We start from the raw sequence: 56,744 nt of genomic DNA on the forward strand, positions 1-56,744 counted from the left end.
GCCGCGCCGCGAACACGGCATCCTCTTGGCGACCGCCGCGCCGCGAACACGGCATCCTCTTGGCGACCGCCGCGCCGCGAACACGGCATCCTCCCGCGGTTGCGGGGCTGCGACCACAGGTGATGCCGCCTACAGTGGCCGGCCATGACTCAACCCCTCAATCTGGACGCCATGGTCGATCGGGCCGCGTTCTTCTCACACGAGCATCAACTGCACCTCATCGATCTGGCCGAGCGATTCGGAGAGCACCGGTTCGAGGTCGATCTCAACGCCGGGACGCTGGACTTCGTGGCCGATCGGCCGTTGCTGCGTACCGCCGCGGGGTTGCTCGGGTCCGCCTCGGAGGGCGTGGGGACTTGGCTGTGGGGCTGGGCCAATCCCGCCGGATTCTCCGCGCAGGTGACCGCGTTCGGCGAACGGATCGCCCAGTTCGGCCGCGCGTACGGCGTGCGCGAGCTGGTGGACGCGGAGCTGCCGCTGGATGCGTACCTCGCCGCGCGGCTGGTCGACGCGGCCAAGCTGGTCACCGGCCGGTGGACCAGCTACTCCGGGCAGGCCGGTCCGGGACTGCGGACGTACCTGCTCATCGACGCGCCGGAACTGCACCTGCCGGTACCGGGAGTGAATCGGTCTGTGCGGGTCATCGGAGAGGCACTCAGCTACGGCCTGATCCACGATCACCGGCTCGCGCTGCTCTCGTACGCGCAGCTTCGCGGCCTCACGGCGAACAACGGCAGCGACGGGAAGTCGGTCCGGGTCTGGTTTCCCGACGGGCAGGTGACCGTGGAGTTCGACGGGCTCGGGCGGATCGGCCAGATGTCCGCCGAGATGCGACCGCCGCAGCGGAACTCATAAATACATCGCTGTTGCATATATCGTGAGCCGGTATATAGTTCGTGCATGACAGAGTCGCCGCTGGGTGAACCGGCCTTCCTTGTCCTGACTGCGCTCGCCGCCGAACCGCAGCACGGGTACGGCGTCGTCGAAGACGTGCTGCGAATCTCCGAGGGCCGCGTGCGGCTGCGCGCCGGCACGCTGTACGCGGTACTCGACCGGCTGTGCGCCGGCGGCCTGATCGAGGTCGAACGGGAAGAGGTCGTGCAGTCCCGGCTGCGGCGGTACTACCGGCTGACCGGGCTGGGCACCGAGCGCCTGGCCGACGAGACGCAGCGGCTGCGCCGGCACGCGGACGCGGCCACGGCCCGGCTCCGCAAGCTCGGCACATCCTTCGGGCTCGGTGCCGCATGAGCGGCGAGGCCGGCATGAGCAGCGGGGCGGGCGAGAGTGGCGAGGGTGGCATGGGCGGCACGACGGGGGGACGCGGCATGGATGACGTGCTGGAGCGCCGGTACCGGCGGCTGCTGGCCTGGTACCCGGCGCAGCACCGGGCCCGGTACGAGGACGAGATGGTCGGGACGATGCTCGCCGGAGCGGGTCCGGGGCAGCGTTGGCCGGGTGCGGGCGAGACGGTGGACGTCCTGCTCGCCGCCGTGCGAGCGCGCCTGGGACGGGCCACGTCCAGGCTGCGCGACCCCCGCTGGTACGACGCCGCGGCGACGGTCGCCGTGCTCCTGTCGATGCTGCTGGTCGCCTGCGACCTGCGCATCAGCGTCCACCGGTACGCGTGGTCGCGACGCCTGCCGGACATCGGCGGGATCTCGCTTGGTGCCGCGTTCCCGGCGAGGGTCTGGGCTCCCGCGGTCGTCGGGTTGGCCGTGACCGTGGCGGTGCTGGTCGGGCGTCGGGTCGTCGCGGCAACGGTGGCCTGGGCGGCGGTGCTCGGTGCGGTGGTCCTGGCGGTTCACGAGCCGCTCGGCAGCCCGCCGCTGGGCGCGGTCTCCAAGGGTTGGTTGCTGGTCGCGACGATCGTCGCCGCGGTGGCGCTGAGCCTCCCCGGTACCGCCGCTCACGCGCGCGCCATCCTCGGCTGGCCCCGCACCGTCGGGTTCGCCGTCGCCTGCGCACTGCTGATCGGGTCGGCCGCGGTCGACCCGCTGCTGGCCAAGATCACGTCAGAGGGCCGGCACTACTACACCGTCGAGCTGTGGCCGAACGGTGGCGGATACCTCCGGCAGATCTTCGACGGCGATGGCATGGGCACCGGACTGGCGCCGATCCTGCTGTACGTCGCGGCGCTCTCGATAATGATCACGGTGGTCGCGCGGATCGAGCCGGCGATCCGCCGCCGGCTGCTCGCCCTGCTGGCACCCGCGGTCGTGTTCTACGCCCTGGTCTCGGTGTTCTTCCGGAGCTTTGAGGTGCCCCCCGACTTCTTCGGTGAGCCGGGCAGGCCGGTACCCCCGCAGTGGGTGGTCCTGATCGCCACGCCGGTGCTGACGTTCCTGGTCGCCCTGCTCCTGGTTCGCCGCGCGGACCGCACCCAGCGGCTCGCCGACCTGGGACGTACCGCGCTGCGCCAGCCGACGGCCGGAGATGGCGGCGGCCAGGCAACCTCAGAGCGGTGACGGGTCGTCGCGCAGTCGGCTGTAGAGGTACCCGTCGCGCCACTGGCCGGCCCGGAACTCGCCCGCGCGGATCACGCCCTCCAACTGGAAGCCAGCCTTCACCAGTGACTTCTGCTCCGCCGTGTTCTCCGCATGGGTACCGGCCGCGATGCGCCGCACCGGAGTGTGGCTGAAGAGGTAGTCGCACAGCATCGCCTGTGCCCGCCAACCGATGCCGCGTCCCCGCCACTCGGGCAGCAGCGCGATCCCGATCTCCCAGTGCGGGGCCACGCCGCCGTACAGCCGGGATACGTAGCTCACGAACCCGGCGGCGGCCGACTCCTGTTCCACCTCGACGATCAGCCGGCCTCTGTCCTCACCGAGGTAGCCATCGGCCGCGAACCGGCGGGGCGGCTCCTGCGCGTCGCGGAAACCCGCCCAGTCAAGGCCGATGAGAAACGGCTCGGTCAGGAACCGTTGAAACATCGGCAGGTCGTCCTCCGCGACCGGCCTCAGCCGGATGGGAATCTCATCCATGTCCAGCGACAGTAGCGGTCGGCTCCAAGGGCGGCTGTGCTCGAAGCCTGGCCACCGGTTTGGACTTGACCCTCACGTCGCGTGAGGCTGGACGCTGGCGCGGGAAGGAGGGGACAACATGGACTACTCGGTCGGGCAGGTCGCCCGGTACGCCGGTATCAGCGTGCGCACGCTGCACCACTACCACGAGATCGGGCTGCTCACGCCACGCGGCCGCACCGCGACCGGCTACCGCCGGTACGGCGGATCCGATCTCGAGCGGTTGCAACAGGTGCTGTTCTACCGGGAGCTGGGTTTTCCCCTCGAAGAGATCGCGGCCATCCTCGACGATCCGGGTACCGATGCCCAGGCGCACCTGCGCCGCCAGCACACGTTGCTGAACAAGCGGATCGACCGGCTCCGGACGATGGTCACGGCCGTGGAACGCGCGATGGAGGCGGAGAAGATGGGTGTGTCACTGACCCCGGAGGAGCGCTTCGAGGTGTTCGGCGAGAACGACCCGGCGCAGTACGCCGACGAGGTCGAACAACGCTGGGGTGAGACCGACGCGTACAAGCAGTCCCAGGAGCGGATGAAGTCCTACACCAAGGACGACTGGGTGACGATCAAGGCGGAGGGCGAGGAGGCGACGCGCCGGTTCGCCGAGGCGATGGCCTCCGGTGAGCCGGCAGCCGGCCAGAGTGCCATGGACGCGGCCGAGGCGCACCGGCAGCACATCGAACGTTGGTTCTACGACGTGCCGTACGCGATGCACCGCTGCCTGGCCGAGATGTACGTGGCCGATCCGAGGTTCACCGCGAACTACGAGGAAGTGGCACCGGGCCTGGCGCAGTACGTGCGCGACGCGATCCTGGCCAACGCCGACCGGCACGAGGCATAGGCGGCCGGGCCGCGGGTGCCTGGCGCCCGGCCGGCCGCCGGGAAGGGCCTGTATCCCCGGGTGGAGCCGCCGGTTCCACCCGGGTTCAGGACGGCGGGCTCCGTCAACCGGACCAACCAGAAGACCCGGCCAGAACCGGCCGGCGGGTGGATGTAAGGATCCGGGTATGACAATCCGGGTGGTCGTGGCCGATGACCAGACCGCGGTACGGGAGGGGCTCGCACTGTTGCTGGGCCTGCTCGACGACGTGGACGTGGTCGGCTCGGCGGCGGATGGGGACGAGGCCGTGGCACTGGTCGCCGAGCATGGCGCCGATGTCGTGCTGATGGACCTGAGGATGCCCCGGTGCGACGGGGTCACCGCGACCGCCCGGATCCGCGCCGACCACCCGGAGACCCAGATCGTGGTCCTCACGACGTACGCGGAGGACGCCGACATCCTGGCGGCACTGCGCGCCGGAGCCCTGGGATACCTGACCAAGGACGCCGGCCGGGCACAGATCGCGGCGGCCGTCCGGGCAGCGGCCAACGGTCAGTCGGTGCTCGATCCCCAGGTTCAGCAACGACTGCTCGCCGCCGCCACCGGTGCCGCTCCGGTCACCGAGGGCGGCCTGCCGGACGGGCTGACCGCGCGCGAGGGCGACGTCCTGCGGTTGATCGCGGGCGGCCTGTCGAACCGGGAGATCGCCGCGAAGCTGTACGTCAGCGAAGCCACGGTCAAGTCGCACATCAACCGGCTGTTCGCCAAGACCGGGGTACGGGATCGGGCACAGGCCGTGCAGTACGCGTACCGGCACGGCCTGACCGACACGACTTCCTGACCGGGCGCCGCGCCGGGACTGTGCTCGCCGGGATTCAGCCGGACCAGGGCTGAACTCAGCGAGGCACCCAGCCCAGCGAGGGTTCAGCTCAGCGAAGTGGTCGCCAGTTTGATGGCGAAGCCGACGAAGACCGCGCCGATCCCGGTCGCCAGCGCCCGGGACAACCCGCGACGGCTGCGGAACCAGGCCGCCAGGTAGCTGCCCGTGAAGATCAGCGTGGTCAGGTACGCCGCGCTGATCAGCTCGACGATGGCGCCCAGGATCAGAAACGACAGCCAGGGCCGGGGGTACTCAGGCTGGACAAACTGGATGAAGAACGAGATGAAGAACAGAATCGCCTTCGGGTTGAGCAGGCTGACCACCAGCGACTTGCGGAACGGGCTGCGCGCGGGCACAGCCGGCGCGGCGGTCGCGCTGGCGGTCGCGGTGGCCAGCCCGGCGTTCGCCGGTGCTCCCTCCGCCGCCCCGGCTGCCCCCGACGATCCGGAGCGCCGGCTGCGCCAGGCGCGACGCAGCATGCCGATCCCGATCCAGCACAGGTACCCCGCGCCGGCGTACTTCACGATCAGGAACAGCGCAGGCTGGGCGCGCAGCAGCGAGGCGACCCCGGCCGCGGACAGCGTCATGAGCACCGCGTCGCCGATGAACACCCCGAACGCTCCCGCGTAACCGCTGCGTATCCCGAGCCGGGCGGCGGTGGACAGCACGTACATCGAGTTCGGCCCCGGAAGGAGGACGATGGCCGCGGTACCGAGCAGGTACGCCCAGATGTTGGTGATGCCGAACATGTCCCACCTTCTTCCCGTGCCGAGCCACGCTCGACTCCTACTCGCGCGCCAGCCGCTCGGCCAGCCGCTTCTTGGCCAGTGGCCACTCGTCCACGGTCATCCCGTAGAACACCGAATCTCGCCAGGTGCCGTCAGCGCGGCGCTTGTGCCGGCGCAGTACGCCCTCCCGGGTCGCACCCAGCCGCTCGATCGCGGCCTGTGAGCGCAGGTTGCGGTTGTCGGTCTGCCACTCCACCCGCACCGCGCCCAGTTCCTCGAAGGCCCGGGTCATCAGCATGAGCTTCGCCTCGGTGTTGACGCCGGTGCGCCACCACCGCCGGCCCAGCTGGGTCGATCCTATGTGCACGCCGCGGTTGACCTCGTCAGCAGGTACGTACGAGGTGGTACCGATCACCTCGCCGGTACCGGCGTCGCGCATGACCCAGGGCACCCGCGACCCGTTGGCGGCCTCCCGCAGCTTGCGGGCCACCGCCTCGGCCAGGTCCTCGGGCGAGGCGGGCATCGGACCCGGGATGTACCGGTGTACCTCCTCGTCGTCCAGCGCCTCGAACAGGGCGGGGGCGTGGCACAGGTCCAGCGGTTCGAGGATCACGTATCGCCCGGTCATCACGGCCGGCTCGAGCCAGGGCGAGCGGGCCGGTCGCAGGTAGGCGGGGACGGGCGCGGACACGCCGTCCCCCGGCACCGGTACGCCCGAGGTCAGCCGCAGCGGGACGACCCCGGCCCAGTACGGCAGCGCCAGATCCTCCGGCTCGTCGACCGGTCCACCGCTGCGTGCCTTCACCGAGATCTCGGTCAGCGTCAGCGCCAGCACGCCGGTGGCGGCCAGCTCGCGACCGGTCGGCGGCCGGCTGTCCGCCGAGCGTCCGGCGGCCACCTTCTCCACGAGCGCGGTCATCGCCCGGAGCTTCTCGGCCGGGTCGGTCACCTGGCGTACCGCGCCGAAGCACACCACCGACCGGTAGTTGGCGCTGTGGTGAAACTGCGCCCGGCCGAAGACCAGCCCGTCCAACTGGGTCACGCTGACGCAGACCGGGTCACCGTCGCGCAACGCGAGCATCGGCCCGCTGCCGGTGGAGCCGTGCACGTACAGCGTGTCGTCCACCCGTGCGAACAGGGTGGGCAGCATCCGTGGCCCGTCACCGGCCACGAAGCCGAGATGGCAGACGTATGCCTCGTCGAGGACAGAGTGCGCGGCCGGGCGCTGGTAGGAGACCCGGCTCGGGTACCGGTGCGGGGTGGTGCGGCCGGTCGCCGGGAAGTCGGTGTCCATGGCCTGACTCCTTTGTTCTGGTACAATCCTGGAGCTGTGGCGGTACGTTATCAGATTGCCGGTACGACGGCGGCGACGATTTCCGGCAGCATCGAGTCGGGCGTGCGCCGGGGCGCCCTGGTCGCGGGCCAGAGCCTGCCGCCGGTCCGGGAGCTGGCCGGCGCCCTGGGGGTGAGTGCCGGCACGGTGGCGGCGGCGTACCAGTCGCTGCGCCAGCGGGGGATCGTGGAGACCGCGGGGCGCAACGGCACCCGGATCCGGCCCCGGCCGCCGCTCGCGCCGACCCGCAGCGCGCTGCGGCTACCGAAACCGGCGGGGGTCCTGGACCTGTCGGCCGGCGAACCCGACGCCCGCCTGCTGCCCGACCTGCCGCGCCTGGACCTGCGTCCGCAGCGCGGATACGGCGACGCCGGGCCGATCCCCGAACTGATCGAGCTGGCCACCGCCCGGCTGTCCGCCGACGGCGTGCCGGTGCCCGCGCTCACCGTCACCGGTGGCGCGCTCGACGGCATCGACCGGCTGCTCGCCGCGCACCTGCGGCCGGGCGACCGGGTCGGTGTGGAGGATCCCGGCTGGGCCAACCTGTTCGACCTCGTCGCCGCCCAGGGGCTGACCCCGGTCGCCGTTCCCGTCGATGAGCAGGGGCCGACCCCGGAGGGGCTGTCCGCGGCGCTGTCCGCCGGGGTCGGCGCCGTGGTGGTGACCACCCGGGCGCAAAATCCGACCGGTGCGGCGGTGACCCGCGCCCGGGCGACCGCGCTGCGCGCCGTGCTGCGCACCCACCCCGATCTGCTGGTAGTCGAGGACGACCACGCGGCCGAACTGGCCGTGGTGGCGCTGCATCCGCTGGCCGGCGCGACCCATCGGTGGGCGTTCGTCCGGTCGGTGTCCAAGCCGTACGGCCCGGACCTGCGGCTGGCCGTGATGGCCGGCGACGAGGCGACCCTGACCCGGGTCGAGGGCCGGATGCGGATCGGCACCGGCTGGGTGTCGAGCATCCTCCAGCAGGGCGTCGTCGCGCTCTGGCGGGACGACACGGTCGCCGCCCGGATCGACCGCGCGCGGGACAGCTACGCCCGGCGGCGCTCGGCGCTGCGCACCGCGCTGTCGGAGCGCGGCCTGAGCAGCGCGGGGAACACCGGGCTCAACGTGTGGCTGCCGGTACCCGACGAGACGGTCGCGGTGGCCCGGCTGCGGGACACCGGATACGCGGTCGCCCCGGGCTCGCTGTTCCGCCTGGCCACCCCGCCGGCGGTACGGATCACGGTGAGCCCGCTGTCCGACGGTGACATCGAACCGCTGGCGGACGCGGCGCTCGACGCGGTCGGCGGCGCCCCCCGGGCCGGGTACGCGGTCTAGCGACTTGGAGTGCCAAGCACCGGCCGATGCGGTACACCTGTCGGTATGTCTGACATGGCTTCGTTCGTACCGGCCGGTGCCGATCTCGACGAGCTGCGCGCGGAGGCGCGCTCCTGTCGCGGCTGCGACCTGTTTCGGGACGCGACCCAGACAGTCTTCGGGAAGGGCAGCTCCCGGGCCAGAGTGGTGATGGTCGGCGAACAGCCCGGCGACGTGGAGGACCGGCGCGGTGAACCGTTCGTCGGGCCGGCCGGCGTGCTGCTGCGCCGCGCGGTGACCGATGTCGGGCTCAAGCCGAAGGATCTCTACATCACCAATGCCGTCAAGCACTTCAAGTTCCGGCAGGCGGCCACCGGCAAGCGGCGCATCCACCAGACCCCGGACCGGGTCGAGATCGTCGCCTGCCGCCCGTGGCTGCTCGCAGAGTTCGCCCAGCTGGCTCCGAACTTCGTGGTGGCGCTCGGCGCGACAGCCGGCCAGGCCCTGCTCGGCCCGTCCTTCCGGGTGACGAAGTCGCGCGGGGTACTGATGCCGTGGCCGGAGTCGGCGTACCACCCGGAGGACTACGCCCAGCCCGGCGGCGCCGCACAGGTGATGGCGACGCTGCATCCGTCGGCGATCCTGCGCGCGGATGACCGGGACGCGGCGTACGCGGGCTTCGTCAAGGACCTCAAGGTGGTGGCGGACGCCCTGGGGTGACGGTCTTCGTCGAGTCCGGAGGTTTCGTCCGGTGCCCGGATCGGGAAGGCCACCCGGATGTGAACCGAGGAAAGGTGGTGCGCGGCAGATGATGCACTACGACAGCTATCCGGACGCTCGCGACCATTTCGCCGAGATACTGGACGCGGCCGAGCGTGGTCGAGTCGCTACGGTACGGCGTGACGAACGGGCCTCGGCCGTCGTGGACTCCGAACGCCTGCGGCGGCTCCTCGCGTCCGGTGAGCCGTCCCGGGCGGAGGTCTCCCGTGAGCCGGACGGATGGTCGGTACTGGTGCCGGCCGTACCGGCGGCGGCCGAGGGCGGCACGTTCGAGGAGGCGGTCGACGAGATGGTCGACGCGTTGCGCGAGTACGCCGAGGACTGGCAGCGGGATCCGGACGCCATGGTGGAGCACGTGGACAACTGGGGCCTCGTCCAACTGGTCGGCCTGAGCGACGACGAGCAGCTGCGCGATTGGCTGGTGAGCACGGCGGGCTGAGCCCAGTGCCGCCATCTGACAGACTCGGTCGTCATGGAGCAGCACCTGTACGAGCCCGTACACGAGGAGTTCCGGGAGTTGTGCCGGACCTTCCTGGCCCGCGAGGCCGTTCCGTACCACGCCTCCTGGGAAGAGGCCGGTCTGGTCGACCGTGCGGTCTGGCGTAAGGCCGGCGCCGCGGGGCTACTCGGCCTGGACGTCCCGGAGGAGTACGGCGGCGCCGGCCAGCGCGATTTCCGGTTCAACGCGGTGCTCGTCGAGGAGATCACCACGGCCGGTGCGACCGGACTGGGATTCGGCCTGCACAACGACATCGTGGCGCCCTACCTCACCGAGCTGACGACCGACGAGCAGCGCAAGCGCTGGCTGCCCGGGTTCTGCTCGGGAGAGACGATCACCGCGATCGCGATGTCCGAGCCGGGCGCCGGTTCCGACCTGGCCGCGGTGCGCACCTCCGCCGTACGCGACGGTTCCGACTACGTCCTCAATGGACAGAAGACCTTCATCACCAACGGCGAGCACGCGGATCTCGTGATCGTGGTCGCCCGTACCGAGCCCGACGCCGGCGCGCACGGACTGTCCCTGCTGGCCGTCGAGCGCGGTACGCCGGGCTTCGAGCGCGGGCGGCGGCTGGACAAGGTGGGGTTGAAGGCCAACGACACCGCGGAGCTGTTCTTCAACGACTGCCGGATACCGTCCACCAACCTGATCGGTGTGGAGAACAAGGGCTTCTACCACCTGACCGCCAACCTGCCCCGGGAGCGGCTGAGCATCGCCGTCGCCGCGGTCGCCGGCGCCTCGCGGATCCTGGACGTCACCCTCGACTACGCCCGCACCCGCGAGGCGTTCGGCCGGCCGATCGGCACGTTCCAGCACAACCGGTTCCTGCTCGCCGAGCTGGCGACCGAGGTCACCATCGCCCGGACGTTCCTGAACCAGTGCGTGGCGGAATACAACGCGGGCCGGCTGACCGTCGCGGACGCGGCGATGGCGAAGTGGTGGACGACCGAGCTGCAGACCAAGGTCGCCGACCGGTGCGTGCAGCTGCACGGTGGGTACGGCTACATGAGGGAGTACCCGGTCGCCAAGGCGTGGCTGGACAGCAGGGTACAGACCATCTACGGCGGTACGACCGAGATCATGAAGGAGATCATCGGCCGCTCGCTGGGTCTCTAGCCCACCGATCGCATCGAGCGCCGCTCGGCCACGGTCACCACGTGGCTCATCAGCAGCATCGTGGTGACCGGGCCGACCCCGCCCGGTACCGGCGTGATCGCGCCCGCCACCTCGGCCACCGCGGCCGTGTCCACGTCGCCGACCAGCCCACCGTCCTGGGTCGCGTTGGTACCCACGTCGATGACCACCGCGCCGGGCTTCACATAGTCGGCGGTGACCATCCCGGCCCGGCCCACGGCGGCGACCAGGATGTCCGCCTCCCGTGCCACGGCCGGCAGGTCGGTGGTACGCGAGTGGCACACGGTGACCGTGGCGTTCTCGGCGAGAAGCATCAGCGCGGCCGGCTTGCCGACCACGTTGGAGCGGCCGATGACCACCGCGCGCCGGCCGGCCAGCGGGGTGCCCTCGTGCTTGAGGATGCGCAGCACCGCGGCGGCCGTCGCCGGTGCGAACGCGTCCGTCGACCCGGACGCGAGCAGGCCCAGCGACACCGGGTTGGCGCCGTCCACGTCGACCTCGGGCGGGATCGCGCTGCCGATGTCCTCCAACCGCAGCCCGCCGGGCAGCGGGGTCTGGCACATGACGCCGTGGACGCTCGCGTCGGCGCCGGCCCGGCTCAGCGCCTGCCGGATCGTGCCGGCGTCCGCGTCGGTGGGCAGCTCGACGGTACTGGCCTCGATGCCCAGCTTCCCGGCGGCGCGGACCAGCGACCGTACGTACCACGCGGCGCCCTCGTCCCGCGTGGCCACCACGATGGCCAGCCCCGGTACGATCCCGGCCTCGCGCAGCGTGGCGACCCGGCCGGTCAGCTCGGCGCCCAGCTCCTGGGCGATCTTCTTTCCGTCGATCAGCATGTTTCCCCGCTCGTCAGCCCGCGACGCCACGCCGGACGTTGCCCACGATCTCCCGGCCGAGGTCTCCGGCGGCCACGTGCGCGTCGAGTTCCCGGCGCAGCTCGGCGCGGACCGTCTCGTCCTTCAGCGCGGCCAGGTTGACCTCGACATTGATCGCGGCGGACTCCAGCGCGGACACCGCCAGCGACGCGGCCACTCCGACGTCGGAGAGCACGTTGCGGTTGGACCGGCCGGGCAGCGCGGCGGCCAGCTCGATGATCCGCGCGGCCACTCCGGCCACCTGCAGCGGCGGCCGGGCGGCCTCGGCGGTGGCGGTCTGGATCGCGAGGCTGCGCGCCTTCTTCTCGTCGTCGGTCTGCTTGGCCAGGCCGTACGCGGCCATCACCGTGTCGAACGCGGCCTCGTCGGCCTCGGCCAGCTCCAGCGCGCGCAGGCGCAGCTTCCCAGCCTCGGCGCCGATCGGCCGCACGTACGCCTCGTGTTCCGCGTATGCGCCTTTGCCCACGGTCAGGTTGACCACCATCTCGACCAGGGCGGCACCTGACGCGGCGGCGAGCGCGGCGGCCGCGCCGCCACCCGGTGTGGAGGCCGACGAGCCCAACCGCTCCAGCCAGTCTCCGAGCATGTCCTGCTGCACGTTTAGGACAGTAGCAACGCGCGTGGACGCCGGATGCCGCGCCCGTCCGATGGGCGCGCACCGTCCGGCCGGTCGGGTGGGCTGCTTCGGGCGCCTCCGCCGGCCGGGCCGACCTGTTCCGGGCGCCTCCGCCGGCTGGGGCGGACCGAGGATCCCCGGCGTGATCCGGGGCCGGGGTACCGTTGCTGGGCGGATGGGATCTCGTCGAGGGGGGTGGAATCGTGCGGCTCACCGACTTCTGGGCGCGGCTGAACCAGGTCTTCGGGCCCGGGTACGCGACGAGCGTCGCTGCCGACCAGGTGCTGCCCCAACTGGGCGGGCGGACGATCCAGCAGGCACTGGCCGCCGGGGAGGAGACCGTGGTGGTCTGGCGGGCGGTCGTGGCGGCCTATCCGGAGCGCGTACCTCAATCGATCCGCTGATTTCGGGGTGTCGCGTCATGCGTCGTACACCTGTACGGGTATCGTCCACAGCATGGCGCTTATCCACAGGTCTCGGCCAGTCGGCTGTTTTCTGTCGGACCCAGCGCCTAGCGTGTCCGCGTGACCAAGAGTTCCTCGGCCAAGACATCGGCGAAAACCGCGAACGTAGGGGTGGCAGCGATGGGAGCAGCAGCGCCTGACCGCGAGAAGGCACTAGACCTAGCCCTGGCGCAGATAGATAAACAGTTCGGCAAGGGTTCCGTGATGCGCCTGGGGGAGCGGCCGGTCGTCCCCATGGCAGTGATCCCGACCGGCTCGATCGCCCTGGACGTGGCGCTGGGCGTGGGCGGGCTGCCCCGCGGCCGGATCATCGAGATCTACGGCCCAGAGTCCAGCGGAAAGACCACGGTCACCCTGCATGCGGTGGCCAACGCCCAGGCCGCCGGCGGCATCGCGGCGTTCATCGACGCCGAGCACTCGCTGGACGCCGACTACGCCCGGGCGCTCGGGGTCGACACCGACGCTCTGCTGGTCTCCCAGCCCGACACCGGTGAGCAGGCGCTGGAGATCGTGGACATGCTGGTCCGCTCCGGCGCGCTGGACGTGATCGTGATCGACTCGGTGGCCGCCCTGGTGCCGCGCGCCGAGATCGAGGGCGAGATGGGCGACAGCCACGTCGGCCTCCAGGCCCGGCTCATGAGCCAGGCGCTGCGGAAGATCACCGGCGCGCTCAACTCCTCCGGCACCACCGCGATCTTCACCAACCAGCTCCGCGAGAAGATCGGCGTGATGTTCGGCAGCCCGGAGACGACGACCGGTGGCAAGGCGCTCAAGTTCTACGCCTCCGTGCGGCTCGACGTGCGGCGCATCGAGAGCCTCAAGGACGGCGGCGACGCGGTCGGCAACCGGACCCGCGTCAAGGTCGTGAAGAACAAGGTGGCCTCGCCGTTCAAGCAGGCCGAGTTCGACATCATCTACGGCCAGGGCATCTCGCGTGAGGGCTCGCTCATCGACGTCGGCGTCGAGCAGAGCATCATCCGCAAGTCCGGCGCCTGGTACACCTACGATGGCGACCAGCTCGGGCAGGGTAAGGAAAACGCCCGCAAGTTCATGAAGGAGAACCCCGACGTGGCCGCCGAGATCGAGAAGAAGATTCTCGAGAAGCTGGGCGTGGGTGCCGGGCTGGTGGTCGATGCGGCCGGTGGTCCCGAGGTCGTCGCGGTCGACTTCTGATCGTGCCGGGTAGGCGACGAGGAGCCCGTACGGGGCGGGGCTGGGATGCCGCCCCGCCCCGACCCCGCCGGGCTCCGGCCCGACCGGGTCCGGCCTCGCCCGAGGACTCCGGGTGGATCGTCTCTGACGAGCCACTGTGGACTCCAGACGAGGACGGCTACACCACGGCTCCAGAGAAAGACGGGGAGCCCGCGGCCGACGACTCCGGCGCTCCGGAGCGGAGCAGGCGAGCCCGTTACGGGCGCGACCGGTCCGGAGCACGGGGCGACCGGTCCGAGACACAAAGCGACCGGTCCGAGACACAGAGCGATCGGTCCGGGCGCGATGGCGAGCGGAAGTCCGAACCCGCCCGCGACCCCGGCCAGGTCGCCCGCGACATCTGCCTCCAGCAGTTGGCGGTCCGTCCGCGTACCCGCGCCGAACTCGCCGCCGTACTGCGCAAACGCGGCGTCGCCGATCAGGTCGCGGCCGAGGTTCTCGACCGGTACGACGAGGTCGGGCTCATCGACGACGCCGCGTTCGCCAAGGCATGGGTCGCCAGCCGGCACCACGGCAAGGGGCTGGCCCGCCGGGCACTCGCCAACGAGCTGAACAAGCGCGGCGTCGACAGTGAGCTGGTCGGGGCCGCGCTGGAAGAGATCGACCAGGACACCGAGGCGGCCACCGCCCGTGCCCTCGTCGACCGGAAGCTGCGCACGATGTCCACCGCGCCGCCCGAGGCCGTGTTCCGGCGACTCGTCGGCATGTTGGCTCGCAAGGGATACCCGCCGGGCCTGGCGATCACCGCCGTCAAGGAGGCGCTGGCCGCCCGCGAAGACGAGGTGGGAGCGGTCTCCGACGTCGTCGATCCGGACGACCTTCCGGACCTGATCGGCGATTCGGACGATCCGATCCGGTGACCTGGGGTTCAGCCGAAATGACGATGCTCACGTTTCCCCAGGTAGGCGCTGCGTAGCAGTCTGTGCCGGCCGCTGCTCGATCAGGTGTTCTTGACCGAACCGGTATCGGACACCTAGCCTCGGGTTACCAGAGGAGAACGTCCGACCATCGCGGCTAACCGCACAACATAGATCGCATAACAGTACGGCATCATTTGGTCCTGTTTAGGGACCTAGCACTACCTTTCGTCGCGCACGGTCAATGCGCGACGACTTAGGCGTACCCGCTGTACGGCACCGTGGCCGTACGGCACCGTTGACCGCACCCGCGCATCGGACCTCTCCTCAACCGGGCAGCGTGCCTGGCTTCGCCGGAAGCCTGGTACGGGCGGGAAGGGAGGCGGCCGTGACAGCCCTCGTCATGGTTCTCGTGGGCGTGGTCGTCGTCCTTGTCGCGCTCGTCGCTGTCGGGCTCGCCGCCGTCATGCGTGTCGTGCGTCCGCTGCGGTCCGACCCGCAGGGCACCGCGCAGCCGCAGGTCGACCCCGGGTTCGTCGCCGAACGGGACCGGCAGGAGCAGTCCCTGGCCGCGCTGCGGGACGCCGCCGACGAGGCCAGCTCCGTGGCTGAGGAAGCGCGAGCGAAGGCCACCACGGCGCGCACCGAGCTGGCGGCCGCGAAAGCAGAGGCCAACGCGGCACGTGCCGAGGCCAAGCGGGTACTGGCCGCAGCCCATACCGAGGCCGACACCATCCTGGAACGCGCGCACCGGCAGGCCGAGCAGGACGCCGAGCAGGCCCGGGTCACGGCCCGGCGCACCGGCGAGCGGGAAATCGCGATGCTCACCGCGACCACCCGGGAACAGTCCGCCGACGCCGAACGGCGCCAGCAACGCCTGGACGAGCGCGAACGGCTGCTCGCCGAGGAGGCCGAGCGCCTGGCCGAGCGGGACCGGCGGATCAGCGCGGCGGAGGCGGAGCTGATCGAGCGAGAGACCGGCCTGACCACCCGGGAAAACGCGATCGTCGAGCTGGAGGATGACCGCCGCCGAGAGCTGGAGCGGGTGTCCGGACTGACTGCCGAGGTCGCGAAGACTGAGCTGATCGATACGATCGAATCGCAGGCCAAGCGCGAAGCGGCGCTGCTGGTCCGGGACATCGAGACCGATGCCAGGAACACGGCCGACCAGCGCGCTCGGCACATCGTGGTCGATGCCATCCAACGGGTGGCCAGCGAGCAGACCGCGGAGAGCGTGGTCAGCGTCCTGCACCTGCCGACCGACGAGATGAAGGGTCGGATCATCGGCCGGGAGGGCCGCAACATCCGGGCGTTCGAGTCGGTGACCGGGGTCAACCTGATCATCGATGACACCCCCGAGGCGGTACTTCTGTCGTGCTTCGATCCGGTACGACGGGAGATCGGCCGGCTGACCCTGGAGAAGCTGGTACTCGACGGGCGGATCCATCCGCACCGCATCGAGGAGGTCTTCGACCTGGCCAAGCACGAGGTGGAGCGGCTGTGCCTGCGGGCGGCCGAGGACGCCCTGGTCGAGGTCGGCATCACCGACCTGCACCCGGAGCTGATCACCCTGCTGGGCCGGCTCCGGTACCGCACAAGCTACGGACAGAACGTTCTCAAGCACCTCGTAGAGACCGCTCACATCGCCGGGATCATGGCCTCCGAGCTGCGGCTGGACGCTCCGGTGATCAAGCGTTGCGCGTTCCTGCACGACATCGGCAAGGCGCTCACCCACGAGGTCGAGGGCAGTCACGCGCTCATCGGCGCCGACCTCGCCCGCAAGTACGGCGAGGCGGAAGAGGTGGTGCACGCGATCGAGGCGCACCACAACGAGGTACCGCCGCAGACCATCGAGGCCGTGCTGACCCAGGCATCGGACGCCTGCTCCGGCGGCCGGCCGGGCGCGCGGCGGGAAAGCCTGGAGGCGTACGTCAAGCGGCTGGAGCGGATCGAGGAGATCGCCGGCGGCAAGCAGGGCGTGGAGAAGGTCTTCGCGATGCAGGCCGGCCGGGAGATCCGGGTCATGGTCAAGCCGGACGACGTGGACGACATCGCCGCGGCGGTGCTGGCCCGGGACGTGGCCAAGCAGATCGAGGAGGAGCTGACCTACCCGGGTCAGATCCGGGTGACGGTCGTGCGCGAGTCGAGGGTCACCGAGATCGCCCGCTGACGCGATGAACGTCTTTGCCGGCTACCTTCGGGGAGCGCAGCCGGAGCCGGGGTGTGGCGGAGGCGAGCCCTCCGCCGGCTACCTTCGGGGAGCGCAGCCGGAGCCGGGGTGTGGCGGAGGTGAGCACCCCGCCGGCTACTCTGGGTGGTCGATGGAAGAGGGGCCGAGGGTGGCAAGAAGCTTCAAGGTCGTGACGTACGGCTGCCAGATGAACATGCACGACTCGGAGCGCATTTCCGGTCTGCTGGAGACTGCCGGATATGTCCGAGCCGATGACGCCGACACCGCCGATGTCGTCGTCTTCAACACCTGCGCCGTGCGGGAGAACGCTGACAACCGGCTGTACGGCAACCTCGGGCACCTGCGCCCCACCAAGGTCGCCAACCCCGGCATGCAGATCGCGGTCGGCGGCTGCCTGGCCCAGAAGGACCGGGGCGACATCGTCACCAAGGCGCCCTGGGTCGACGTGGTCTTCGGTACCCACAACATCGGCTCCCTGCCGGCGCTGCTCGACCGGGCCCGGCACAACGAGCAGGCCGAGGTCGAGATCCTCGAATCCCTTGAGGTCTTCCCGTCGACGCTGCCGACCCGGCGCGAGTCGAGCTACGCCGGCTGGGTGTCCATCTCGGTGGGCTGCAACAACACCTGCACGTTCTGCATCGTCCCGTCGCTGCGGGGCCGGGAGCGCGACCGCCGGCCGGGGGAGATCCTGGCCGAGGTCGAGGCGCTGGTCGCCGAGGGTGTCCTGGAAGTCACCCTGCTCGGTCAGAACGTCAACTCGTACGGCGTCGAGTTTGGCGACCGGTACGCGTTCGGCAAGCTGCTCCGCGCCTGCGGCGGCATCGACGGGCTGGAGCGGGTGCGGTTCACCAGCCCGCACCCGAAGGACTTCACCGACGACGTGATCGCGGCGATGGCCGAGACGCCCAACGTGTGCCACCAGCTGCACATGCCACTGCAGTCGGGTTCGGACGCGGTACTGCGGGCCATGCGGCGCAGCTACCGGCAGGACCGGTACCTGGGGATCATCGACAAGGTACGGGCCGCGATGCCGGACGCCGCGATCACCACCGACATCATCGTGGGCTTCCCCGGAGAGACCGAGGCCGACTTCGAGCAGACGCTGGAGGTCGTCCGGGCGGCCCGGTTCGCGAGCGCGTTCACGTTCCAGTACTCCAAGCGGCCAGGTACCCCGGCGGCGACGATGGAGGATCAGCTCCCGAAGGCGATCGTCCAGGAGCGGTACGACCGGTTGGTCGCCACCCTGGAGGACATCACCTGGGAGGAGAACAAGAAGTTTGTCGGCCGTACGGTCGAGGTGCTGGTCGCGGTCGGCGAGGGGCGCAAGGACAGCGCCACCGGCCGGATGTCCGGACGCGCGCGGGACGGTCGCCTCGTGCACTTCGACGCCGGTGGCAACGACGGGATCCGGCCGGGCGACATCGTCGAGGCCACGATCACCTACGCCGCTCCGCACCACCTCAACGCCGATGGCCGGCCCGTCTCGCACCGGCGTACCCGGGCCGGCGACGCCTACGAGGCCGGTCGGCTGCCCCGTACCCCCGGGGTCTCGCTCGGCATGCCCACGCTCGGCGCGCCGGCGGCGGCGCCCACTTCGGCGACCCACTGCGGCTGATCAGGCCCCAGAAATGACCGAGGCGCCCACCGTTACGGTGAACGCCCCGATCTCTATGTGGTGTTTCAGTTGGTGTGCTCCGCCAACTGCAGGAACTGGCGCTTGGCGGTGAGAGCCTGCTCGGCCTCGCGGATGCGCTTGGCGTCGCCGGCCGCCTGAGCCCGGGCCAACCTGGCCTCGGCCTCGGCCACCTGTTCGCGCATCTGGGTGAGCAGCGGGTTGTCCGACGGTGAGGTGCGCCGCCAGGCGATGTCCATCGCGGCGCGGACCCTCTCCTCAACCGCGCGCAGCCGCCGGTCGAGCCCGGCCGCGGCCTCCCGGGACACCCGCCCGGACTCGTGCCACTGGCCCTGGATCTCCCGGAGCCTCGCCTGCGCGGCCTTCGGGTCGGCGTCCACGTCGAGCGCCTCGGCCTGGGCCAGCAACTCGTGCCGGCGGTCCAGGCTCGCCTTCTGCTCGGCGTCGCGGGCCGAGAAGACCTCGCTACGCTTGGCGAAGAACGCGTCCTGAGCGGCCCTGAACCGTTCCCACAGGCGCTGCTCCACCTCTTTCGAGGCCCGCGGCGCGGCCTTCCACTCGCTCATCAGCTCCTTGAGCCGGTTGGCGGTGGGGCCCCACTCGGTCGAGTCGGACAGCGACTCCGCCTCCGTGACCAGCTCTTCCTTGCGCCCCTGGGCCTGCTTGCGGGCGCTGTCGAGCGTGGCGAAGTGTGCGCCCCGGCGACGGGTGAACGTGTCCCGTGCCGTCGCGTACCGCTTCCACAGTTCGCCGTCGGACTTCCGGTCGACCCCCCGGATGGTCTTCCACTCCTCGAGGATCTCCTTGAACCGGTCGCCGGCCGCCTTCCAGCTGGTCGACTCCGCAGCGATCTGCTCGGCCTCGGTGACCAGTGCGGTCTTGTGCGCGATCGCCTCGACCCGTGCCGCGCTGCGCGCGGCGTGGACCTCGCCGACCTTGGCCTCGGCCGTCGCGGACAGCTTGTCGAGACGCTCCCGCAGCCCGTCGATGTCGCCGACGACGTGCGGTTCGTCCAGCTCGCCGCGCAGCTCCTTGATCCTGGTCAGGGCGTGCTGAGCGTCGCCGGCACCGGTGCCGAGCCGGGTCTCGATCAAGTTGACCTCGGTGACCACGCCGTCGAAGCGGCGCGCGAAGTGCGCCAGGCCCTCCTCGGGAGAGCCGGCCTGCCAAGAGCCGACCACGCACTCGCCCTCGGCGGTCTTCACATAGACTGTGCCCTCATCGTCGATCCGGCCGAAGGCGGTCCAGTCGCTCATGCGATCGCCCTGCCCTCGGCAGATCCCCGCGTATCGACGGGACAGTGCCCCGTCGCGCCGAGCCCTCCGCTTCGCTCGCTCATGCCCAACCTCGTTCTCCCGGTGCCATCCGGGCGTCCCCGGTGGCGCCGCCACAGCGCAGTGACTTTCTCCCCGGCATTCTCACAGGTCCGACCCCGTCCGCGTCGAGCCACTGGGGCCGACCGTGACCATACGGTGTCCTGGCGCGCCCCGGGAGGCGTTTTCCGCGTCCGGTTACGGTTGATCCGTGCCACTAGTCGCCGCCGCGGTCTGCCCGTCTCCGCCGATGCTGCTTCCAGAGCTCGCCGGCGGTGCCGCCGCCGAGCTTGATGATCTTCGGGCCGTCTGTGACCGGGCCGTGGGCCGGCTCTTGGCCGCGGATCCGGATGGGATCCTGATCGTGGGTACCGGGCCGGAGACGGCCTGGCGCCGGCCCGACGAGTACGGCACCCTCGCGCCGTGGGGCGTCCCGCTGGAGGTGGTACCGGGGCGGCGCGGCCGTCCGGCCCTCCCGCTGAGCCTCACGGTCGGTGCGTGGCTGCTGTCCAGGAGCGTTGATCTGGTACCGGTACCGGCCGGCGCCACCGAGCCGGCCGGGCAGCCTGGGCTCCCGGCGGACCCGAGCGCGGTCATGGAGCCGGCGGCCACCGCCGCGGCGGTGGCCGGGGGTGACCCGGTGCCGGTGGGGCTGGCCAGCCTCGCGACCGGGGAACCGCCGGACGGCTGCGCGGCCTTCGGCCGGCACCGGTGCGCCCCGTGGCGGTCCCGGGTGGCGCTGCTGGTCATGGGCGACGGGTCGGCGTACCGGGAGAATCCGGCGACCCGGTACGGCGACCCGCGCGCCGAGAAGTTCGACGCGACCGCGGCCGGGGCGCTGGCCGGAGCCGACCTGGACGGGCTGATGAGGCTGGACCCGTCGCTCGCGGCGGACCTGGGGGTGGCCGGACGGGCGGTGTGGCAGGCGCTGGCCGGTGCGGCGTCGGGCGCCGACTGGCGCGCCGAGCTGCTGTACGACGCGGCGCCCTACGGGGTCGGTTACCTGGTGGCGGCCTGGGAGCCGGCTGGCGGGCGCACGGCCGGCGGCAGCGGGACAATGGGATGATGCACTTCGTGAAGGGCCACGGCACAGGCAACGACTTCGTCGTCCTGCCCGATCCGGACGGCGAGATCGAACTGACCCCGCAACTGGTCGCGACGCTGTGCGCTCGGCACTTCGGGGTCGGGGCGGACGGCGTGCTGCGGGTGGTGCGCTCGGCGAAGCACCCGGACGCGGTCCGGTACGCCGAGGACGCCGAGTGGTTCATGGACTACCACAACGCCGACGGGTCGCTGGCCGAGATGTGCGGCAACGGCGTCCGGGTGTTCGCCCGGTACCTGACCTCCTATGGGCTGGTCGACGCGGCCCGGTTCCCGATCGCCACCCGGGCCGGCCTGGTGACCGTCGAGGTACGGCCGAGTGAGATCAGCGCCGAGATGCCCCAGCCGACCGTGGGCGGCGAGTCGGTAGCCCGGTTCGGTGACCGGGACTACGCCGGCACCTCGGCCGACGTCGGGAACCCACACCTGGTCTGCCCGGTCGACGACGTGTCCACGGTGGACCTGTCCGAACCGCCGATCCTGGACGCCAGCGTGTTCCCGGAATCGGCGAACGTGGAGTTCGTGGCCAGTGCAGAGCCGGTACCCGACGCCGACCTGCACGTCCGGATGCGCGTCTACGAGCGAGGCTCCGCCGAGACGCTGTCCTGCGGTACGGGCGCCTGCGCCGTGGCCGCGGTCGTCCTGCGTACCGCGGGCCGGGAGACCGGCACCGTCGCGGTCGATCTTCCCGGCGGCCGGCTGACCGTCACGATCGCCCCGGACCGGTGCCTGCTGACCGGTCCGGCGCTGATCGTGGCCACCGGCGACGCGCTGGTCTGAGCCCGTCCGGCCCGGGAGCGCGCTCCGGCCGCGCTCAGGTGTCGATCTCGGACGGCTCCGGCGCGTCCGGATCGGCGATCGGCCCCTTGGCCACCGCCCTGATCGCGGTCGCAACCGCCGGGGCGACCCGGGCGTCGAACACACTTGGGATGATCACCGAAGCGTTGATCTTGTCCTGCCCGACGGTGTCGGCGATCGCCCGCGCGGCGGCCAGCGCCATCTCCTCGGTGAACTGCCGCGCCTGAGCGTCGAGCATGCCCCGGAACACCCCGGGGAACGCGAGCACGTTGTTGATCTGGTTTGGCTGGTCCGAGCGCCCGGTGGCGACGATCGCGGCGTACTTGCGGGCCTCCCGGGGGTCCACCTCCGGATCGGGGTTCGCCAGCGCGAACACGATCGCGTCCTTGGCCATCGTGGCGACGTCGTCGCCGGTGAGCAGGTTGGGTGCGCTGACACCGATGAACACGTCGGCGCCGTTGACCGCGCCCGACAGGTCGCCGGAGTAGTTGTCGGTGTTGGTGTTGTCCGCCAACCACTTCCAGGCCGGGCTCATGTTCTCCATGCCCCGGTGCAGCGCGCCGGCCCGGTCGTACGCGATGACGTCGCCGACCCCCTGGCGCAGCAGGAGCTTGATGATGGCCGTACCCGCGGCTCCCGCGCCGGATACCACCACCCGTACCTTCGACAGGTCCTTGCCCACCACGCGCAGCGCGTTGGTCAACGCGGCCAGCACCACGATGGCCGTGCCGTGCTGGTCGTCGTGGAAGACCGGGATGTCCAGCCGCTCACGCAGCCGGGCCTCGATCTCGAAGCACCGCGGCGCGGCGATGTCCTCCAGGTTGATCCCGCCGTACGCCGGTGCGATCGCGGTGACGATCTTGATGATCTCCTCGGTGTTCTGCGTGTCCAGAACGACCGGCCACGCGTCCACCCCGCCGAACCGCTTGAACAGCGCGGCCTTGCCCTCCATCACCGGCAGCGCCGCGGCCGGTCCGATGTTGCCCAGGCCGAGTACCGCCGAGCCGTCCGTGACCACCGCGATGGTGTTGCGCTTGATGGTCAGCCGCCGAGCGTCGTCCGGGTTCTCCGCGATCGCCAGGCAGACCCGGGCGACACCCGGGGTGTACGCGCGGGAAAGCTCGTCACGGGTACGCAGGGCGACCTTCGGGTGTACCTCGATCTTGCCGCCGAGGTGCAGGAGGAACGTGCGGTCCGACACCTTGCGGACCTCGACCCCGTCCAGCTTGCGCAGCGCCTCGACGACGTGTTCGGCGTGAGCCGTGTCGGCGGTGTCGCAGGTGAGGTCGGCGATGACCGAGAGGTGATCCGAGTCCACCACGTCGAGGGCGGTCACGATGGCGCCGGCCTCGCCGACGCAGGTGGTGAGCCGGCCGATGGCCGACGCGTCCGCGGTGACCGCGACCCGGATGGTGATGGAGAAGCCGGCGCTGGGCAGGGCTCTGCTGGGCACGATGATCCTTTCGGCGCGGGGCCGACCTCGGGCGGGCCGGCCGGACGGCGTTGTCAGGCCGCTGCTCGTATTGTTCCTCGCACGCCTGAAGAATGTTGATGCGGCTAGCCCGTGGTCGTGTCACGCTTGTCGCAACATGACTGACGAATTCTTCACCGATGAACTCACCTCGGGCGACCGGGACCGCTTCGACGATCTGTCGTCCGTGCCGGACTACGACGACGAGGTCGACGTCAACACCGGCGACCTTGAACTTGAGGAGCGGCACGCGCTCCGCCGGGTCGTCGGCCTGTCGACCGAATTATCCGATATCACCGAAGTTGAGTACCGGCAACTGCGGCTCGAACGCGTGGTGCTCGTCGGTGTGTGGACCGAGGGCAGCGTGGCCGACGCGGAGAATTCGCTGACCGAGCTGGCCGCGCTCGCCGAGACGGCCGGTTCCCAGGTGCTGGAGGGTCTCATCCAGCGGCGTGGCCGTCCCGACGCGTCCACGTTCATCGGTCGCGGAAAGGTCGACGAGCTGCGCTCGGTCGTCCTCTCGACCGGCGCCGACACGGTGATCTGCGACGGTGAGCTGTCGCCCGGCCAGCTGCGCACGCTGGAGCAGCAGACCAAGGTCAAGGTCATCGACCGGACGGCGCTGATCCTGGACATCTTCGCCCAACATGCCAAGAGCAAAGAGGGCAAGGCCCAGGTCGAGCTGGCTCAGTTGCAGTACTTCCTCCCGCGCCTGCGTGGTTGGGGTGAAGCGCTGTCCCGGCAGACCGGTGGTAGCGGCCGGGGCGGCGGCGCGGGTGGCGGCGTGGGCCTGCGTGGTCCCGGTGAGACCAAGCTGGAGACCGATCGGCGGCGCATCCGTACCCGGATTTCCCGGCTCAAGCGGGAGATCAGCGCGATGCGTACGATCCGGGACACCAAGCGCTCCGGACGGCTGCGCAACGCCATACCGGCCGTCGCGATCGCCGGGTACACCAACGCCGGCAAGTCGAGCCTGCTCAACCGGCTGACGGGAGCCGGCGTACTGGTGGAGGACGCGCTGTTCGCCACCCTGGACCCGACCACCCGCCGGGCGCAGACCTCTGACGGCCGAATCTACACTTTGTCGGATACGGTCGGGTTTGTCCGGCATCTGCCCCACCAGCTCGTCGAGGCGTTCCGGTCGACCCTCGAGGAGGTCGGCCAGGCCGACCTGATGGTGCACGTGGTCGACGGCGCCCACCCCGACCCGGAGGAGCAGGTCAGGGCGGTCCACGAGGTGCTCGCCGAGGTGGGGGCGGACAAGCTGCCCGAGTTGCTGGTCGTCAACAAGGTGGACGCGGCCAGCGAGGAGATCCTGCTGCGACTCAAGCGGGAGTGGCCGGACGCGGTGTTCGTCTCGGCGCGCACCGGCAGAGGGATCGAGCAGCTCCAGGCGGCCATCGAGGCTCGCCTGCCGCGCCCCGCGGTAGAGATGTCCGTTCTGCTGCCGTACGACCGTGGGGATCTGGTTGCCCGGATTCACCGTCGGGGCGAGGTTCTGGAGACCGAGCACCGCGACGGGGGCACGTTCATGCGGGTACGCGTCAGCGAGCTTCTGGCCGCGGATTTGTCGCGTTACCTGGTGACTGTAAGCTCGATCGGTGCTCACCCCCAGTAATCCGCCTAAATCCGGTATCCCCCTAGCGCTCGACGCTCTGTAAGACTGTTCCGATGCGACGTATTGCGCTAGCGGTCATCGCGGCGGCAGGTGCTGTCTTCCTGCCGCTCACGTCCGCATACGCGGCCCCGGATCCGGCCGCCACCATCCCGGTTCCGCCCGCCAAGCCGGGGCAGGCTGTCTGCAAAGTGGACAAGCAGCTCACCTCGCTGGTCGGCCTCACCGCTACCGCCAGCGGATACGCCGTGGTGGACAAGCCGAACAACGGGGCGCTGTCGTTGCGCATCTATCAGATGAACGGGTCGTGCCAGCGCACAACGCCGATCATCTACAGCGGCGGCAGCGGCGAGGCGCGTGATCCGCGTGACATTCAGCTCAGTTCCGACGGCAAGAACTACTGGGTGGCCGACACCGGCGACGACCTGCAGAACCCGGAGCGGCCGACCATCGGGCTCTGGAAGATACCGGTCAACAAGTCCAAGGGCACGCTGTACCACTTCACGTTCCCGCAGGGAGACGGTCCGTACGACGCCGACGCGCTGCTCATCGGCAGCGACAATTCGCCGGTCTTCGTCACGCACCCGCTGACCGGACCGGCCGGGATCTACGTCCCGACCGCTGCACCCAATCCGTCGGGCGACAGCGTCGCGCTGAAGAAGGCGGGCACGTTCACCCCGCAGAAGACCGGCACTGCCAACAAGCTCGGTCCGCCCGGCGGGATGGTGGTGACCGGCGGTGCCGTGTCGCCGGACGGCAAGAAGGTCGTCCTGCGCACGTTCTCCGACGCGTACGAGTGGGACGTCATCGGCGGTGACATAGCCAAGACGCTGACCACCGGTACCCCCAGGATCACGCCCCTGCCCAACGAGGACCAGGGCGAGGCCATCACCTACAGCCACGACGGCAAGTACTTCCTGACGGTCTCCAACCTGCCCTCAGGGCAGCAGACGACGATGCTGCGGTACAGCCCGGCCGTCCCTGTGGCGGTGAAGAAGGCCGAGACCGGAGGCACGTCGGGTTCCGGCGGCGGCGGTGGGCAGGGCTGGTTCGCCAGTCTCAGCCCGACCACCAAGCTGACCCTCCTGGTGTCCCTGGTCGGCATCATCGGCCTGTTCATGGTCATCGGCGGCGTGGTCGGCATCCGGCGGGCGCGCAAGCGTCCGGTTCCGGTCGGGCAGGACGCCGGGTCGGCGGACGCCGACGAATGGGCGCAGCCGAGGGAACCGGTGGGCGCGTCGACGCGCGGGCGGCTCGGCCCGGACCGGCCCAGCGGGGCGGTATACGGCGGAACCCGGGGCGGCGCGCCCGACGACGGCTACTCGAACGCCCGGAGCGGCGGCCGGCCCGGTGACCAGGGCGGTCGGCCGGGTGACCAGGGTGGTCGGCCGGGTGATCCGGGCGGTCGGCCCGGTGCGCCGGGTGGCCGACCGGGGCAGGCCCCTCCGCCGCGTGGCCGGACGGCGCCGCCGCAGTCGGGCGGCACGTACCGCAGCGGCGGCCAGGGCGGCGGCATGTACCAGAGCGGCGATCAGGACGGTGGCGATCGCGGTGACCGCCGTGGCTCCGGTCGGGAGCGGGGCGGCCCGGGCGGCGGCACCTACTCCGGCGGGAGTTACTCCGGGGGTACGTACTCCAGCGGTGGGTACGAGCCACCGGCACAGCAGCCGGGGCCTCCGCCGCCACGTACCGGTGGAGTGGCCCGCTCTCACCGTCCCGGGCGCGGCTCCCGGGACAACGCCCCGCCACCTCGCCGGGCCGGCGGCTACTCCGAGGAGCACGACGGCTTCGACGACCTCCGCCGGCTGACCGAGGAGTGACCCTCGGCGCCGAGCCGAGCCGAGCCGAGCCGAGCAGGGCCGCACCGAGCCGGGCCGCACTGCGGCCCGGCTGGCGTGCGTCAGATGCGGCGTAGCACCGCCACGACGCGGCCCAGGATCGTCGCGTCGTCACCCGGGATCGGCTCGAACGCGTCGTTCTGCGGCATCAGCCAGATGTGGCCGTCGCGCTGCCGGTAGGTCTTCACGGTCGCCTCGCCCTCCAGCATCGCGGCCACGATGTCGCCGCTGTCGGCGGTGGGCTGCTGCCGCACGACCACCCAGTCGCCATCGCAGATGGCGGCGTCGAGCATCGAGTTGCCCTTGACCTGCAGCAGGAACAGCGTGCCCTCGCCGACCAGCTCACGGGGCAGCGGGAAGACGTCTTCGATCGACTGCTCGGCCAGGATCGGCCCACCGGCGGCGATCCGCCCGACGAGCGGCACGTAGGCCGGCGCGGGATGTGCCGCCCGCTCCGCCGCCTCGTCTTCCGCGCTCAGCTCGGTCGGCGTGCGCACGTCGACCGCACGCGGCCGGTTGGGGTCGCGCCGCAGGTAGCCCTTCTTCTCCAGCTCCTTGAGCTGGTAGGCGACGCTGGACGGGGACACCAGCCCGACCGCCTCGCCGATCTCCCGCACGCTCGGCGGGTAGCCGTGGTGCTCCACCCAGCCGCGAATGAATTCGAGGATCCGCTTCTGCCGCGCGGTCAGCTCCTCGGACAGCGCCTCCGGGATGCCGGTCGACATCGACGTGACGGCGCGCAACGGGGCAGCCGCCGCGACAGTCCGGCGCTCGGACCGACCGCCGGCGCGACGCCGGGCGTCCAGCGAGGTCGGCTCACGCACCCCCGACTCACGTGCGGCCCGCTCATGGGCGGCCTGGCCGCGCACCTCGGCCGGACGTTCGGGGTCAGCGCCTCGCCGCGCTGCGGTGCGGTCCTCGCTCGACACGTCGGTCTCTCCCTTGTCGGCACTTCTGGCGGGTTTTCGTGGCACTGACCGTATCCCGATGTCCTGACAACTTCAAACATCTGTACGACGTGTCGTGCCGGTTCTCTCGACTTGTGCCGTGCCGGTCTGGTAGACCATCGTACGTGAGTTCTATCGAACTTTCGTTCGATCGGGGAGGGTCGCCATGGCGACGATCGGGCATGCGGCGCGCCGCTCACGCAGGGGCGTCCGCCTTACCAGGCGGGGCCGGGTGGTCGTGTTGACCCTGCTGCTCCTGCTCGCCGGCGTCGGCGCGATGCTCGCCGCACCGGCCGGCGATGCCTCCCCGCCACCGGGTGCCGCGCCGACGGTGGTGGTCCGGCCCGGCGACACGCTCTGGTCCATCGCCGCCCGGTTCGAGCCCGGTCCGGACCCGATCGGCGCGGTCGAGCGGATCCGGCGGCTCAACCGCCTGCCCGGATACCGGATCGAGGTCGGGCAGACGCTGACCCTGCCGGCCCATCGCCAAGGGGCGGCGCACCGCTGAGGGGCGGCGGATCACCGAGGGTGGCGGATCACGGAGGGGGCGGATCACCGCAGGCGGCGGCTCACAGGGGCCGCGGATCACGGGGGTCGCAGATCACGGGGGCCGCGCTGTCGGCGGGTCCGCGGGTGACGTATCTTGCCACGCTGCCGGTCCGACCGCGGCCGAACTGGTGGAAAGTCGACTGAGACGCACGATACGAGTGTCTGGGTTGCGCTGTGGTTGGTGGTGGGACTAACGTTCAACCACAACATCTAGTAGTCACATAGGTGTAAGTCATCCACAGGTTGTGGATGATGCGCCCAGGGCTCGACACAGTCTCGGAGTGGATGACCGGCCGCGCATGCCGCTGTCGGCGTCCTTCGGCGTGCCCGTGGGCGTCAAGACCAGAGCGCGAGATCGGAGGTGGGGGAATGCGTTGCCCGTATTGTCGTCACGCTGACTCGCGGGTCGTTGACTCCCGCGAGGCCGACGACGGCCAGTTGATCCGGCGGCGTCGTTCATGCCCGGAGTGCGGCAAGCGGTTCACCACGGTCGAGGAGGCCGTGCTCGCGGTGGTCAAGCGCAGCGGGGTGACCGAGCCGTTCAGCCGGATCAAGATCATGTCGGGCGTGCGCAAGGCGTGCCAGGGCCGGCCCGTGGACGAGGACGCGATCGCGCTGCTCGCGCAGAAGGTCGAGGAGACGATCCGGGCCCGTGGCGCCGCCGAGGTGCCGAGCAACGAGGTCGGCCTGGCCATCCTCGGACCGCTGCGCGACCTGGACGAGGTGGCCTATCTCCGGTTCGCCAGCGTCTACCGGTCTTTCGATTCGTTGGGCGACTTCGAGCGGGAAATCGCGGCTCTGCGCGCCGGGCGGGAGCAGAACTCGGATGGTGTGGGGCCAGCCGGGTCGGAGCGCCAGCCGGCATCGATCGGCTAAGCAGTCACTTTCATAGTTGAGAAAGCACGGTGGTTTGCCGTGACGGCGAGGGGGATGGCATGACGGGTGCCGTGGGCACGTCATCAGGAACGGGCGATCAGGCCGGCGCTGCAGCGGGTGGGCTGCATGTCGAGCGGGTGTGGACGACGGAGGGGGTCCACCCGTACGACGAGGTGAACTGGGAGCGCCGGGATGTCGTGATGACGAACTGGCGGGACGGCTCGATCAACTTTGAGCAGCACGGCGTCGAGTTTCCCGACTTCTGGAGCATCAACGCGGGCAACATCGTCACCACCAAGTACTTCCGTGGCGCGATCGGCACCCCGGAGCGCGAATGGAGCCTGCGCCAGCTGATCGACCGGGTGGTGCACACCTACCGCCGGACCGGTGAGGAGCACGGCTACTTCGCCAGTGCCGCCGACGCGGAGGTGTTCGAGCACGAACTGACCTGGATGCTGCTGCACCAGGTGTTCAGCTTCAACTCGCCGGTCTGGTTCAACGTCGGCACCGCCTCGCCGCAGCAGGTCTCCGCGTGCTTCATTCTCGCCGTCGATGACTCGATGGACTCCATCCTCGACTGGTACAAGGAGGAGGGGCTGATCTTCAAGGGCGGTTCCGGTTCGGGTGTGAACCTGTCCCGCATCCGCTCGTCGCGTGAGCTGCTGAGCAGCGGTGGCACCGCGTCCGGCCCGGTCAGCTTCATGCGCGGGGCCGACGCCTCGGCCGGCACCATCAAGTCGGGCGGCGCGACCCGTCGCGCGGCCAAGATGGTCATCCTGGACGTCGACCACCCCGACATCGAAGAGTTCGTCGTCACCAAGGCACGCGAGGAAGACAAGATCCGTGCGCTGCGCGACGCCGGCTTCGACATGGACCTGGGCGGCGCCGACATCGTCAGCGTCCAGTATCAGAACGCCAACAACTCGGTACGGGTGTCCGGCGAGTTCATGCGGGCCGTCCGGGACGGCAGCAGCTTCTCGCTGCGCGGCCGGCTGGACGGCGGGGTGATCGAGACGGTCGACGCCCGGGACCTGTTCGGCAAGATTGCTCAGGCCGCCTGGGAGTGTGCCGACCCCGGCCTCCAGTACGACGACACGATCAACGACTGGCACACCTGCCCGGAGAGCGGCCGCATCACCGCGTCCAACCCGTGCTCGGAGTACATGCACCTGGACAACTCCTCGTGCAACCTGGCGTCGCTGAACCTGCTGAAGTTCCTGCGTTCGGACGGCTCGTTCGAGGTGGAGAAGCTGGTCAAGACGGTCGAGCTCGTGATCACCGCGATGGACATCTCGATCACGTTCGCCGACTTCCCGACCGAGAAGATCGGCGAGACCAGCCGCGCGTACCGGCAGCTGGGCATCGGGTACGCCAACATCGGCGCGCTGCTCATGGCGTCCGGCCTGCCGTACGACTCGGAGGAGGGACGCTCGGTCGCGGCCGGGATCTCCTCGCTGATGACCGGCACCGCGTACCGCCGCTCGGCCGAGCTGGCCGGTGTCGTCGGCCCGTACGACGGGTACGCCCGCAACGCCGCCGCCCACCAGCGGGTCATGCGCAAGCACGCCGAGGCCAGCGACGCGGTCGTCGCGCACGGGCGCAACGCCACGGCGCTGGTGGAGGAAGCGGCCCGGCAGTGGGGGTGGGGCAACGAGATCGGGGCGCGCAACGGCTGGCGCAACTCGCAGGCGTCGGTACTCGCGCCGACCGGCACCATCGGCCTCATGATGGACTGCGACACCACCGGCATCGAGCCCGACCTGGCGCTGGTCAAGTTCAAGAAGCTCGTCGGCGGCGGATCGATGCAGATCGTCAACCAGACCGTGCCGCGGGCGCTGCGCAGCCTCGGGTACCCGGAGGAGCAGGTCGAGGCGATCGTCGAGCACATCGCCGAGCACGGTCACGTGATCGACGCGCCGGGGCTCAAGCCGGAGCACTACCCGGTCTTCGACTGCGCGATGGGCGAGCGGTCGATCGCGCCGATGGGCCACGTCCGGATGATGGCGGCCGTCCAGCCGTTCATCTCCGGCGCGATTTCCAAGACGGTCAACATGCCGGAGTCGGCGACCGTCGAAGAGGTCGAGCACATCTACCTGGAAGGCTGGAACCTGGGCCTCAAGGCGCTGGCCATCTACCGGGACAACTGCAAGGTCGGCCAGCCGCTGTCGGTGGCGAAGAAGCCCGCCGAGCAGGCCGCGGCTCCCGTGGCGACCGCGCCGGCGACGGTGGAGAAGGTTGTCGAGTACCGGCCGGTACGCAAGCGGCTGCCGAAGAAGCGCCCGTCCGAGACGGTCTCCTTCTCGGTCGGTGGCGCCGAGGGCTACCTGACCGCCTCCTCGTACCCGGATGACGGCCTGGGCGAGGTCTTCCTCAAGATGTCCAAGCAGGGTTCCACGCTCGCCGGCGTGATGGACGCGTTCTCGGTGGCCATCTCGATCGGGCTCCAGTACGGCGTGCCGCTGGAGACCTACGTCTCGAAGTTCACGAACATGCGCTTCGAGCCGGCTGGCATGACCGACGACCCGGACATCCGGATGGCCGCCTCGGTCATGGACTACATCTTCCGCCGGCTGGCGCTGGACTTCCTGCCCTACGACCGCCGGGCCGAGCTGGGCATCTTCACCGCCGAGGAGCGTGCCGCGCAACTGCGCGCCGAGGCGGCCGGGGCGGGCGGCGAGGAATCGGTCGACCTGACCGCGCTGGCCGCGTCGGCTCCGGTCACGACCGGCAGCGCCGAGAAGTCGGCCGGGGCCGCGGGCGGTGAGCGGTCCGCCACGCCGGTCGAGGTGCGGGCGGACGTCCGGCCGGCGAGCCGGATCGGCTCATCGACGGAGCTGCTGGAGCTGGTGCAGGGCAAGGCTGCCGATGCCCCGCTGTGCTTCACCTGCGGCACGAAGATGCGTCCGGCCGGTAGCTGCTACGTCTGCGAGGGATGCGGCTCGACCAGCGGCTGCAGCTGACAGCTGGAAGGCGGAGGAGGGGAGCCGGGCACACTGTCCGGCTCCCCTCCGGCGTCAGAGCGCCCGTACCGAGCTGTCCACAATGGACTCACAGAACGATGTCAGGTCGGCCGGGTCGGGTTCGCGCCCGGCGAAGTGAGCCAGGAACGCGTACTGGAAGCACGCACCAAGCAGCATCGCCGCCACCGAGGGCGCGTCCGCCCCGGCCGACACCCGGCCCAGCGCCCGCTCCTTGTCGAGGTACTCGGCCAGTCCCTCGACCGCCCGGTGTGGACCGACGTTCCGCTCGGCGAGCGCCTCACGGTGCCGGGCCAGCAACTGCGGCTCAGAGAACGTGGCGGCGAACATCGGGAAGCTCTCGGTGTAGAAGTCGGCCGCCGCGCGGGCCACGCGCAGCAGGTTGTCCCGTACCGTGTCCTGCCCGGCCTGGTCGAGCAGCGCCTTCATCGCCGGCATGATGGTCGGTACCCGCGCCCTGAGCACCTCGACGAACAACTCCTCCTTGTCGTCGAAGTGCTTGTAGAGCGTCGCCTCCGAGAATCCGGCCGCCCTCGCGATCTCCTTGGTGGTCGCGTTGTTCAGCCCGCGGGTGCGCACCACGTGCAGCGCCGCGTCGAGGATCGTGTCCCGGGTACCCACCGCTCAAGAATACGCAGTGAGTGATCATTTACTCACCGCGAACGCTCGGGCGAGGTGCTGCGACGCCCGGGCCAGCTGCCCACTGCGAACGTCCGGCCGGTTGCTCGCTCCGACTCCAGACCACGACAGCGCCCGCCCACCGCGAAGTGGGCAGACGCTGTCGCGCACGGGACCTGTCCTGTCGTCGGCGGCGGTTCGGGGCGAGCCCGGCCGCCGCCGGCAGACAGGACCTAGTTCTGCGGAGCCGTCAGCTGACGGACGTCGCGGAGGCCACCGATCATGACCTCCAGCAGTTGGTCGACCCGGTCGGTGGTGGCCGGTGCGCCGCGCTGGCCGGCCCAGGCGATCCCGTTGACCATCAGGATCAGGTCAGCCCCGTCGACGTCGTCGCGTACCGCTCCGGCCCGCTGGGCGCGGATCAGTAGCTGCGCGCCGACCTCACGCATCCCGCTGCAGGACGCGTACAGGTCGGATGCCGGATCGCGCATCGTGCTCATCACCAGCTCGGACAGCCCCCGGTACCGGGAGACGTAGTCCATCAGCGTGTGCAGCCAGTCGATGAGTGCTTCGGCCGGTGTGGCGTCCGCCAGTAGTGCCCGCCCTCTGTCCTGCAACGCGTCGAGCAGATCACGGAACGTTGCTTCCAGGAGCGTCTGGCGGGTTGGGAAATGTCGATACAGTGTGCCGATTCCGACGCCGGCGCGTCGGGCGATGTCTTCGAGAGACGCCTCGGCGCCGTACTCGGTGAATGCTGCCTTGGCCGCGGTGAGCAGCCGGTCGTAGTTACGTCGGGCATCGGCCCGCATGGGGCGCCGTGGCGTGGTGGGCGCATCCGTGGTGCTCATGACGACCTTCTCTTGGCGTGCTGCGGTGCTGGCAGGCAGAGACCTCACCGATCGTGATCTGGAAGCCCCCGCCTGGTTGGGGCGGATAGCTCATTTCATCACGTTTGGAGCCGCTTGGTCGGGTTGTCGCATGGCTTGCGTGCAGACACGCCGGTATGACTGAAGAAAGTTAGTTAGGCCCTGTCCTGTCGATCTTGTCGAGCCGAGGCGGAGTCCAGGCGTCGGGCGGCAAGGCTCGCAGGATGTCTGGATACCGGTGTTGTATCCAGACATCCGAGAACGCAGCCGGTCGGCGCCTGGGCCCGGCGCAGGCCGGCAAACGATCGGCAGGACAGGGCCTAGTCCAGGGTGAGCCACATGTGGATTTCGTCGCGATCGTCGCCGGGCGCCACCCGTAGCGCCCCGGGCAGCCGGCCGACCTCCTTGTACCCGAGCCCGCTGTAGAACCGCTCGGTGCCGCGCCCGGCCCGTACGGTCAGGTGCAGCGCGTCCCAGCCGATCTCCCGCGCCACCCGCTCGGCCTCACGCATCAGCGCGCCGCCGTACCCGCGCCCCTGCACGTCCGGGTGCACCATCACCCGCTTGACCGTCCGCCAGTGTGCGGCCAGCGCGAACCGCCCGTCCACGAACAGCAGCATCGCGACCGGTCGGTCCCCGTCGAACCCGACAAGCAGCCGATCGTGTCGCCCGTCCACCCCGGCGAAGGTCTTCGTCGCGGTGGGTCGGACGTCCTCGGCGGTGACGGTCCCGGCGAAGCCGACCGCGCCGCCCGCGTTGCTGACATCCGTCCAGAGGGCGACGATGCCGTCGCGCAACCGGGCGGTCAGGTCCGGATCAAGCTCGAAGCGCAGTGTCACGCCTCTATCCTGCCCCGCCCGTTACCCGGTCCGACCCGCGCGGCGCGGGTGCCCCTCCGCCGCGTGGCGGTCGCGACAACGACTGACCTGCGCATTCGGAGATCGGGATCAAGCTTCCCGGAGGCCCGGTGCCGGTGTGGCCGGATTCTCGGTCAGGTTGGCGGAGATCCCTCTCGCCCACCGCGTCCGGGTCGCCGGACGATGCCCGGATGAGCCTCATCGACGCACCGCCCCGCCGCGCGACCCGGATCCACCGGGCCTGGGCCGTGGCCGCCGTGGCACTCGTCGCCACGGTCGGGGCAGCCGGATTCCGCGCCACCCCGGGCGTGTTGATCACTCCGCTCCAGCAGGAGTTCGGCTGGTCCCGGGGGACCATCTCGTTCGCTGTCTCGGTCAACCTGATCCTCTACGGCCTGACCTCGCCGTTCGCCGCGGCGCTGATGGAGCGCTTCGGGCTGCGCCGGGTGGTCGGCGCGGCACTGGTGCTGGTCGCCGCGGGCAGCGGGTTGACCGTGTTTATGACGGCGAGCTGGCAGCTCGTACTGTGCTGGGGAGTCCTGGTCGGCCTGGGTACCGGCTCGATGGCGCTCGCGTTCGTGGCCACCGTGACCAGCCGCTGGTTCGTCCGGCATCGCGGGGTGGTCACCGGAGTGCTGACCGCGGGTGGGGCGGCCGGCCAGCTCTGCTTCCTGCCGCTGCTGGCCTACCTGGTCGGCCACTCGGGATGGCGGGCCGCGGCTCTGGTGGTGGCGGTGGCCGCTCTGGTCGTCGCCCCGCTGGCGCTGTGGCTGTTGCGTGATCATCCCCGCGACCTGGGCTTGGAGCCCTATGGTGCCGAGCCGCCGGCCGAGGATCCGGGCGCGATGGCGCAGATCGATCTCGGTGCGGCCGGGCCGCGGATCACGGAGCAGCGGGACGCCGCCCGGCCAGCCGCCTCGACGGGTGGGTCACCGGTTCCGGCGGGGGGATCGGCGGGACCTGCCCGGCGCGCGTTGACAGCGCTGCGCGACGCCAGCCGGGTACCCACCTTCTGGCTGCTCGCCGGCAGCTTCGCCATCTGCGGGGCGACCACGAACGGCCTCGTGGGTACCCACTTCATTCCGGCCGCGCACGACCACGGCCTGCCGACGACGACGGCGGCCGGCCTGCTCGCCCTGGTCGGGGTCTTCGACATCGTCGGCACGATCTTCTCCGGGGCGCTGACCGACCGGTTTGACTCCCGGCTGCTGCTCGCCTGCTACTACGCGCTGCGCGGGCTGTCCCTGCTCGTGCTGCCGGACCTGTTCGCGTCGACGCCGCACCCGAGCATGCTCATCTTCATCCTGTTCTACGGCCTGGACTGGGTGGCCACGGTGCCGCCGACCATCGCCCTGTGCCGGGAGCGGTTCGGCGACTCGGGGCCGGTGGTATTCGGCTGGGTCTTCGCCGCGCACCAGATCGGGGCGGCTGTGGCGGCGACCGGCGCCGGGCTCATCCGCGACGACCTTGGTACCTATGACACGGCGTTCTACCTGGCCGGCGGCCTGGCGCTAGTCGCGTCGCTGCTGTCCGCCTGGGTACGGCGGCCCGGCCAGACCGGTGCGCGGTGGCGCGTGGCGTTCGAGGAGTAGCCGGTAGCTGTCGCGGCCGGGCGGCGGTCGGTAGGGTGTGCCGGTGCAGGCTACCCGCTACGTCATCGTGGGTGCCGGAATCGTCGGCCTCGCGGTCGCGCACCGGCTGCTCCTCGACCGTCCACATGCGACGGTCACGGTGGTGGAGAAGGACGCGCGGGTGGGCGCCCACCAGACCGGACACAACTCCGGCGTGATCCACTCCGGCGTCTACTACCGGCCTGGCAGCCTGCGCGCGAAGCTGTGCGTCGCCGGGGCGCGCTCGATGGTCGAGTTCTGCCGCGACAACGGGGTCCGGGTCGAAGTGACCGGGAAGCTCATCGTCGCGACGGATAAAACCGAGCTGCCCCGGCTACACGCGCTCGCCGAACGTGCCGTCGCCAACGGGGTGCCGGCCCGGCTGGTCGACCCGGCCGAGGCGACCGAGATCGAGCCACACGTCTCCTGCGTCGCCGCGCTGCACGTCGAAACGACCGGGATCACCGACTACGGCGCGGTCTGCGACGTGCTGTCCGGGCTCATCGCCGAGCGCGGCGGCCAGGTCCGGTTGAACACAAGGGTCACCTCGATCGGAGCCGGCGTGGTCCAGACGACCGGTGGCGACATGCCGGTCGACGTGCTGGTCAACTGCGCCGGGCTGTACGCGGACCGGATCGCGCGGCTGGCCGGATACCGGCCCGAGGTGCAGATCGTGCCGTTCCGGGGGGAGTACTTCACGGTACGGCGGGACCTGGTACGGGGACTGATCTACCCGGTACCGGACCCGAGCCTGCCGTTCCTCGGAGTACACCTGACCCGGATGGCCGACGGCAGCCTGCACGCCGGCCCGAATGCCGTACTGGCGCTGTCTCGGGAGGGGTACCGCTGGGGCCGGGTCGACGTACGCGACCTCGCCGAGGCGGCCGGGTACCCGGGGCTGTGGCGGCTCGCCCGGACACACCTGGGTACCGGCGTCGCGGAGGTACGCCGGTCGCTGTCCCGCCGCAGGTTCGCGGCCAGCCTCGCCCGTCTGGTACCGGAGGTGACCCGGGACGATCTCGTACCCGCCCCGGCCGGCGTACGGGCGCAGGCGGTCACCCGGTCCGGCGCGCTCGCGGACGACTTCCTCCTGCTGCGCGGCGACCGCCAACTGCACGTACTCAACGCGCCGTCGCCGGCGGCCACCAGTTCGCTGGAGATCGCCCGCCGGATCGTCGATGAACTGCCGGCCTGAGCACACGGATCGGGAGGAGCGGGTGCGACGCTGGCTGACCGGCGCGGTGTGCGCCGTGACCCTGCTGGGTGCCGGGCTGACCGGCGCCGGCTGCGGTGGCGATGACGCGCCGGTGGGCACGTTCATTCCGCCGGTGGCCAGCCGGGAACCGGCGGAATCGGCGGGCGGTGCCTGCCAGCTGTTCGACTACGACGTCATCAAGGCGCAGTTGGGCATCGACTTCGACATCGCGGCGTCCGGCAACGTGGACGCGACATACACCTGCGTGCTCCAGCAGACCGAGAGCGGCGTGCCGGACCTCTCGCTCGCCGTGACCGCGACCGAGGCCGACAACGAAACGTTCAAGAAGACCGTGACGCCCAAGGGCAGCGCCAGCGTCAGCGGCCTGGGCAAGATCGCATACAGCTCGTCGGTGGCGGCCGGAAGTGGCGCCGGCCCCGGGCTCGAGGTGGGCTGGCTGTCCGGGAACCAGCGATTGATCGTTCTGCGGTACCGCAGCGCGAACGGCACCGCCGGAGGTGACGTCAACGCGCTGCTGCCCAAGCTGGTCGCACTGGCGAAGCAGATCGACCTGAGCACCGCCTGACCGAGCGCTGCCTGGCCGAGTACCGCCTGACCGCCCCAACTGGCCCCCGCGCCTCGACCGGGACGATCGGTGCGGTCGGTTCAGTGGGCGGCGACGAAGACCCGGGAGGCGACCTCGCGGGGCAGCCTGATCTGATCGCCGGAGCGGTCGATGATGACGTCGTTGCGGTCCTGCGCGACGTTGACCGTGGCCCCCGGATCGACCCCGGCGGCGTGCAGTTGCCGGAGCACCTCGACGTCGGTCTGCACGCTCTCGCAGATCCGCCGGACGACCACCGAACCGGACAGGCCGGGGAACGCCAGGTTGCGCTCGACCTCACCGGAGGCCGCGGCGGTGGCGTCCTGGTCGAAGTCGGCGAGCCCGGGGATCGGGTTGCCGTATGGCGAGCGGGTGGGCCGGCCGAGCAACTCGTAGACCTTGGCCTCGACCGCCTCGCTCATCACGTGCTCCCACCGGCACGCCTCGTCGTGCGCCTCCTCGTAGGGCAGGCCGATCACGTTGACCAGCAGCAGCTCGGCCAGCCGATGCTTGCGCATGACCGAGACGGCGTGCTCCCGGCCGGCCCCGGTCAGCATCAGGTGCCGGTCACCCTCGACGGTCAGCAGCCCGTCGCGCTCCATGCGGTTGACAGTCTGACTGACCGTCGGACCGCTCTGGTGCAGCCGCTCCGCGATCCTCGCGCGCAGCGGAGTGACGCCCTCTTCCTCAAGTTCGAGAATCGTCTTGAGGTACATCTCGGTGGTGTCGATGAGATCAGACGACACAGCCCGACTCCTCCCGGACGGCGGCGCGCCGAACCGATCCCTGCGCGCCGGTGAGCGCGCGACCATACCCGCTGGTGGCGACACCAGGGTTTCGACGAAACATAAGGTTGGGGGTGTTGAGGAGATCGTCCACGTGTGCCTTCCTTCCGAGCGTGAATGGTACCCGCCAGATACGACAAACTGTCGGTGTGACTGACTGGAGTGCGTTGACCGAGAGCCCGCTGATCGATGTGTCCACGCTCGCGGAGCGGTTGGCCGAGGCGGCGCCGCCCACGGTCCTGGACGTCCGTTGGCGGCTGAACGGGCCGCCGGGGCGGCGGGACTACCTTATCGGGCACATACCCGGCGCGGTGTTCCTCGACTTGGATGATCAAGTTTGCGGGAGACCCGGCGCCGGTGGCCGGCACCCGCTGCCCGAGCCGGGCCGGTTGGAGCGCGAACTGCGGGCCGCCGGGGTACGCGCGGACCGTTCGGTAGTGGTCTACGACACGGGTACCGGCGAGGCGGCCGCCCGGCTGTGGTGGACGCTGCGCTGGGCGGGGCATCCGGACGTACGGGTACTCGACGGCGGGTACGCCGCGTGGACCGCGACGGGGCGCGCGGTCGAGCCGGGTGAGGCGGTCGCCGCACCGGGGGACTTCACCGTGGTACCGGGCCAGCTCCCGGTCCTCGACGCGGCCGGGGCGGCCACCACCGCCGAGCGCGGAGTGCTCCTGGACGTGCGGGTCGAGCCGCGCTACCGGGGCGAGACGGAACCGATCGATCCGGTCGCCGGTCACATTCCGGGCGCGGTCAACCTGCCCGCCACCCGGCTGGTCGGCCCGGACGGCCGGATGCTGCCCGCCGCCGAGCTGCGCGCACAGTTCGAGGCGGCCGGTGTGGCGCCGGGCACGCCGGCCGGCGCGTACTGCGGCTCGGGGGTGACCGCGGCGCACACCGTGCTGGCGCTCACCGCCGCCGGGTACCCGGACCCGGCCCTGTACGTCGGCTCGTGGAGCGAGTGGATCACCGATCCGGACCGACCCGTGGCCACCTCGTGAGCGCGGCCGGACCGAGCCCGGACGGGTGGTGGGACACCACCGTCGTCTGGAACGAGGATCTGCTGCGGTACGACCTCGGTGACCACCCGCTGGACCCGGTACGGGTCGAGCTCACCATGGCGCTCGCCCGGCAACTGGGCGTGCTGGACCGGCCCGGGGTCCGCATCGTGGCGCCAGAGCCGGCGAACGACCGCCTTCTCAACCTGGTGCACACGGCGGGGTACATCGAGGCGGTCCGCGCCGCGGGTTCGCCCGAGAGCGGCGCGGGCTCGGCCGGCGGCGACGCGGGCTCGTCCGAGCGTGGCGCAGGCTCGGGCGGCGCGGCTCCCGGCGGGAAATCGCTCACCGAGTGGGGCCTGACGACGCCGGACAACCCGGTGTTCGCCGGCATGCACGAGGCCAGCGCGCTGGTCGTCGGCGCGACCGTGGCCGCGGCGGAGGCGGTCTGGTCCGGCGAGGTGCCGCACGCGGTCAGCGTCGCTGGTGGCCTGCATCACGCCATGCCGGACCGGGCGAGCGGCTTCTGCGTCTACAACGACCCGGCGATCGCCATCGCCCGGCTGCTCGAACGGGGCGCGCAGCGCATCGCGTACGTCGACGTCGACGTGCACCACGGCGACGGCGTGCAGGAGGTGTTCTACCGCGATCCCCGGGTGCTGACGGTGAGCCTGCACGAGACGCCGGTGGCGCTGTTCCCGGGCACCGGGTTCCCGGCCGAGACCGGTGGGCCGGGCGCCGAGGGCAGCGCGGTCAACGTGGCGCTGCCGCCCGGTACCGGCGACGCCGGCTGGCTGCGAGCGTTCCACGCGATCGTTCCCTCGGTGGTCCGGGCGTTCCGCCCCGAGCTGCTGTTCACCCAGTGCGGCGCCGACGCTCACCGGCTCGATCCGCTGGCCGACCTGCGCCTGACCGTGGACGGGCAGCGGGCCAGCTATCTCGCGTTGTCGGCGCTGGCCGACGAGGTGTGCGGCGGGCGCTGGGTGGCCACCGGCGGTGGGGGGTACGCGCTGGTCGAGGCCGTACCGCGAGCCTGGGCGCACCTGCTGGCGATCGCCACCGGCGAACCGCTCGATCCAGCCCTGCCGATCCCCGGCGAATGGCGGGAACTCGCCCAGCGCCGCTGCCCCGACCGGTACGCGCCCGAGGCGATGACGGACGGCGTCACACCGCACTGGACGCCCTGGGAACCGAGCGGCGAACCGGACGCGGTGGACCGGGCGATCATCGCCACCCGCAGGGCGGTGTTCCCGCTGCTCGGCCTCGACCCGCACGATCCCCGGGACTGACCGGTGGACCCCGAGGGTGTCACAGGAGACCGGCCGGCGGCGGCCGAGTCCGATGTGCTGCTGTCCGACGGCTCGACCGTCCACATCAGACCGATCCGGCCGGACGACGGCGCCGCGATCATCGCGATGCACGCGCAGTTCTCGGAGCGCACCCGATACCTGCGGTACTTCTCGCCGTACCCGCGGATCCCGGAGCGCGACCTGTTCCGGTTCGTCAACGTCGACCATCGCGACCGGGAGGCACTGGTCGTGATGTCCGGCGGCCGGGCGATCGCGGTCGGACGGTACGACCGGCTGGCTCCGGAGTCGGCCGAGGCCGAGGTGGCGTTCGTGGTGGCCGACGCGTACCAGGGGCGGGGCATCGGCTCGGTCCTGCTGGAGCACCTGGCCGAGCACGCCAGGGTGGCCGGGATCATCCGGTTCGTGGCCGAGGTACTTCCGGTCAACAGCGGGATGCTGCGGGTGTTCGCCGACGCCGGGTACCAGATCCAGCGGCAGTACGCGGACGGCGTGGTGCACCTGGAGTTCCCGATCGGGCCGACCGAGCAGTCGGTGGCCGTGCAGCACCGGCGGGAGCAGTTCACCGAGGCGGCGTCGATCGCCCGGCTGCTCAGCCCGGGATCGGTGGCCGTCTACGGTGCCCGTCGCGACGGTACCGGCGTCGGTGCCGCGGTGCTGCGCAACCTGGCGTCGTTCGGAGGCGCTGTCCACGACGTCCACAGTGGACAGTCGCTGTCCGGGGCGGCCGACCTCGCGTTGATCGCGGTACCGGCGGAGTCGGTACCGGCCGCGGTGGCCGACGCGGCGGCCGGAGGCGTCGCCGGAGCGGTGGTGTTCTCCGCCGGCTTCGCCGAGGCCGGCCCGGCCGGGGCAGTGGCGGAGCGCGACCTGGTGGCCCAGGTACGGGCCGCGGGCATCCGGCTGATCGGCCCGAACTGCCTGGGCATCGCGAACACCGACCCGGCGGTGCGGCTCAACGCCACACTCGCGCCGGTGCTGCCGCCTCGCGGCCGGGTCGGCTTCTTCTGCCAGTCCGGCGTGCTCGGAGTAGCGCTGCTGGCCGAGGCGGACCGGCGCGGGCTGGGCCTGTCGAGTTTCGTGTCGGCGGGAAACCGGGCCGACGTGTCCGGCAACGACCTGTTGCAGTACTGGCAGGACGATCCGGCGACAGACGTGGTGATGCTGTATCTGGAGACGTTCGGCAACCCGCGCAAGTTCACCAGGCTGGCCCGCCGGCTGGGCCGGCACAAGCCGATCGTCGCGGTGGCCAATCTGCGCCGCCGGGCCGCGCCCGGCGCGGTCGCCGGCGCCTCCGATCCAGGCCCGACCGGCCTGCGGTTCGGACTCGGGCCCGAGCCGATTCCCGGGCCTGAGCCGGATTTCAGGCCCGAACCGATCCCCGCGCCCGAGCCGGATCTCGGGCCTGAGCCGGATCCCGGGCCCGAGCCGGACGGCGGGGAACTGCTGGCCCGGGCTGGCGTGATCCGGGTGGACACCGTTGCCGAGATGTTCGACGTCGGCGTGTTGCTGGCCGGGCAGCCGCTGCCGGCCGGCGCCCGGGTCGGCATCGTCACCAACTCGTCGGCGTTGTCCGTACTGGCCGTGGGCGCCTGCGCAGCCGCCGGGCTCGGCGTCACCGCCCGGTCCGATGTCGGGCCGCGGGCCGACCCGGCTCGCTTCGCCGAGGCGATGGCCACCGCCATGGCGGATCCCCGGGTGGACGCGCTCGTGGTGGCCTGTGCGCCACCGCCGCCGGTGGACGCCGCCGAGACGGCCCGGTTCCGCCAGCACATCGCCGATCTGGCCGGTCGCGACAAGCCGGTGGTCGCCACGCTGGTGACCGCCGGCCCGGAGTCCGGCGGGCGCATCTCCGGCGTCCCGCAGTACCCGTCCGTCGAGGAGGCGGTACGCGCGCTGGGTCGGGTGGCCCGGTACGCCGCCTGGCGGCGCGAGCCGGCCGGTACCGTGCCGGACCTGTCCATCGGGCAGACCCGGCCCGGTGCGCCGCCCGATGAACTCCTGGCCGCGTACGGCATTCCGGTGGTGGCCTCCACCACGGCCCGGGACGTGGATTCGGCGCTGGCCGCCGCGGAGCGGTTCGGTTATCCGGTCGCGTTGAAGCTGGCCGATCCCGAAGTGCGTCACCGGATCGATCTCGGTGCGGTACGGCTGGACCTGGCGAACGCCGCCGTCGTGCGCACCGCCTACGAGGAGCTGACCCGGCTGTCGCTGACCGGGCCGGCGGATGAGCCGGCTGGCCCCTGGCCGGCGGCCACTGCGGAGGCGGCCACTGAGGGGACCGGCATTGCGGGGGCCGGCACCGGGCGGGTCGAGGTGATCGTGCAGCCGATGGTCGCCCCCGGCGTGTCCTGCGTGATCGAAGCGCTACAGCATCCGTCGTTCGGGCCGGTCATCGGTTTTGGGCCGGGCGGAGTCACCGGCGAGTTGCTGGGCGACCGGGCCTGGCGGGCCGTGCCGCTGACCGACCGGGACGCCGCCGGACTGGTTCGGGAGCCGCGGGCCTCCGCCCTGCTGTTCGGGCACCGGGGAGCGCGGTCGGTACGGGTGGCCGCGCTGGAGGAGTTGCTGCTCCGGGCCGCCCGGCTGATCGACGACCACCCCGAGGTACGGCGGCTGAGCCTCAATCCCGTACTGGCCCGGCCGGACGGAATATCCGTACTGCACGCGTCCGTCCACTACGGACAGTCCGGGTACCGTCCCGACACCGGCCCCCGCCGCTTGCGCTGAACCGCCTGCACTGAACCCGAACGCGACGCGGGCGCCGGAGGAATCCCTCGGCGCCCGCGTTCGTCGGCGTTCAGTTGTCAGTTGGCGTACGCCTCCAGGCGCTTGGCCCGCGACGGGTGGCGGAGCTTGAGCAGCGTCACCTTCTCGATCTGGCGGATGCGCTCACGGGAGAGGCCGAACTCCCGGCCCACCTCGTCGAGCGTCCGCTGCCGGCCGTCGTCCAGGCCGAACCGCAGCCGGATGACGGCCTGCTCACGCTGCGACAGGGTGGCCAGTACGACCTCCACCTCTTCGCGCAGCATCCCGTTGGACACGCTGTCCGCCGGCTCCTCGCGCGGGTCCACCCGGGCGACGAAGTCGCCGAGCGCGCTCTCCCCGTCCTCGCCGACGGCCTGGTCGAGGCTGACCGGCTCGCGGTCGTACGAGATCAGCTCGATGACCTGGAACTCCTCGATCCCCAGCGCGCTCGCGATCTCGCCGATCGACGGCTCCCGGCCGAGGGCGGTGGCCAGGTCGCGGCGCGCCCGCACCATCTTGTTGACCTGCTCGACCATGTGGACCGGGATGCGGATGGTGCGGGCCTGGTCGGCCATGGCGCGGGTGATGGCTTGGCGGATCCACCAGGTGGCGTAGGTGGAGAACTTGTAGCCCTTGGTGTAGTCGAACTTCTCGACGGCGCGGATGAGGCCGAGGTTGCCTTCCTGGATGAGGTCAAGGAAGGCCATGCCCCGCCCGGTGTACCGCTTCGCGATGCTGACCACCAGGCGCAGGTTTGCCTCCAGCAGGTGGTCCTTCGCCGCGTGTCCCTCGCGAGCGACCGTCGCCAGGTCCGCGCGCAGCGCGGGATCGACGGTCCTGACCATGACCTCTTCGGCGTACAGCCCGGCCTCGATCCGCCGGGCCAGGTCGACCTCCTGCGCCGCGGTGAGCAGCTTGGTGCGGCCGATGCCGTTGAGGTACGCGCGGACCAGATCGGCCGAGGCTCCACGGTCCTCGGCGTCCAGGTCCGCCGGCTCATCGCTCGCGATCGGACTGGCCGCCGTGACGGTCGCGGCCGCTGTCCCGCCGTTCGTGGCGGTATCCATCTGCTCGTCGGCGACGTCCGCCGGCATGATTCGCGTCGCGGTGAGTGGCTGGGCCACGTTCACTCGCCTCCCCGTTGTCGAAGCTTGGTGGCTTTCAACAACGAGCGTGAACCCAGGCGCGTGAAGTCGGAGTAAGGCGGCGGACTGTCGGCGTCAAATCCTGAGGGGAAAAGTGAGTTAAGTCAGATTTCCAGGAGTACTGTCCGAGGGCCGACATTGACGCTCTCGACCAGCATGTGGGTCCGGAAGCGGCCGGTCTCGACCTTCGCGCCCTGTGCCCGCAGTGCCTCCGCGAACGCGGTGACCAGCGGTTCGGCCACCTCCGCGGGAGCCGCCGCGATCCAGGACGGCCGCCGGCCCTTGCGGGCGTCGCCGTACAGAGTGAACTGGCTCACCACGAGTACCGGTGCGCCGACGTCGGCCGCGGACCGCTCGTCGTCGAGTACCCGCAGCTCGTAGGTCTTACGGGCGAGCCGCGCGGCGACCTCCGGCGTATCGCTGTGCGTGACCCCGACGAGCACCAGCAGCCCGTCCTCGATGGCTCCGACTATCTCCCCGTCGACCGTCACGCTGGCCCGGCTGACCGTCTGGACCAGCGCCCTCACCGCGTTCCGCCTTCCCATGGCTGCCCGGCGACCGGCTCGATGAACCCGCGCTCCACCAGGTGCCCGACGATCGGTCCGGCCACCTCGGCCAGAGCCGGCTCGGCGACCTGGTGCGCGGCGGCGAGCACGGCCAACTGGTCGCCCAGCGGTACCGCGCCGTTGCACCCGCCCACCAGCGCCATCACCAGCGGATCGACCTCCTCGCTCCAGTGCAGGCCGCTCGGCAGGGCCAGCAACTGCCGGTCCACCGCCCAGCCCTCCTGGCCGATCGTCGCCTCCTGGTGCAACGTCAGGCCGGGCACCGCCCGGTAGCGCTCGCGGAGCAGGGCGGCGGAATCGCGGGCACGCAGCCAGTCCAGCCGGCGCAGCCACCCGCCGAGGTGATCGCCCAGCGGCGCGTCGACCGCCTGCCGCAGGTCCTCGATCCGGATCAGCGGATCGTGGCGCCCGGTGCGCCGCAGGGTCACCAGCCCGAGACCGACCGCCTCGATCTTGTTTGCGTCGAACCAGTCCAGCCACTCCGCCGCACGCCTCGGGTCCGAGCGTTCGCCGGCGTCGGACAGCCACAGGTTCACGTACGAGACCGGATCGGTCACCTCCCGCTGGATCACCAGCGCGTCCAGCCCGGTACCCGCGACCCAGCCGGCCACCCGGTCCCGCCAGTCCTGCCCCGCGACGTGCAGCCAGTTGGCCAGGTACTGGAAGGTCCCGCCCTCGGCCAGCAGGCCGGGAGCGGCGGCGGCCAGTTCGGCGCAGATCGCGTCGCCTGCCCGGCCCGAGTCTCGGTATGTGTGCGTGGCCCTGCCCGGCCCGGCGACGAACGGCGGATTGCTCACCACCAGGTCGAAACGGCGCCCGGCGACCGGGGCCGAAAGGTCGCCGCGCAGCAGCTCCCAGTCCTGCCCGGACAGGGCGGCCGTGGTGGCGGCGAAACGCAGGGCCCGGTCGGACAGGTCGGTCGCGGTGACCCGCCCGGCGTGCGTGGACAGGTGCAGCGCCTGGACTCCGCAGCCGGTGCCCAGGTCCAGCGCGGTGCCGACCGGTGCGCGCAGGGTCGCTCCCGCCAGCGTGGTGGAGGCCCCGCCGACACCCAGCACGTGATCTTCGGGCAGCGGGCCGCCCTGGGTACCGATGCCCAGGTCGGAGACGATCCACCAGGAGTCCCCGTACGGTTCGAGGTCGACCCCGGCGCGGATCCCGTCGCCGGTACGCACCAGCATCCCGCCCGCCAGCAGCTCGTCCAGTGGCAGCGCGGACCGGACCGACCGCTCCGGCTCGATCTTGGCGCAGATGAACAGCCGGATCAGCGTCGCGAGCGGATCGCGGTCGGTCGTGGCCCGCAGGGCGGCGCGGAAGTCGCCCCGGCGCACGGCAGCGGTCGCCTCCGGGCCGATCCGGGACGCGATCCCGCTGCTGGTGTACCCGGCGCCGTGAAGGGCCTCGCGCAGCCGCCAGAGTGCGGCCGGTTCGAGCAGGGCAGGGTAATCGCGGGCGCCAGCGGCGCCGAGGGACGAGGCGTCGCGGTCAAGCGGCCGCTTTCCAGTGTCGTTGCGGGCGCCAGCGGAGCCGAGGGACGAGGCGTCGCGGTCAAGCGGCCGCTTTCCAGTGTCGGGCACGGGCCTATCCTGCCGGCACCCGTCAGACGTCGCGGTACCGGGACTGGAAAAAGCAGTACAGACCGAACGCGGCGAACCCGGCCGCGATCACGATCAACAGCACCTGCCCGTACGGCTTCCCGGCCAGTGTGTGCAGGGCCGCGTCCAGCCCACCCGACTTCTTCGGGTCGCGGTGTACCGCGGCGACGAACAGCAGGCCGCCGGCGATGCCGTACCCGGCGCCCTTCGCGAGGTACCCGATCATGCCCAGCGCGGTCGTCGCCTTCCGGGTACCCGGCCCCATCCGCTCGGTGTGCAGCCGCTTGGCGAACGCGCGCTTCGCGCCGAAGACGATCAGCCCGATGCCGCCGGCCAGCACCGCGACGCCGGCGATCGCCACCAGCACCCGGCCGGAGGTGTGCGCCAGTACGCCGGCCGTGGTCTGCCGCTGCTCGCCGGCACTGGACGTCGGGTTGCCGGCCGCGACCTTCCCGGCGTCCACCGCCAGGGCCGCGTAGATCACCGCACGCCCGGCCGCGCCGATCCGCTCGAAGACCTTCCGCTTGCCCTGCTCGCTTTCGTAGCCGGTGATCGCGGCCAGCACCTGCCAGAGGGCCATGCCGGCGAGCCCGACGACGATGATCCAGACCAGCGGCCGGCCGAACGGCTCCCGTACCAGCAGTTGGAAGGCGCCGGACTGGTCGGTCTCGTTGGACGAGTGGCCCAGGGCGATCTGCAGGGCGAGCCAGGCGACGACGAGGTGCAGGATGCCGTACCCGACGAACCCGCCCCGCGCGAGCGCGTGCACGATGGTGCTGTTGCGGGCTTTTCCGGCGGTACCGCGTGCGGACTGTGCCAGCGTCGACATGGCGCCCGAAGTTCCCGATCGTCCGGTACGGCAAACGTCCCGGCCCGCTGTCCGTCATGCCTGGCCAGCAGGCAGGATGTACGGCAACAGCCCCGCGACCTGGGAGGCCGCCGTGACACTGACGCTGCCGATCGACGAGCAGGCCAACGCGTTGCTGCAACGCAGCCCGCTCGCGCTGCTCATCGGGATGGTGCTCGACCAGCAGATCCCGCTGGAGAAGGCGTTCAGCTCGCCGTACGTGCTCCAGCAGCGCCTGGGTCACGATCTTGACGTGACCGAATTGGCCGACTACGACCTGGACGCGCTGACCGAGATCTTCTCCAAGCCGCCGGCCCTGCACCGGTTCCCCAAGGCGATGGCCGCCCGGGTGCAGGAGGTGTGCCGGATCATCGTCGAGCGGTACGACGCCGACACGGCCGGCGTGTGGTCCGACGCGAAGGACGGCAAGGAACTGGTCAAGCGGGTCGGCGAGCTGCCCGGTTTCGGCAAGCAGAAGGCGCAGATCTTCGTGGCGCTGCTGGGCAAGCAGTACGGCATCCGGCCGAAGGGCTGGCGCGAGGCGGCCGGCGCGTACGGCGAGGAGGGCTCGCACCGGTCGGTGGCGGACATCGTGGACGACAAGTCTCTGCTCCAGGTCCGCGAGTACAAGCAGCAGCTGAAGGCCGCCGCCAAGGCGAAGGCGTAACCGGTCCGGCCGGGCCGGTCATGGCGAGATGTGTGGGGTCTCGCCGAGGTATTTGCTCAGGTGGTCGTTCCAGGTGATCTCACAGTCGGTCTTCTGGTTGCCCACGTCGTGTACGAACTCGTCCCTGGACAGGGTGGCGTAGGAGTTCGAGCCGTTGTCGTCCCAGTAGAGGTAGCAGGTGGGGACGACTTCACCGTCCACGCGCCAGGCGGCGCCGCGACCAGACGCGTAATCCTTCGTCGTGTAGCCGAACGTCCGCAGATCGAGCTTCTCGGCTAGCTTGGCAGCGGCTGTCTCTCGCTGCGCATCGCGCGCCGTTGCGCTGGTGACCGCCTCGAAATCGATCGTCCATTTCAGAACCGTGTCGCCCGGGACCTGGCACCGGACGTGCCGCACCTCGTCATCGACGGGTATCACGCCCTGGCACTCGACGTCGTTCAGGAACGGCTTGGCCAGTTTCAGCAGGTCGTCGTGGCCGGCGAACAGGGTGGCGTTGTGCCTGCCTTGCGCGTTCAGCTTCGATCCGAACGGCAGCGATCCGGTGTACCACAGGACCGCACCGACACCAGCCACGAGCAGGACGACGAGGCCGCAACAGAGCGCGATGACGACGCGCCGCACCACCGGGTTGGGGCGGCGGGGTGGCTTGGTTACCGGTCCATGCGTCGCCCACGGACCCGGCTGCCCGGTCCCGGGCACCGGCCCCCACTGGCCGGGGATCGGCGGCGCGCCACCGGGAGGCACAGACCCTGGCGGCGGAGCGCCCCAGGGTGGGACGGATCCAGGCGGGACGGACCCAGGTGGCGTGGATCCAGGCGGCGTGGATCCGGGTGGCGCGGATCCAGGCGGCGGATCGCCCACAGTCGCGGCTCCGGGCGGCACGCTCCCCGGTGGAGCCGGCCAGGGGGGTGCCGCGCCCGCGGGCATGGGAGGGCCGGCCGGAGGGAGCGGCCCACCCGCCGCCGGAATAGTGGCTGACAGGCCAGCCGCCGCCAGGCCAGCCGTCGTCGGAGCGCCGGCCCTCGTCGGCACCCCGGTCGTCGTCGGCAACCCGGTCGTCGTCGGAGCGGCGGCCGCGCTCGCGGCGCCGGTGGGCGCCGGTGCCGGCGGCGCGAGGCACAGGCCGCCCTGCGCGACGACCAACTCCGGTCGGTCGACGACCGTGGGCGCGATGCCCAAGCGCTGCTGAAGCAGCGTCGTCACGGCGGGGCTGCCGCTGGATCCACCGATCAGGAACAGGCCGTCGATGCCTTCCCGCGGTACGCCGGCCGATTGGAGCGTGGCGAGGGTCACGTCGACGGTACGGTCCAGGAGCGGGCCGGCTGCGGGCTCGTCGGGATCCAGCTGGCCCAGGTCCGGTACGCCGTCGCTGGCCACCACCTGAAAGCCCTGCGGAGTCTGGCGCACCACGCTGACGTCGAACGTCCCGGCACCCAGGTCGTAGATGAGCGCGCACCGGCCCGGAGGCAGGGGCCCGCGCACGACCATCGAGAAGTACGCCGCGGCGGCCACCGGCTCGGGCACCAGGCTCACCGCGGTCAGTCCGGCGCGGCGGGCCGCCTCGGTGAGCGTTGCCAGCCGGGCGGGGCTCCACGCCGCCGGATGCGTCAGCACCACGTGTGCCGGCGCGGCACCGGCGACGCGGTACGCCTCGATGGCGACGTGGACCAGGACGGTGGCAATCAGGTCGACGGCGGCGAACTTCCGGTCGCCCAGCTGGACCGTGCCGTCGTCGATGCGCCGCTTCGGGTGGGGCTCGTAGCCGGCCGGGTTCTCGGCGGCGGCCCGCTCGGCGTCGGGACCGGTCAGGAGGCCGGCCGGACCGGCGAAGACTCCCGAGGTCAGCAGCGGTGAGGTGCCGAACAGCAGAGGTGAGGCGATCCCGTCCGGCCGTCGGTAGACGGCGACGGTGTGAGAGGTCCCGAAGTCCACGCTCAGTCGCCAGCCCTGGGCATCCATCCGCCAGATCATAGGGGGAGAGATCGCGACGCGCCCGTTACGTATCGATACCGATGGCGGGATCCGCGTACCGGTCGGATCGGTGCAAGGATGGAAGGCAGCCCCAAGGAAGGTTCCCGGACGTGAAGCGTGCCTCTCGACCGGTGGTGATCACCGATGCCGAGCACAGCCAGGGTGATCAGCTGCACTCCCGCGAGGTGCGCTACCTGATGATGATGTCCATCCGGGCGTTGTGCCTGATCGCGGCGGCTGTGCTCGTGGGCGTCCACGCCCCGCTGCTGTGGCTGTGGATCCCGATCTGCCTGGTCGGCATGGTGGTGATCCCGTGGCTCGCGGTGATCCTGGCCAATGACCGGCCGCCGTTGCGGCGTACCCGGGGGGCCGAGAAGTCTACGGCCGCACCCGCGGACCAGCCCGAGGCGCTGTCTCCGGGCACCACGATCCGGATCATCGACGCCGAAGATTAGGTCAGCCTTGCATCTCCGGGCCGCTTGACCGGCCCGCCCACAGACCAGGCGGGCCTGGCGGCCTAGCTCCGGCGGTCGCCACCGCCTCCGCTCCCAGCCGGGCACCGGCGGCCAGCGCGTCGGCCGGTGCCGCCCCGCCGAGCCAGGCTGTGAGCAGGCCAGCGGCGAACGCGTCACCGGCCCCGGTCACGTCGACCACGGTGGCCGGCTGGGCGGGTACCTCCACCGGCTCCGTACCGGCCGAGGCCCAGCCCGCCCCGTCGGCGCCGCGCTTCACGATCGCGTGCCGCGCGTGCCGGGACAGCGCCACCGGGTCGGCCGACCCGACCAGTGCCACGGCCTCGTCGAGGTTCGCCAGGAGCAGGTCGGCATCCCGTACCCAGTCGAGAAACGCGGGACCACCGACCCGACGCAGCGGACCGGCGGACGCCGCGTCGACGCTCGTCGTCAGCCCGGCACGCCGCGCCGTCGCCAGCGCATGTCGACCGGCCGGCCGGGAATCCCCGTCGAACAGCGCATAACCGGACAGATGCAGGTGTACCGCGTCCGGAGCGCCGGCGAGCGCCCGATCGAGGTCGCCGGTCGACAGCCGTGCGTTGGCGCCCCGGTCGCAGAGCATGGTGCGCTCGCCGGTGTGGGACAGCACGACCACGGTGCCGGTGGGGGCGTCCGCGACCTGGCGTACCGCGCAGTCCACCCCGGCGGCGGCCAGCTCCGCCAGGCGGTCGGTACCGGCGGCATCGTCGCCGACGACCCCGACCAGGGTGACCGGCGTACCGGAGGCGGCCAGCCAGGCGGCGGTGTTGGCGGCGGAGCCGCCGGCGGTCAGCGACACCTGGGCTGGGGTGTCCGAGCCGGCGGCCAACTGTCCACTGTAGACAGCGAGAACGTCGGTGACGATGTCGCCGACGACGATGATCCGGCCGGTCACCGGCCTGCCGCTGCGACCGCGATCTGCGCGGCCAGGGCGGCGTTGCGCAGGATCAGCCGCACATTGACGGCCAGGCTGCGTCCCTCGGTGGCGGAGTGGAAGTGCGACAGCAGGAACGGGGTCACCGCCTTGCCGGTGATCCCCTCGCTGTCCAGCTTGGCCAGCCCGTCGGCGAGTACCCGGTCGTGCAGCGCCGGGTCCAGTTGCTCGTCGGTGGGCAGCGGGTTCGCGATGACCAGGGCGCTGTGGTGCACTCCCTGCTGCTGCCTGGCGCGCAGGGCGGCCGCGATCCGTTCCGGCGAGTCGAGCGACCAGTCCAGGGCGAATCCGCTGTCGCTGATGAAGAAGCCGGGGAACTGGGTCGTCCGGTAGCCGGCGACGCTCACGCCCAGCGTCTCCAGGCGCTCCAGGGTGGCGCCCACGTCCAGGATCGACTTCACCCCGGCACAGACCAGCGCGATCGGGCAGCGGGCGAGGGTGACCAGGTCGGCCGACTCGTCGTACGGGGCGCCACGGTGCACACCACCCATCCCGCCGGTCGCGAACACCCCGATGCCGGCGGCGGCCGCGATGGCGCTGGTACCGGCGACCGTGGTGGCGCCGTCCGCCCCGGTCGCGGCGGCCACCGCGAGATCGCGTACCGACAGCTTTGCCACCTGGTCGGAGGTCGCCAGCCGGGTCAGCTGCTCGTCGTCGATGCCGACCACGATCCGGCCGCCCAGCATGCCGATGGTGGCCGGTACGGCGCCGTTGTCCCGGACCGCCTGCTCGATCTGGCGGGCCACCGTCAGGTTGTCCGGGCGGGGCAGCCCGTGGGACACGATGGTGGTCTCCAGGGCGACGACCGGGGCGCCGTCGCGCAGGGCGCTGGCCACCTCGTCGCCGTAGCTGATGTCGAACTCTTTCACGCCCAGGACGCTACCCTGACCGGCGCAATCGAAGATCCGCGGACCGGGTGTAACGATCCGGTCGCGCTCCGGTCGGATCGGGTCGCGCGGGCCCTCGCCGTGCCGCCCGTTCTGCGAGCATCGGCTGGTGAGCATCCCTGCCACGGACTTCTACGCGCCGCCGGTGACGCGGTGGCGCCGGACCGCCGGGCTCGTCGCCGGTGTGCTCGCGCTCCTGGCGCTGGCCGGCACCGTGCTCGGTGCCTGGAACCCGACCTCGCTCGTGCTCGTCCACCAATATCTGGGTGACCCGGTGCGCGACCTGTTCTTCGCGATGCTGCTGGCGCTGATCGCGTACTGGGTCGGTGTGCCGGTGACCAGCGAGGCCGCCCAGCACGGCCGGGTGGTCGCGCGGGCCTGGCTGGTCGTGCTGACCGCGCTGGTCGGCGTCGCCGCGCTGACCACGTGGGGGCTGGCCGTCTTCCGGTACCAGCCGCAGGTGATCGCCCGATCGGCCGACGGGCAGCGCGCCGTGGCCCTGGTCACCGTGCTGCGGGGCCGGCAGCTGCACGCGTTCGCGGGTTCCGGGGTGGGCGCCCGTGACCAGGGCAATCTGGGCAGGCCGTGCGGGCCGTCGGTGGTCGCCGAGTTCACCGGGGACGATGAGGTCAGAGTGACGACCAACTACGGCACGTTCGACCTGCGCCTCGATCCGGCGACCGGCCGGCCGGTCCGCGGCCTCGGTCCGACCTGTTCGGGATAGCCGGCCACCTGTCACAATTGACCACATGAGTACTCAGGTCCAAGAGCGTCCGGATGTGAAAGAGGCCGACACCGGGCCGGAGATGTTCCACTACGTCAAGAAGGACAAGATCGCCGAGAGCGCGGTCATGGGCGTTTACGTCGAGGCGCTGTGCGGCGAGAAGTTTCCGGTGACCAAGGCCCCGAAGCCGGGTTCGCCGGTCTGCCCGGCGTGCAAGGAAATCTTCGAGTCTGACCGGTTTGTCGACTAGATTCCGTCTTTCGGCGCTGGCCGGCGAGGCCGCGCCCGGGATCTCAGACACCGAAAATCGCGGATGAACGTCACGCCGGCCCTGGTCGCGGATCTGGTCGGCGTGGCGGTCTTCGCCGCCTCCGGCGCTTCCGCCGGTGTCGCCAAGCGGCTGGACCTGTTCGGCGTCGTGTTCGTCGGAGCGGTCGCCGCGCTCGGCGGCGGCATCGTGCGGGACCTGCTGATCGGCGCGGTGCCGCCGTACGCGTTCACGCACTGGGCGTACCTGGTCGTCGCCGTACTGGCCGCTCTGCTTCTGTTCTGGCTGCACCCGCAGTTCAACCGACTCCGCCGTACCGTGCTGGTACTCGACGCCGCCGGGCTGGCGCTGTTCACCGTCACCGGCACGCTCAAGGCGCTGGACGCCCGGGTGCCGGCCGTCGGCGCCTGTGTGATCGGGATGATCGCGGCGATCGGTGGCGGCCTCGGCCGCGACCTGCTGACTGGCGAGATTCCGGTCGTCCTGCGCCGCGAGATCTACGCGATCGCCTCGCTGCTCGGCGCGGGAGTCGTGACGGTTCTGGTGAAGGTGGACGTGAACCGGCCGCTGCTGATCGTCGGTACCACGGTGCTGATCTTCGTGGTCCGGCTGCTCGCACTGCGCCGCAACTGGGGAGCGTCGACGCCACCGGGTCCGTCGACGCCACCGGGTCCACTGCCGCCTCCGCCAGCCGGCAACGGTTAAGCTGGAGGCCGCCCTCGAACGCCCGATCGACCGGCCGGCCACAACGCCGGCCCGCGACGCGGTCGTACAGACCCCGGGGGTTTTTGTATGCCCTGGAAGGGGAGGGGATGGCACCGCCTCGGCCGGTCCTGGAACAGTTCCCAGCGTTGCGGGCCTGGCAGCGCAAGTCGCTCGTCGAGTACCTGCGCCGGCGCGACGAGGACTTCCTCGCGGTGGCCACGCCTGGCGCCGGCAAGACCACCTTCGCCCTTCGGATCGCGGCCGAGTTGCTGGCCGACGGCACAGTCGAGGCGCTCACCGTGGTGACCCCGACCGAACACCTCAAGACTCAGTGGGCGGCGGCTGCCGGGGCGGTCGGCATCCAGCTCGACCCGGCGTTCCGCAACGCCGACGTGCACTCCTCGGCCGACTTCCACGGCGCGGTGGTCACGTACGCGCAGGTCGGCATGGCCCCGGAGGTGCACCGGCGGCGCACCATGACGCGCCGGACCCTGGTCGTGCTCGATGAGATCCATCACGCCGGGGATTCCCGCTCCTGGGGAGACGGGGTCAAGGCTGCCTTCGAGCCGGCGGTACGGCGGCTGATGCTCACCGGTACGCCGTTCCGCTCCGACGAGAACCCGATCCCGTTCGTCCGGTACGAGCGGGGCTCCGACGGGCTGCAGCGCTCCCGTTCGGACAGCACGTACGGGTACTCCGACGCGCTGCGTGACGGCGTCGTCCGCCCGGTGATCTTCCTGGCCTACTCCGGGGAGACCCGGTGGCGCACCAGCGCTGGTGACGAACTGGCCGCCCGGCTCGGCGAGCCGATGACCCAGGACCTCATCGCGCAGGCGTGGCGCACCGCTCTGGACCCGACCGGAGACTGGATGCCGCAGGTGCTGCGGGCGGCCGACGCGCGGCTGACGGCGCTGCGCAGCCACGGCATGACCGACGCCGGTGGCCTGGTGATCGCGTCCGACCAGCAGGCCGCCCGCGCCTACGCCAAGCTGATCGAGCAGTTGACCGGCGAGAAGGCGGTCGTGGTGCTCTCCGATGATGTGGGGGCTTCCGCGCGGATTGCCTTGTTTGCCGCCTCTGAGCAGCGATGGCTGGTGGCGGTGCGCATGGTGTCCGAAGGCGTGGACATCCCGCGTCTGGCCGTCGGCGTGTACGCCACCAGCGCCTCGACGCCGCTGTTCTTCGCCCAGGCGATCGGGCGCTTTGTCCGGGTACGTCGGCCGGGGGAGACCGCGACGGTCTTCCTGCCCAGCGTGGAGCACCTGCTCGGGCTCGCCAGCGAGATGGAGGCGGAGCGCGACCACGTGCTCGGGAAGCCGAAGGATCCCGACGGCCTGGACGACGACCTGCTGGAACGGGCACAGCGCGCCGAGGACGCGTCGGGAGAGCTGGAGAAGCGGTTCGAGGCGCTGTCCGCCACAGCTGAGCTGGATCAGGTCATCTTCGACGGGGCGTCCTTCGGTACCCCCGTTCTGGCCGGCACCCCGGAGGAAGAGGAGTACCTGGGCCTACCCGGCCTGCTCACCCCGGACCAGGTGGCCACGCTGCTGGCCAAGCGGCAGGCCGACCAGGTGGCGGCGGAGCGGCGGCGGCCCGAACGCCAGCCGGTCGCAACGGCCCCATCGGCACCGCCGACCGCCGGAGAGCGTCGGGTACTGCTGCGCCGCCAGCTCAACGGGCTGGTCGCCGCGCACCACCACCGCACCGGCCTGCCGCACGGGAAGATCCACGCAGAGCTGCGCCGGCTGTGCGGCGGGCCGCCGAGCGCTCAGGCCACCATCGAGCAGCTGAAGGAGCGCATCGCGACCCTCCAGACGCTCTGAACCGGCCGTAGAGACGAGAAGCGGGGCGCCCCCTTGGTGGGGGGCGCCCCGCTTCACATCTAAACCTCAGCTGGCCATCAGCTCGGTGCCGCGCCAAGAGAACTCCGGGTCGACCGCGACCTGAACCGCGATCTTCACCAGCTTGTCGGCGTACTTGTTGGCGTGGTGCCCGCAGAACACGAGCTCACCGCCTCCAGCGATCATGACGCGCAGCTTCGCAGCCGCACTGCACCGGTCGCACCGCTCATCGGCGCCCGGGAAAGCCACCGTCTCCGGTGGCGGCGTGAGGGTTGGGGTCATCGCCTCCTCCTCCTGATGGTCACCGACGAACGCATACTCAGTCTCGTTACCCACTTATCGTCCAACACCACGCGGTGGCGTTGACTTCCCGCCATCGGTGCGCGGGATCGAGGTCACAAGGGTACCGACAGTGTGCCCTGAATCCAGCCTGCCTCGTCAACGATCACAACGGCATAACATCGCGCCCGGCTCGGCAATCCGTCCGGAACCTGACATCACGACCGTAATTCGCGCGCTGCCGTGACCGAGCACACACCGGGTGCGTCGCCGACTCAGTCGAGATAGTCCCGCAGAACCTGCGACCGCGACGGGTGACGCAGCTTCGACATCGTCTTCGACTCGATCTGCCGGATCCGCTCCCGGGTCACGCCGTATACCTGCCCGATCTCGTCGAGCGTGCGCGGCT

General features: G+C 71.1%; 54 protein-coding genes (1 of these 54 running past the window's edge). 33 read left to right on the plus strand and 21 right to left on the minus strand.

Annotated elements, in window-relative coordinates:
* Window positions 1–144 precede the first annotated feature (144 nt).
* The 3 genes from Raf01_RS09550 to Raf01_RS09560 are packed head-to-tail and all read left to right on the plus strand — an operon-like array spanning window position 145 to window position 2,465.
* Window positions 145–855 carry a DUF6882 domain-containing protein gene (locus Raf01_RS09550; RefSeq protein WP_203917409.1) on the plus strand — a complete coding sequence of 237 codons (711 nt, stop codon included), beginning with the start codon at window positions 145–147 and terminating at the stop codon, window positions 853–855.
* Between the two features lie 45 nt (window positions 856–900).
* On the plus strand, window positions 901–1,248 hold the full coding sequence (locus Raf01_RS09555; RefSeq protein WP_203917410.1) for a PadR family transcriptional regulator: 348 nt from the start codon (window positions 901–903) through the stop codon (window positions 1,246–1,248).
* Window positions 1,245–2,465 carry a hypothetical protein gene (locus Raf01_RS09560; protein ID WP_203917411.1) on the plus strand — a complete coding sequence of 407 codons (1,221 nt, stop codon included), beginning with the start codon at window positions 1,245–1,247 and terminating at the stop codon, window positions 2,463–2,465. Before Raf01_RS09555 ends, Raf01_RS09560 begins: the two co-directional genes overlap by 4 nt.
* Here the strand turns inward: Raf01_RS09560 and Raf01_RS09565 are convergent.
* Window positions 2,454–2,981, minus strand: a complete 528-nt coding sequence (locus Raf01_RS09565; protein WP_203917412.1) for a GNAT family N-acetyltransferase — start codon at window positions 2,979–2,981, stop codon at window positions 2,454–2,456. The two genes, Raf01_RS09560 and Raf01_RS09565, sit on opposite strands and share 12 nt — an antisense overlap.
* 118 nt (window positions 2,982–3,099) lie before the next feature.
* Between Raf01_RS09565 and Raf01_RS09570 the strand changes: the two genes are divergently transcribed.
* The gene (locus Raf01_RS09570; protein WP_203917413.1) at window positions 3,100–3,861 is read left to right on the plus strand and encodes a MerR family transcriptional regulator; all 762 of its coding nucleotides are present in this window, start codon (window positions 3,100–3,102) and stop codon (window positions 3,859–3,861) included.
* Between the two features lie 166 nt (window positions 3,862–4,027).
* Entirely contained in the window at window positions 4,028–4,681 is a 654-nt protein-coding gene (locus Raf01_RS09575) for a response regulator transcription factor (RefSeq protein ID WP_203917414.1), read from the plus strand.
* Window positions 4,682–4,764: 83 nt separating this feature from the next.
* Here Raf01_RS09575 and leuE read toward each other — a convergent pair whose 3' ends face one another.
* Window positions 4,765–5,469 carry a leucine efflux protein LeuE gene (leuE, locus tag Raf01_RS09580; RefSeq protein ID WP_203917415.1) on the minus strand — a complete coding sequence of 235 codons (705 nt, stop codon included), beginning with the start codon at window positions 5,467–5,469 and terminating at the stop codon, window positions 4,765–4,767.
* Between the two features lie 37 nt (window positions 5,470–5,506).
* Window positions 5,507–6,742, minus strand: coding sequence for a bifunctional pyridoxamine 5'-phosphate oxidase family protein/GNAT family N-acetyltransferase (locus Raf01_RS09585; RefSeq protein ID WP_203917416.1), 1,236 nt, complete (start codon window positions 6,740–6,742; stop codon window positions 5,507–5,509).
* A 36-nt stretch (window positions 6,743–6,778) separates the two neighbouring features.
* Between Raf01_RS09585 and Raf01_RS09590 the strand changes: the two genes are divergently transcribed.
* From Raf01_RS09590 to Raf01_RS09605, 4 genes are all read left to right on the plus strand, one after another.
* Window positions 6,779–8,101 (plus strand): aminotransferase class I/II-fold pyridoxal phosphate-dependent enzyme, encoded by a 1,323-nt coding sequence (locus Raf01_RS09590; RefSeq protein WP_203917417.1) that lies wholly within the window; start codon window positions 6,779–6,781, stop codon window positions 8,099–8,101.
* A 45-nt stretch (window positions 8,102–8,146) separates the two neighbouring features.
* Complete coding sequence (locus tag Raf01_RS09595) at window positions 8,147–8,800, plus strand: UdgX family uracil-DNA binding protein (RefSeq protein WP_203917418.1); 654 nt, start codon at window positions 8,147–8,149, stop codon at window positions 8,798–8,800.
* An 88-nt stretch (window positions 8,801–8,888) separates the two neighbouring features.
* Complete coding sequence (locus Raf01_RS09600) at window positions 8,889–9,299, plus strand: type II toxin-antitoxin system HicB family antitoxin (protein ID WP_203917419.1); 411 nt, start codon at window positions 8,889–8,891, stop codon at window positions 9,297–9,299.
* Window positions 9,300–9,332: 33 nt separating this feature from the next.
* Window positions 9,333–10,475 carry an acyl-CoA dehydrogenase family protein gene (locus tag Raf01_RS09605; RefSeq protein WP_203917420.1) on the plus strand — a complete coding sequence of 381 codons (1,143 nt, stop codon included), beginning with the start codon at window positions 9,333–9,335 and terminating at the stop codon, window positions 10,473–10,475.
* Here Raf01_RS09605 and Raf01_RS09610 read toward each other — a convergent pair.
* Together Raf01_RS09610 and Raf01_RS09615 are read right to left on the minus strand one after the other, a co-directional pair.
* Entirely contained in the window at window positions 10,472–11,329 is an 858-nt protein-coding gene (locus Raf01_RS09610) for a bifunctional 5,10-methylenetetrahydrofolate dehydrogenase/5,10-methenyltetrahydrofolate cyclohydrolase (RefSeq protein WP_203917421.1), read from the minus strand. The two genes, Raf01_RS09605 and Raf01_RS09610, sit on opposite strands and share 4 nt — an antisense overlap.
* 13 nt (window positions 11,330–11,342) lie before the next feature.
* Entirely contained in the window at window positions 11,343–11,966 is a 624-nt protein-coding gene (locus Raf01_RS09615; RefSeq protein WP_203917422.1) for a cyclodeaminase/cyclohydrolase family protein, read from the minus strand.
* Between the two features lie 221 nt (window positions 11,967–12,187).
* Here Raf01_RS09615 and Raf01_RS09620 point away from each other — a divergent pair, with 221 nt between their 5' ends.
* The 5 genes from Raf01_RS09620 (at window position 12,188) to miaB (ending at window position 18,323) form a co-directional block, all read left to right on the plus strand.
* Window positions 12,188–12,388: a DUF3046 domain-containing protein gene (locus Raf01_RS09620; RefSeq protein WP_203917423.1), complete on the plus strand. Its 201-nt coding sequence runs from the start codon at window positions 12,188–12,190 to the stop codon at window positions 12,386–12,388.
* Between the two features lie 180 nt (window positions 12,389–12,568).
* The gene (gene recA / locus Raf01_RS09625; RefSeq protein WP_203917424.1) at window positions 12,569–13,621 is read left to right on the plus strand and encodes a recombinase RecA; all 1,053 of its coding nucleotides are present in this window, start codon (window positions 12,569–12,571) and stop codon (window positions 13,619–13,621) included.
* Window positions 13,622–13,755: 134 nt separating this feature from the next.
* Window positions 13,756–14,520, plus strand: coding sequence for a regulatory protein RecX (locus Raf01_RS49430; protein ID WP_373319513.1), 765 nt, complete (start codon window positions 13,756–13,758; stop codon window positions 14,518–14,520).
* A gap of 385 nt (window positions 14,521–14,905) precedes the next feature.
* Entirely contained in the window at window positions 14,906–16,687 is a 1,782-nt protein-coding gene (gene rny / locus Raf01_RS09635) for a ribonuclease Y (protein WP_373319509.1), read from the plus strand.
* Between the two features lie 169 nt (window positions 16,688–16,856).
* Complete coding sequence (gene miaB / locus Raf01_RS09640; protein WP_275412971.1) at window positions 16,857–18,323, plus strand: tRNA (N6-isopentenyl adenosine(37)-C2)-methylthiotransferase MiaB; 1,467 nt, start codon at window positions 16,857–16,859, stop codon at window positions 18,321–18,323.
* 65 nt (window positions 18,324–18,388) lie between these two features.
* Here miaB and Raf01_RS09645 read toward each other — a convergent pair whose 3' ends face one another.
* Window positions 18,389–19,597, minus strand: a complete 1,209-nt coding sequence (locus tag Raf01_RS09645; protein ID WP_203917427.1) for a DUF349 domain-containing protein — start codon at window positions 19,595–19,597, stop codon at window positions 18,389–18,391.
* A 268-nt stretch (window positions 19,598–19,865) separates the two neighbouring features.
* On the opposite strand from Raf01_RS09645, the gene Raf01_RS09650 reads away from it, so the two are divergent.
* Together Raf01_RS09650 and dapF are read left to right on the plus strand one after the other, a co-directional pair.
* Entirely contained in the window at window positions 19,866–20,720 is an 855-nt protein-coding gene (locus Raf01_RS09650; RefSeq protein ID WP_203917428.1) for a class III extradiol ring-cleavage dioxygenase family protein, read from the plus strand.
* Window positions 20,720–21,535, plus strand: coding sequence for a diaminopimelate epimerase (gene dapF / locus Raf01_RS09655; RefSeq protein WP_203917429.1), 816 nt, complete (start codon window positions 20,720–20,722; stop codon window positions 21,533–21,535). Before Raf01_RS09650 ends, dapF begins: the two co-directional genes overlap by 1 nt.
* Before the next feature lie 34 nt (window positions 21,536–21,569).
* Here dapF and Raf01_RS09660 read toward each other — a convergent pair whose 3' ends face one another.
* Window positions 21,570–23,006, minus strand: a complete 1,437-nt coding sequence (locus tag Raf01_RS09660; RefSeq protein ID WP_203917430.1) for an NAD-dependent malic enzyme — start codon at window positions 23,004–23,006, stop codon at window positions 21,570–21,572.
* A gap of 136 nt (window positions 23,007–23,142) precedes the next feature.
* Here Raf01_RS09660 and hflX point away from each other — a divergent pair, with 136 nt between their 5' ends.
* Together hflX and Raf01_RS09670 are read left to right on the plus strand one after the other, a co-directional pair.
* Window positions 23,143–24,642 (plus strand): GTPase HflX, encoded by a 1,500-nt coding sequence (gene hflX, locus Raf01_RS09665; RefSeq protein ID WP_203917431.1) that lies wholly within the window; start codon window positions 23,143–23,145, stop codon window positions 24,640–24,642.
* Window positions 24,643–24,695: 53 nt separating this feature from the next.
* Window positions 24,696–26,459, plus strand: coding sequence for a hypothetical protein (locus Raf01_RS09670; RefSeq protein WP_203917432.1), 1,764 nt, complete (start codon window positions 24,696–24,698; stop codon window positions 26,457–26,459).
* An 80-nt stretch (window positions 26,460–26,539) separates the two neighbouring features.
* On the opposite strand, the gene lexA is transcribed toward Raf01_RS09670, so the two are convergent.
* The gene (gene lexA, locus Raf01_RS09675) at window positions 26,540–27,346 is read right to left on the minus strand and encodes a transcriptional repressor LexA (RefSeq protein ID WP_373319514.1); all 807 of its coding nucleotides are present in this window, start codon (window positions 27,344–27,346) and stop codon (window positions 26,540–26,542) included.
* Between the two features lie 244 nt (window positions 27,347–27,590).
* Here lexA and Raf01_RS09680 point away from each other — a divergent pair, with 244 nt between their 5' ends.
* From Raf01_RS09680 to Raf01_RS09690, 3 genes are all read left to right on the plus strand, one after another.
* Window positions 27,591–27,932 (plus strand): LysM peptidoglycan-binding domain-containing protein, encoded by a 342-nt coding sequence (locus Raf01_RS09680; protein ID WP_203917433.1) that lies wholly within the window; start codon window positions 27,591–27,593, stop codon window positions 27,930–27,932.
* 410 nt (window positions 27,933–28,342) lie between these two features.
* The gene (gene nrdR / locus Raf01_RS09685; RefSeq protein WP_203917434.1) at window positions 28,343–28,849 is read left to right on the plus strand and encodes a transcriptional regulator NrdR; all 507 of its coding nucleotides are present in this window, start codon (window positions 28,343–28,345) and stop codon (window positions 28,847–28,849) included.
* A gap of 59 nt (window positions 28,850–28,908) precedes the next feature.
* Entirely contained in the window at window positions 28,909–31,809 is a 2,901-nt protein-coding gene (locus Raf01_RS09690; protein ID WP_203917435.1) for a vitamin B12-dependent ribonucleotide reductase, read from the plus strand.
* A gap of 54 nt (window positions 31,810–31,863) precedes the next feature.
* Here the strand turns inward: Raf01_RS09690 and Raf01_RS09695 are convergent, their stop codons facing one another.
* The 3 genes from Raf01_RS09695 to Raf01_RS09705 form a co-directional block, all read right to left on the minus strand.
* Window positions 31,864–32,448, minus strand: a complete 585-nt coding sequence (locus Raf01_RS09695) for a TetR/AcrR family transcriptional regulator (protein WP_203917436.1) — start codon at window positions 32,446–32,448, stop codon at window positions 31,864–31,866.
* A gap of 230 nt (window positions 32,449–32,678) precedes the next feature.
* A complete protein-coding gene (locus Raf01_RS09700) occupies window positions 32,679–33,293 on the minus strand; it encodes a TetR/AcrR family transcriptional regulator (protein WP_203917437.1) in 615 nt (204 codons plus the stop codon).
* Window positions 33,294–33,631: 338 nt separating this feature from the next.
* On the minus strand, window positions 33,632–34,150 hold the full coding sequence (locus Raf01_RS09705; RefSeq protein WP_203917438.1) for a GNAT family N-acetyltransferase: 519 nt from the start codon (window positions 34,148–34,150) through the stop codon (window positions 33,632–33,634).
* A gap of 209 nt (window positions 34,151–34,359) precedes the next feature.
* On the opposite strand from Raf01_RS09705, the gene Raf01_RS09710 reads away from it, so the two are divergent.
* From Raf01_RS09710 to Raf01_RS09720, 3 genes are read left to right on the plus strand one after another with little or no spacing between them, the layout of a single operon-like run.
* Window positions 34,360–35,760: an MFS transporter gene (locus Raf01_RS09710; protein WP_203917439.1), complete on the plus strand. Its 1,401-nt coding sequence runs from the start codon at window positions 34,360–34,362 to the stop codon at window positions 35,758–35,760.
* Between the two features lie 43 nt (window positions 35,761–35,803).
* Window positions 35,804–36,973, plus strand: a complete 1,170-nt coding sequence (lhgD, locus tag Raf01_RS09715; protein ID WP_203917440.1) for an L-2-hydroxyglutarate dehydrogenase — start codon at window positions 35,804–35,806, stop codon at window positions 36,971–36,973.
* Between the two features lie 22 nt (window positions 36,974–36,995).
* Window positions 36,996–37,559, plus strand: coding sequence for a hypothetical protein (locus tag Raf01_RS09720; RefSeq protein ID WP_203917441.1), 564 nt, complete (start codon window positions 36,996–36,998; stop codon window positions 37,557–37,559).
* An 80-nt stretch (window positions 37,560–37,639) separates the two neighbouring features.
* Here Raf01_RS09720 and Raf01_RS09725 read toward each other — a convergent pair whose 3' ends face one another.
* Window positions 37,640–38,323, minus strand: a complete 684-nt coding sequence (locus tag Raf01_RS09725) for an iron-dependent transcriptional repressor DtxR (protein WP_275412972.1) — start codon at window positions 38,321–38,323, stop codon at window positions 37,640–37,642.
* Between the two features lie 188 nt (window positions 38,324–38,511).
* Between Raf01_RS09725 and Raf01_RS09730 the strand changes: the two genes are divergently transcribed.
* The 3 genes from Raf01_RS09730 to Raf01_RS09740 are packed head-to-tail and all read left to right on the plus strand — an operon-like array spanning window position 38,512 to window position 43,397.
* On the plus strand, window positions 38,512–39,363 hold the full coding sequence (locus tag Raf01_RS09730) for a sulfurtransferase (protein WP_203917443.1): 852 nt from the start codon (window positions 38,512–38,514) through the stop codon (window positions 39,361–39,363).
* On the plus strand, window positions 39,360–40,649 hold the full coding sequence (locus Raf01_RS09735) for an acetoin utilization protein AcuC (protein WP_239133486.1): 1,290 nt from the start codon (window positions 39,360–39,362) through the stop codon (window positions 40,647–40,649). The genes Raf01_RS09730 and Raf01_RS09735 overlap by 4 nt, the downstream gene beginning before the upstream one ends.
* Window positions 40,650–40,652: 3 nt before the next feature.
* Window positions 40,653–43,397, plus strand: coding sequence for a bifunctional acetate--CoA ligase family protein/GNAT family N-acetyltransferase (locus tag Raf01_RS09740; RefSeq protein ID WP_203917445.1), 2,745 nt, complete (start codon window positions 40,653–40,655; stop codon window positions 43,395–43,397).
* Between the two features lie 77 nt (window positions 43,398–43,474).
* Here Raf01_RS09740 and sigB read toward each other — a convergent pair whose 3' ends face one another.
* From sigB to Raf01_RS09760, 4 genes are all read right to left on the minus strand, one after another.
* Window positions 43,475–44,539 carry an RNA polymerase sigma factor SigB gene (sigB, locus tag Raf01_RS09745; RefSeq protein ID WP_239133487.1) on the minus strand — a complete coding sequence of 355 codons (1,065 nt, stop codon included), beginning with the start codon at window positions 44,537–44,539 and terminating at the stop codon, window positions 43,475–43,477.
* 125 nt (window positions 44,540–44,664) lie between these two features.
* Entirely contained in the window at window positions 44,665–45,087 is a 423-nt protein-coding gene (dtd, locus tag Raf01_RS09750) for a D-aminoacyl-tRNA deacylase (protein ID WP_203917446.1), read from the minus strand.
* The gene (locus Raf01_RS09755) at window positions 45,084–46,562 is read right to left on the minus strand and encodes a DUF7782 domain-containing protein (RefSeq protein WP_203917469.1); all 1,479 of its coding nucleotides are present in this window, start codon (window positions 46,560–46,562) and stop codon (window positions 45,084–45,086) included. Before Raf01_RS09755 ends, dtd begins: the two co-directional genes overlap by 4 nt.
* 163 nt (window positions 46,563–46,725) lie before the next feature.
* A complete protein-coding gene (locus tag Raf01_RS09760; protein ID WP_203917447.1) occupies window positions 46,726–47,550 on the minus strand; it encodes a DUF1206 domain-containing protein in 825 nt (274 codons plus the stop codon).
* 112 nt (window positions 47,551–47,662) lie between these two features.
* On the opposite strand from Raf01_RS09760, the gene Raf01_RS09765 reads away from it, so the two are divergent.
* A complete protein-coding gene (locus Raf01_RS09765) occupies window positions 47,663–48,235 on the plus strand; it encodes an HhH-GPD-type base excision DNA repair protein (protein WP_239133488.1) in 573 nt (190 codons plus the stop codon).
* 18 nt (window positions 48,236–48,253) lie between these two features.
* On the opposite strand, the gene Raf01_RS09770 is transcribed toward Raf01_RS09765, so the two are convergent.
* A complete protein-coding gene (locus tag Raf01_RS09770) occupies window positions 48,254–50,194 on the minus strand; it encodes an Hsp70 family protein (protein ID WP_203917449.1) in 1,941 nt (646 codons plus the stop codon).
* A 122-nt stretch (window positions 50,195–50,316) separates the two neighbouring features.
* Here Raf01_RS09770 and Raf01_RS09775 point away from each other — a divergent pair, with 122 nt between their 5' ends.
* On the plus strand, window positions 50,317–50,661 hold the full coding sequence (locus tag Raf01_RS09775; protein WP_203917450.1) for a DUF3099 domain-containing protein: 345 nt from the start codon (window positions 50,317–50,319) through the stop codon (window positions 50,659–50,661).
* Between the two features lies 1 nt (window position 50,662).
* On the opposite strand, the gene Raf01_RS09780 is transcribed toward Raf01_RS09775, so the two are convergent.
* Both Raf01_RS09780 and Raf01_RS09785 read right to left on the minus strand, forming a co-directional pair.
* On the minus strand, window positions 50,663–51,592 hold the full coding sequence (locus Raf01_RS09780) for a carbohydrate kinase family protein (protein ID WP_239133489.1): 930 nt from the start codon (window positions 51,590–51,592) through the stop codon (window positions 50,663–50,665).
* Window positions 51,589–52,500: a pseudouridine-5'-phosphate glycosidase gene (locus tag Raf01_RS09785; RefSeq protein WP_239133490.1), complete on the minus strand. Its 912-nt coding sequence runs from the start codon at window positions 52,498–52,500 to the stop codon at window positions 51,589–51,591. Before Raf01_RS09785 ends, Raf01_RS09780 begins: the two co-directional genes overlap by 4 nt.
* Before the next feature lie 127 nt (window positions 52,501–52,627).
* Between Raf01_RS09785 and Raf01_RS09790 the strand changes: the two genes are divergently transcribed.
* From Raf01_RS09790 to Raf01_RS09805, 4 genes are all read left to right on the plus strand, one after another.
* Window positions 52,628–53,242 (plus strand): hypothetical protein, encoded by a 615-nt coding sequence (locus tag Raf01_RS09790; RefSeq protein ID WP_203917452.1) that lies wholly within the window; start codon window positions 52,628–52,630, stop codon window positions 53,240–53,242.
* Window positions 53,243–53,267: 25 nt separating this feature from the next.
* Window positions 53,268–53,492, plus strand: coding sequence for a DUF3039 domain-containing protein (locus Raf01_RS09795; RefSeq protein WP_203917453.1), 225 nt, complete (start codon window positions 53,268–53,270; stop codon window positions 53,490–53,492).
* Between the two features lie 63 nt (window positions 53,493–53,555).
* Window positions 53,556–54,215 (plus strand): trimeric intracellular cation channel family protein, encoded by a 660-nt coding sequence (locus Raf01_RS09800; RefSeq protein ID WP_203917454.1) that lies wholly within the window; start codon window positions 53,556–53,558, stop codon window positions 54,213–54,215.
* A gap of 107 nt (window positions 54,216–54,322) precedes the next feature.
* On the plus strand, window positions 54,323–56,038 hold the full coding sequence (locus Raf01_RS09805) for a DEAD/DEAH box helicase (protein WP_203917455.1): 1,716 nt from the start codon (window positions 54,323–54,325) through the stop codon (window positions 56,036–56,038).
* Window positions 56,039–56,104: 66 nt separating this feature from the next.
* Here Raf01_RS09805 and Raf01_RS09810 read toward each other — a convergent pair whose 3' ends face one another.
* Window positions 56,105–56,338: a DUF7455 domain-containing protein gene (locus Raf01_RS09810; RefSeq protein WP_203917456.1), complete on the minus strand. Its 234-nt coding sequence runs from the start codon at window positions 56,336–56,338 to the stop codon at window positions 56,105–56,107.
* Between the two features lie 272 nt (window positions 56,339–56,610).
* Window positions 56,611–56,744, minus strand: the 3' end of a protein-coding gene (locus Raf01_RS09815; RefSeq protein WP_203917457.1) for an RNA polymerase sigma factor. It continues 1,534 nt past the right edge of the window; the window shows 134 of its 1,668 coding nt (coding positions 1,535–1,668); its start codon lies off the right edge, out of view; its stop codon occupies window positions 56,611–56,613.

It is taken from the genome of Rugosimonospora africana (assembly GCF_016862975.1).
Lineage (GTDB): Bacteria > Actinomycetota > Actinomycetes > Mycobacteriales > Micromonosporaceae > Rugosimonospora > Rugosimonospora africana.

What these genes read in the sequence shown, in the direction of transcription:
- Raf01_RS09550 (WP_203917409.1), top strand. Translation starts at nt 145, where the DNA reads ATGACTCAACCCCTCAATCTGGACGCCATGGTCGATCGGGCCGCGTTC.
- Raf01_RS09555 (WP_203917410.1), top strand. Translation starts at nt 901, where the DNA reads ATGACAGAGTCGCCGCTGGGTGAACCGGCCTTCCTTGTCCTGACTGCG.
- Raf01_RS09560 (WP_203917411.1), top strand. Translation starts at nt 1,245, where the DNA reads ATGAGCGGCGAGGCCGGCATGAGCAGCGGGGCGGGCGAGAGTGGCGAG.
- Raf01_RS09565 (WP_203917412.1), bottom strand. Translation starts at nt 2,981, where the DNA reads ATGGATGAGATTCCCATCCGGCTGAGGCCGGTCGCGGAGGACGACCTG.
- Raf01_RS09570 (WP_203917413.1), top strand. Translation starts at nt 3,100, where the DNA reads ATGGACTACTCGGTCGGGCAGGTCGCCCGGTACGCCGGTATCAGCGTG.
- Raf01_RS09575 (WP_203917414.1), top strand. Translation starts at nt 4,028, where the DNA reads ATGACAATCCGGGTGGTCGTGGCCGATGACCAGACCGCGGTACGGGAG.
- leuE (WP_203917415.1), bottom strand. Translation starts at nt 5,469, where the DNA reads ATGTTCGGCATCACCAACATCTGGGCGTACCTGCTCGGTACCGCGGCC.
- Raf01_RS09585 (WP_203917416.1), bottom strand. Translation starts at nt 6,742, where the DNA reads ATGGACACCGACTTCCCGGCGACCGGCCGCACCACCCCGCACCGGTAC.
- Raf01_RS09595 (WP_203917418.1), top strand. Translation starts at nt 8,147, where the DNA reads ATGTCTGACATGGCTTCGTTCGTACCGGCCGGTGCCGATCTCGACGAG.
- Raf01_RS09600 (WP_203917419.1), top strand. Translation starts at nt 8,889, where the DNA reads ATGATGCACTACGACAGCTATCCGGACGCTCGCGACCATTTCGCCGAG.
- Raf01_RS09605 (WP_203917420.1), top strand. Translation starts at nt 9,333, where the DNA reads ATGGAGCAGCACCTGTACGAGCCCGTACACGAGGAGTTCCGGGAGTTG.
- Raf01_RS09610 (WP_203917421.1), bottom strand. Translation starts at nt 11,329, where the DNA reads ATGCTGATCGACGGAAAGAAGATCGCCCAGGAGCTGGGCGCCGAGCTG.
- recA (WP_203917424.1), top strand. Translation starts at nt 12,569, where the DNA reads ATGGGAGCAGCAGCGCCTGACCGCGAGAAGGCACTAGACCTAGCCCTG.
- Raf01_RS09645 (WP_203917427.1), bottom strand. Translation starts at nt 19,597, where the DNA reads ATGAGCGACTGGACCGCCTTCGGCCGGATCGACGATGAGGGCACAGTC.
- dapF (WP_203917429.1), top strand. Translation starts at nt 20,720, where the DNA reads ATGCACTTCGTGAAGGGCCACGGCACAGGCAACGACTTCGTCGTCCTG.
- hflX (WP_203917431.1), top strand. Translation starts at nt 23,143, where the DNA reads ATGACTGACGAATTCTTCACCGATGAACTCACCTCGGGCGACCGGGAC.
- Raf01_RS09670 (WP_203917432.1), top strand. Translation starts at nt 24,696, where the DNA reads ATGCGACGTATTGCGCTAGCGGTCATCGCGGCGGCAGGTGCTGTCTTC.
- Raf01_RS09680 (WP_203917433.1), top strand. Translation starts at nt 27,591, where the DNA reads ATGGCGACGATCGGGCATGCGGCGCGCCGCTCACGCAGGGGCGTCCGC.
- nrdR (WP_203917434.1), top strand. Translation starts at nt 28,343, where the DNA reads ATGCGTTGCCCGTATTGTCGTCACGCTGACTCGCGGGTCGTTGACTCC.
- Raf01_RS09690 (WP_203917435.1), top strand. Translation starts at nt 28,909, where the DNA reads ATGACGGGTGCCGTGGGCACGTCATCAGGAACGGGCGATCAGGCCGGC.
- Raf01_RS09700 (WP_203917437.1), bottom strand. Translation starts at nt 33,293, where the DNA reads ATGAGCACCACGGATGCGCCCACCACGCCACGGCGCCCCATGCGGGCC.
- Raf01_RS09710 (WP_203917439.1), top strand. Translation starts at nt 34,360, where the DNA reads ATGAGCCTCATCGACGCACCGCCCCGCCGCGCGACCCGGATCCACCGG.
- Raf01_RS09760 (WP_203917447.1), bottom strand. Translation starts at nt 47,550, where the DNA reads ATGTCGACGCTGGCACAGTCCGCACGCGGTACCGCCGGAAAAGCCCGC.
- Raf01_RS09770 (WP_203917449.1), bottom strand. Translation starts at nt 50,194, where the DNA reads ATGGATGCCCAGGGCTGGCGACTGAGCGTGGACTTCGGGACCTCTCAC.
- Raf01_RS09795 (WP_203917453.1), top strand. Translation starts at nt 53,268, where the DNA reads ATGAGTACTCAGGTCCAAGAGCGTCCGGATGTGAAAGAGGCCGACACC.
- Raf01_RS09800 (WP_203917454.1), top strand. Translation starts at nt 53,556, where the DNA reads ATGAACGTCACGCCGGCCCTGGTCGCGGATCTGGTCGGCGTGGCGGTC.
- Raf01_RS09805 (WP_203917455.1), top strand. Translation starts at nt 54,323, where the DNA reads ATGGCACCGCCTCGGCCGGTCCTGGAACAGTTCCCAGCGTTGCGGGCC.
- Raf01_RS09810 (WP_203917456.1), bottom strand. Translation starts at nt 56,338, where the DNA reads ATGACCCCAACCCTCACGCCGCCACCGGAGACGGTGGCTTTCCCGGGC.